56 protein-coding genes (1 of these 56 cut by a window edge) are annotated in these 55,383 nt (G+C 64.8%); 33 read left to right on the forward strand and 23 right to left on the reverse strand.

Going from position 1 to position 55,383, the window contains the following annotated elements; genetic code table 11:
* Positions 1-75: 75 nt before the first annotated feature.
* On the reverse strand, positions 76-1,608 hold the full coding sequence (locus AC1D05_RS20940) for an acid phosphatase (protein ID WP_477443793.1): 1,533 nt from the start codon (positions 1,606-1,608) through the stop codon (positions 76-78).
* A 208-nt stretch (positions 1,609-1,816) separates the two neighbouring features.
* Between AC1D05_RS20940 and AC1D05_RS20945 the strand changes: the two genes are divergently transcribed.
* A complete protein-coding gene (locus AC1D05_RS20945; protein ID WP_477443580.1) occupies positions 1,817-3,085 on the forward strand; it encodes a cytochrome-c peroxidase in 1,269 nt (422 codons plus the stop codon).
* Positions 3,086-3,218: 133 nt separating this feature from the next.
* The gene (locus AC1D05_RS20950) at positions 3,219-5,654 is read left to right on the forward strand and encodes a putative bifunctional diguanylate cyclase/phosphodiesterase (RefSeq protein WP_477443582.1); all 2,436 of its coding nucleotides are present in this window, start codon (positions 3,219-3,221) and stop codon (positions 5,652-5,654) included.
* A 108-nt stretch (positions 5,655-5,762) separates the two neighbouring features.
* Here the strand turns inward: AC1D05_RS20950 and AC1D05_RS20955 are convergent, their stop codons facing one another.
* From AC1D05_RS20955 to AC1D05_RS20965, 3 genes are all read right to left on the reverse strand, one after another.
* The gene (locus AC1D05_RS20955) at positions 5,763-6,422 is read right to left on the reverse strand and encodes a hypothetical protein (protein ID WP_477443584.1); all 660 of its coding nucleotides are present in this window, start codon (positions 6,420-6,422) and stop codon (positions 5,763-5,765) included.
* Between the two features lie 75 nt (positions 6,423-6,497).
* On the reverse strand, positions 6,498-6,923 hold the full coding sequence (locus tag AC1D05_RS20960) for a hypothetical protein (protein ID WP_477443586.1): 426 nt from the start codon (positions 6,921-6,923) through the stop codon (positions 6,498-6,500).
* Between the two features lie 105 nt (positions 6,924-7,028).
* Positions 7,029-7,733, reverse strand: a complete 705-nt coding sequence (locus AC1D05_RS20965; protein WP_477443587.1) for an SDR family oxidoreductase — start codon at positions 7,731-7,733, stop codon at positions 7,029-7,031.
* Positions 7,734-7,860: 127 nt separating this feature from the next.
* Between AC1D05_RS20965 and gcvA the strand changes: the two genes are divergently transcribed.
* The 3 genes from gcvA to AC1D05_RS20980 all read left to right on the forward strand — a co-directional run bounded on the left by gcvA (position 7,861) and on the right by AC1D05_RS20980 (position 10,666).
* Positions 7,861-8,760, forward strand: a complete 900-nt coding sequence (gene gcvA / locus AC1D05_RS20970) for a transcriptional regulator GcvA (protein ID WP_477443589.1) — start codon at positions 7,861-7,863, stop codon at positions 8,758-8,760.
* A 92-nt stretch (positions 8,761-8,852) separates the two neighbouring features.
* Positions 8,853-9,986: an NAD(P)/FAD-dependent oxidoreductase gene (locus AC1D05_RS20975; protein ID WP_477443591.1), complete on the forward strand. Its 1,134-nt coding sequence runs from the start codon at positions 8,853-8,855 to the stop codon at positions 9,984-9,986.
* Positions 9,983-10,666 carry a YoaK family protein gene (locus AC1D05_RS20980; RefSeq protein WP_477443593.1) on the forward strand — a complete coding sequence of 228 codons (684 nt, stop codon included), beginning with the start codon at positions 9,983-9,985 and terminating at the stop codon, positions 10,664-10,666. The genes AC1D05_RS20975 and AC1D05_RS20980 overlap by 4 nt, the downstream gene beginning before the upstream one ends.
* A 3-nt stretch (positions 10,667-10,669) precedes the next feature.
* Here the strand turns inward: AC1D05_RS20980 and AC1D05_RS20985 are convergent, their stop codons facing one another.
* A complete protein-coding gene (locus AC1D05_RS20985; RefSeq protein ID WP_477443594.1) occupies positions 10,670-11,143 on the reverse strand; it encodes a MarR family winged helix-turn-helix transcriptional regulator in 474 nt (157 codons plus the stop codon).
* 125 nt (positions 11,144-11,268) lie between these two features.
* Between AC1D05_RS20985 and AC1D05_RS20990 the strand changes: the two genes are divergently transcribed.
* Together AC1D05_RS20990 and AC1D05_RS20995 are read left to right on the forward strand one after the other, a co-directional pair.
* Positions 11,269-12,084 (forward strand): p-hydroxycinnamoyl CoA hydratase/lyase, encoded by an 816-nt coding sequence (locus AC1D05_RS20990; protein ID WP_477443596.1) that lies wholly within the window; start codon positions 11,269-11,271, stop codon positions 12,082-12,084.
* A gap of 32 nt (positions 12,085-12,116) precedes the next feature.
* Positions 12,117-13,637 carry an AMP-binding protein gene (locus tag AC1D05_RS20995; RefSeq protein WP_477443598.1) on the forward strand — a complete coding sequence of 507 codons (1,521 nt, stop codon included), beginning with the start codon at positions 12,117-12,119 and terminating at the stop codon, positions 13,635-13,637.
* Between the two features lie 5 nt (positions 13,638-13,642).
* Here AC1D05_RS20995 and AC1D05_RS21000 read toward each other — a convergent pair whose 3' ends face one another.
* Positions 13,643-14,362, reverse strand: a complete 720-nt coding sequence (locus tag AC1D05_RS21000) for a 3-keto-5-aminohexanoate cleavage protein (RefSeq protein ID WP_477443600.1) — start codon at positions 14,360-14,362, stop codon at positions 13,643-13,645.
* A 188-nt stretch (positions 14,363-14,550) separates the two neighbouring features.
* Between AC1D05_RS21000 and AC1D05_RS21005 the strand changes: the two genes are divergently transcribed.
* Positions 14,551-14,745, forward strand: coding sequence for a hypothetical protein (locus AC1D05_RS21005; RefSeq protein WP_477443602.1), 195 nt, complete (start codon positions 14,551-14,553; stop codon positions 14,743-14,745).
* Here the strand turns inward: AC1D05_RS21005 and AC1D05_RS21010 are convergent, their stop codons facing one another.
* The 5 genes from AC1D05_RS21010 to AC1D05_RS21030 form a co-directional block, all read right to left on the reverse strand.
* Positions 14,746-16,845, reverse strand: coding sequence for an EAL domain-containing protein (locus tag AC1D05_RS21010; protein WP_477443604.1), 2,100 nt, complete (start codon positions 16,843-16,845; stop codon positions 14,746-14,748).
* Between the two features lie 142 nt (positions 16,846-16,987).
* A complete protein-coding gene (locus AC1D05_RS21015; protein ID WP_477443605.1) occupies positions 16,988-17,197 on the reverse strand; it encodes a hypothetical protein in 210 nt (69 codons plus the stop codon).
* 52 nt (positions 17,198-17,249) lie between these two features.
* Entirely contained in the window at positions 17,250-17,909 is a 660-nt protein-coding gene (locus AC1D05_RS21020) for a DUF3313 domain-containing protein (protein WP_477443607.1), read from the reverse strand.
* 2 nt (positions 17,910-17,911) lie between these two features.
* A complete protein-coding gene (locus AC1D05_RS21025) occupies positions 17,912-18,196 on the reverse strand; it encodes a hypothetical protein (RefSeq protein WP_477443609.1) in 285 nt (94 codons plus the stop codon).
* Between the two features lie 307 nt (positions 18,197-18,503).
* Positions 18,504-19,112 (reverse strand): TetR/AcrR family transcriptional regulator, encoded by a 609-nt coding sequence (locus tag AC1D05_RS21030; protein ID WP_477443611.1) that lies wholly within the window; start codon positions 19,110-19,112, stop codon positions 18,504-18,506.
* A gap of 277 nt (positions 19,113-19,389) precedes the next feature.
* Between AC1D05_RS21030 and AC1D05_RS21035 the strand changes: the two genes are divergently transcribed.
* On the forward strand, positions 19,390-19,839 hold the full coding sequence (locus tag AC1D05_RS21035; RefSeq protein ID WP_477443613.1) for an ester cyclase: 450 nt from the start codon (positions 19,390-19,392) through the stop codon (positions 19,837-19,839).
* A gap of 258 nt (positions 19,840-20,097) precedes the next feature.
* Positions 20,098-21,168 carry a phosphatase PAP2 family protein gene (locus AC1D05_RS21040; protein ID WP_477443615.1) on the forward strand — a complete coding sequence of 357 codons (1,071 nt, stop codon included), beginning with the start codon at positions 20,098-20,100 and terminating at the stop codon, positions 21,166-21,168.
* Between the two features lie 105 nt (positions 21,169-21,273).
* Here AC1D05_RS21040 and AC1D05_RS21045 read toward each other — a convergent pair whose 3' ends face one another.
* Positions 21,274-21,810 (reverse strand): hypothetical protein, encoded by a 537-nt coding sequence (locus AC1D05_RS21045; RefSeq protein ID WP_477443617.1) that lies wholly within the window; start codon positions 21,808-21,810, stop codon positions 21,274-21,276.
* A gap of 122 nt (positions 21,811-21,932) precedes the next feature.
* Positions 21,933-22,259 carry a DUF1330 domain-containing protein gene (locus AC1D05_RS21050; protein WP_027046421.1) on the reverse strand — a complete coding sequence of 109 codons (327 nt, stop codon included), beginning with the start codon at positions 22,257-22,259 and terminating at the stop codon, positions 21,933-21,935.
* 177 nt (positions 22,260-22,436) lie between these two features.
* On the opposite strand from AC1D05_RS21050, the gene AC1D05_RS21055 reads away from it, so the two are divergent.
* From AC1D05_RS21055 to AC1D05_RS21075, 5 genes are all read left to right on the forward strand, one after another.
* Complete coding sequence (locus AC1D05_RS21055; protein ID WP_477443619.1) at positions 22,437-23,129, forward strand: winged helix-turn-helix transcriptional regulator; 693 nt, start codon at positions 22,437-22,439, stop codon at positions 23,127-23,129.
* 65 nt (positions 23,130-23,194) lie between these two features.
* Positions 23,195-24,307, forward strand: a complete 1,113-nt coding sequence (gene ada / locus AC1D05_RS21060; protein ID WP_477443794.1) for a bifunctional DNA-binding transcriptional regulator/O6-methylguanine-DNA methyltransferase Ada — start codon at positions 23,195-23,197, stop codon at positions 24,305-24,307.
* 12 nt (positions 24,308-24,319) lie between these two features.
* Positions 24,320-24,538, forward strand: coding sequence for a hypothetical protein (locus AC1D05_RS21065; RefSeq protein WP_477443621.1), 219 nt, complete (start codon positions 24,320-24,322; stop codon positions 24,536-24,538).
* A 290-nt stretch (positions 24,539-24,828) separates the two neighbouring features.
* Positions 24,829-25,386: a methylated-DNA--[protein]-cysteine S-methyltransferase gene (locus tag AC1D05_RS21070; RefSeq protein WP_477443623.1), complete on the forward strand. Its 558-nt coding sequence runs from the start codon at positions 24,829-24,831 to the stop codon at positions 25,384-25,386.
* Complete coding sequence (locus AC1D05_RS21075) at positions 25,383-26,126, forward strand: 2OG-Fe(II) oxygenase (protein ID WP_477443624.1); 744 nt, start codon at positions 25,383-25,385, stop codon at positions 26,124-26,126. Before AC1D05_RS21070 ends, AC1D05_RS21075 begins: the two co-directional genes overlap by 4 nt.
* A gap of 8 nt (positions 26,127-26,134) precedes the next feature.
* Here the strand turns inward: AC1D05_RS21075 and AC1D05_RS21080 are convergent, their stop codons facing one another.
* The gene (locus AC1D05_RS21080; RefSeq protein WP_477443626.1) at positions 26,135-27,037 is read right to left on the reverse strand and encodes a LysR family transcriptional regulator; all 903 of its coding nucleotides are present in this window, start codon (positions 27,035-27,037) and stop codon (positions 26,135-26,137) included.
* 122 nt (positions 27,038-27,159) lie between these two features.
* Here AC1D05_RS21080 and AC1D05_RS21085 point away from each other — a divergent pair, with 122 nt between their 5' ends.
* Complete coding sequence (locus AC1D05_RS21085) at positions 27,160-28,074, forward strand: alpha/beta fold hydrolase (protein WP_477443628.1); 915 nt, start codon at positions 27,160-27,162, stop codon at positions 28,072-28,074.
* Positions 28,075-28,145: 71 nt separating this feature from the next.
* Here AC1D05_RS21085 and AC1D05_RS21090 read toward each other — a convergent pair whose 3' ends face one another.
* The 6 genes from AC1D05_RS21090 to AC1D05_RS21115 form a co-directional block, all read right to left on the reverse strand.
* Positions 28,146-29,075, reverse strand: coding sequence for a sigma-70 family RNA polymerase sigma factor (locus AC1D05_RS21090; RefSeq protein WP_477443630.1), 930 nt, complete (start codon positions 29,073-29,075; stop codon positions 28,146-28,148).
* On the reverse strand, positions 29,072-29,602 hold the full coding sequence (locus AC1D05_RS21095; RefSeq protein ID WP_477443632.1) for a dihydrofolate reductase family protein: 531 nt from the start codon (positions 29,600-29,602) through the stop codon (positions 29,072-29,074). The genes AC1D05_RS21090 and AC1D05_RS21095 overlap by 4 nt, the downstream gene beginning before the upstream one ends.
* A gap of 2 nt (positions 29,603-29,604) precedes the next feature.
* Positions 29,605-30,543: an alpha/beta hydrolase gene (locus tag AC1D05_RS21100; RefSeq protein WP_477443635.1), complete on the reverse strand. Its 939-nt coding sequence runs from the start codon at positions 30,541-30,543 to the stop codon at positions 29,605-29,607.
* A 111-nt stretch (positions 30,544-30,654) separates the two neighbouring features.
* The gene (locus AC1D05_RS21105) at positions 30,655-31,536 is read right to left on the reverse strand and encodes an SDR family oxidoreductase (protein WP_477443638.1); all 882 of its coding nucleotides are present in this window, start codon (positions 31,534-31,536) and stop codon (positions 30,655-30,657) included.
* A 128-nt stretch (positions 31,537-31,664) separates the two neighbouring features.
* A complete protein-coding gene (locus AC1D05_RS21110; protein WP_477443639.1) occupies positions 31,665-32,252 on the reverse strand; it encodes a dihydrofolate reductase family protein in 588 nt (195 codons plus the stop codon).
* 37 nt (positions 32,253-32,289) lie between these two features.
* Positions 32,290-33,177, reverse strand: coding sequence for an NmrA family NAD(P)-binding protein (locus AC1D05_RS21115; protein WP_477443641.1), 888 nt, complete (start codon positions 33,175-33,177; stop codon positions 32,290-32,292).
* Between the two features lie 119 nt (positions 33,178-33,296).
* On the opposite strand from AC1D05_RS21115, the gene AC1D05_RS21120 reads away from it, so the two are divergent.
* The 4 genes from AC1D05_RS21120 (at position 33,297) to rsgA (ending at position 36,860) form a co-directional block, all read left to right on the forward strand.
* On the forward strand, positions 33,297-33,713 hold the full coding sequence (locus tag AC1D05_RS21120; protein ID WP_477443643.1) for a winged helix-turn-helix transcriptional regulator: 417 nt from the start codon (positions 33,297-33,299) through the stop codon (positions 33,711-33,713).
* A gap of 125 nt (positions 33,714-33,838) precedes the next feature.
* Entirely contained in the window at positions 33,839-35,086 is a 1,248-nt protein-coding gene (gene dinB, locus AC1D05_RS21125; protein ID WP_477443645.1) for a DNA polymerase IV, read from the forward strand.
* A 136-nt stretch (positions 35,087-35,222) separates the two neighbouring features.
* The gene (locus AC1D05_RS21130; RefSeq protein ID WP_477443647.1) at positions 35,223-35,564 is read left to right on the forward strand and encodes a hypothetical protein; all 342 of its coding nucleotides are present in this window, start codon (positions 35,223-35,225) and stop codon (positions 35,562-35,564) included.
* Positions 35,565-35,813: 249 nt separating this feature from the next.
* On the forward strand, positions 35,814-36,860 hold the full coding sequence (rsgA, locus tag AC1D05_RS21135; RefSeq protein WP_477443649.1) for a ribosome small subunit-dependent GTPase A: 1,047 nt from the start codon (positions 35,814-35,816) through the stop codon (positions 36,858-36,860).
* An 88-nt stretch (positions 36,861-36,948) separates the two neighbouring features.
* On the opposite strand, the gene AC1D05_RS21140 is transcribed toward rsgA, so the two are convergent.
* Complete coding sequence (locus AC1D05_RS21140) at positions 36,949-37,479, reverse strand: sterol desaturase family protein (RefSeq protein ID WP_477443651.1); 531 nt, start codon at positions 37,477-37,479, stop codon at positions 36,949-36,951.
* 186 nt (positions 37,480-37,665) lie between these two features.
* Between AC1D05_RS21140 and AC1D05_RS21145 the strand changes: the two genes are divergently transcribed.
* A complete protein-coding gene (locus AC1D05_RS21145; RefSeq protein WP_477443653.1) occupies positions 37,666-38,136 on the forward strand; it encodes an NUDIX hydrolase in 471 nt (156 codons plus the stop codon).
* Between the two features lie 29 nt (positions 38,137-38,165).
* Here AC1D05_RS21145 and AC1D05_RS21150 read toward each other — a convergent pair whose 3' ends face one another.
* Positions 38,166-39,350 carry a Gfo/Idh/MocA family protein gene (locus tag AC1D05_RS21150; RefSeq protein ID WP_477443654.1) on the reverse strand — a complete coding sequence of 395 codons (1,185 nt, stop codon included), beginning with the start codon at positions 39,348-39,350 and terminating at the stop codon, positions 38,166-38,168.
* 273 nt (positions 39,351-39,623) lie between these two features.
* Here AC1D05_RS21150 and AC1D05_RS21155 point away from each other — a divergent pair, with 273 nt between their 5' ends.
* From AC1D05_RS21155 to AC1D05_RS21210, 12 genes are all read left to right on the forward strand, one after another.
* Complete coding sequence (locus AC1D05_RS21155; protein ID WP_477443656.1) at positions 39,624-40,517, forward strand: MurR/RpiR family transcriptional regulator; 894 nt, start codon at positions 39,624-39,626, stop codon at positions 40,515-40,517.
* A 78-nt stretch (positions 40,518-40,595) separates the two neighbouring features.
* Positions 40,596-41,378, forward strand: a complete 783-nt coding sequence (locus tag AC1D05_RS21160; protein WP_477443658.1) for an SDR family oxidoreductase — start codon at positions 40,596-40,598, stop codon at positions 41,376-41,378.
* On the forward strand, positions 41,375-42,910 hold the full coding sequence (locus AC1D05_RS21165) for a mannitol dehydrogenase family protein (RefSeq protein WP_477443660.1): 1,536 nt from the start codon (positions 41,375-41,377) through the stop codon (positions 42,908-42,910). Before AC1D05_RS21160 ends, AC1D05_RS21165 begins: the two co-directional genes overlap by 4 nt.
* A 130-nt stretch (positions 42,911-43,040) precedes the next feature.
* Positions 43,041-43,955: a sugar phosphate isomerase/epimerase family protein gene (locus AC1D05_RS21170; RefSeq protein ID WP_477443661.1), complete on the forward strand. Its 915-nt coding sequence runs from the start codon at positions 43,041-43,043 to the stop codon at positions 43,953-43,955.
* A gap of 10 nt (positions 43,956-43,965) precedes the next feature.
* Positions 43,966-44,139: a hypothetical protein gene (locus AC1D05_RS21175; RefSeq protein ID WP_477443663.1), complete on the forward strand. Its 174-nt coding sequence runs from the start codon at positions 43,966-43,968 to the stop codon at positions 44,137-44,139.
* Positions 44,136-45,185, forward strand: coding sequence for an ABC transporter substrate-binding protein (locus AC1D05_RS21180; RefSeq protein WP_477443665.1), 1,050 nt, complete (start codon positions 44,136-44,138; stop codon positions 45,183-45,185). The genes AC1D05_RS21175 and AC1D05_RS21180 overlap by 4 nt, the downstream gene beginning before the upstream one ends.
* Before the next feature lie 242 nt (positions 45,186-45,427).
* Positions 45,428-46,993 (forward strand): sugar ABC transporter ATP-binding protein, encoded by a 1,566-nt coding sequence (locus tag AC1D05_RS21185; protein ID WP_477443667.1) that lies wholly within the window; start codon positions 45,428-45,430, stop codon positions 46,991-46,993.
* Positions 46,990-47,961 (forward strand): ABC transporter permease, encoded by a 972-nt coding sequence (locus tag AC1D05_RS21190; protein ID WP_477443668.1) that lies wholly within the window; start codon positions 46,990-46,992, stop codon positions 47,959-47,961. The genes AC1D05_RS21185 and AC1D05_RS21190 overlap by 4 nt, the downstream gene beginning before the upstream one ends.
* A 290-nt stretch (positions 47,962-48,251) precedes the next feature.
* Positions 48,252-49,178 carry an ABC transporter permease gene (locus tag AC1D05_RS21195; protein ID WP_477443671.1) on the forward strand — a complete coding sequence of 309 codons (927 nt, stop codon included), beginning with the start codon at positions 48,252-48,254 and terminating at the stop codon, positions 49,176-49,178.
* A gap of 323 nt (positions 49,179-49,501) precedes the next feature.
* On the forward strand, positions 49,502-50,608 hold the full coding sequence (locus AC1D05_RS21200) for an efflux RND transporter periplasmic adaptor subunit (RefSeq protein ID WP_477443795.1): 1,107 nt from the start codon (positions 49,502-49,504) through the stop codon (positions 50,606-50,608).
* A complete protein-coding gene (locus AC1D05_RS21205; RefSeq protein WP_477443672.1) occupies positions 50,605-53,808 on the forward strand; it encodes an efflux RND transporter permease subunit in 3,204 nt (1,067 codons plus the stop codon). Before AC1D05_RS21200 ends, AC1D05_RS21205 begins: the two co-directional genes overlap by 4 nt.
* Positions 53,809-54,113: 305 nt before the next feature.
* Positions 54,114-55,136 carry an aminopeptidase gene (locus AC1D05_RS21210; RefSeq protein WP_477443796.1) on the forward strand — a complete coding sequence of 341 codons (1,023 nt, stop codon included), beginning with the start codon at positions 54,114-54,116 and terminating at the stop codon, positions 55,134-55,136.
* An 85-nt stretch (positions 55,137-55,221) separates the two neighbouring features.
* Here AC1D05_RS21210 and AC1D05_RS21215 read toward each other — a convergent pair whose 3' ends face one another.
* Positions 55,222-55,383, reverse strand: the 3' portion of a protein-coding gene (locus AC1D05_RS21215; protein WP_477443675.1) for a bifunctional AfsR/SARP family transcriptional regulator/alpha/beta hydrolase. 1,371 nt of this gene lie beyond the right edge of the window; 162 of the gene's 1,533 nt are visible here — the last part of the coding sequence; its start codon lies off the right edge, out of view; it ends in the stop codon at positions 55,222-55,224.

A 55,383-nucleotide genomic window follows, 5' to 3' on the forward strand; every position in this document is an offset into this window, starting at 1 on the left:
CGGCAAACCGCTCTAACTCTTTGTTTCAACGCAATTCCGGACGGAAAACCGTTTCACACTTTTCCTGGAATTGCTCTACCGGCTGAGATCAAGCGCGGCACTCAGGTCGCCCATCGGCGGCTGGTCGTTGTTGCGCAGCGCCTTGTCGCGGGCGACGATGCCGGTCAGCACCGGCAAATCGTAGCGCGCGGTGATGAAGCGCAGGATCGACGTCGTGTCGTATTGCGTGTGGTCGACCGTGCCCATTTTCGCATAGGGCGAGATGATGAAGGCCGGGATGCGGTTGCCCGGTCCCCAGCGGTCGGCCTTGGGCGGCGCGACATGGTCCCAGAAGCCGCCATTCTCGTCATAGGTGACGACGACCAGCATGTGGCTCCATTGCGGGCTCTTCTCCAGATGCGAAACGAGGTCGGCGAGATGCTGGTCGCCGCTCGCCACATCGGTGTAGCCGCCATGCTCGTTGAGATTGCCCTGCGGCTTGTAGAAGGTGACCGCCGGCAGCTTGCCGTCGTCCATGTCCTTGATGAAGGCAACGCCATCCATGCCGCCATCCTTGAGATGCTCGGCCCGCGCGGCTGTGCCGGGCGCGTAGGCGGCGAAGTAATTGTAGGGCTGATGGTGGAACTGGAAGTTCGGCACAGGCGTCGCGTTCTTGCCGTCGAGCGTTGCCTGCCAGGCGCCGGAGTACCAGGCCCAGTCTATGCCTTTGAGCGACAGCAGGTCGCCGATGGTGATGTCGTGCTGCGGCGGCAGCGTCGTCGGCTGTGCTGGATCGGCCAAGGCCTTGTCGCCGCCTTCGATCGGCTTGTTGGCGCTCGGCTGATAGGGCGGCTGCATGGTGTTGACGGCGTAGAAGTCGGGCGTGATGGCACCGTCATTGACGAATTTCGGCGCGCCGCCGAGGGCCGAGGCCGGCGAGTTGTCGGCCACCTTCAGCGTCTTGCCATCAGCCTCGACGACGGCGATCTGCCCCTTCACCGGGCTGGTGTCGGCATGTGGATAGACCGGCGCGCAGGCGCAGGCGATCTGGAAATGGTTGAGGAAGGAGCCGCCAAAGGCGCCCTGGAAGAAATTGTCGGCCAGCACATATTTCTTCGCCACGGCCCACATCGGCAGGACGGAGCCGTCATAATGGCCCATGACAAGACCGCCGGAATCAGCCCAGGCGACGAACTTGTCGTTCTTCCCGCCGTCGATCTGCATCTGCTCCTGGTAGAAGCGGTGCCAGAGATCACGGGTGATGACGGAGGTCTTCTCGTTGAATCCGGCAGCATCGTCGATGGCGAAGCTGGCATTGGCGAGATGCGCCGACTGCGCCTCGGTCACAACAGGCGTCACCCCCTTGCCGGTCAGCCCGCCCCAGGCCGGCGGCAGTTCGGCAAGCGGCTTGCCGTCACGGTCCAGCTGGCGCGCCTGGTCGGCTGTAATATTGGCCAGCCCATTGGCGCCGGGGAAGCCGCCATAGAGATTATCGAAGCTGCGGTTCTCGGCGTAGATGACGACGACGGTGTCGATCTTGTCGTAGCCGGGAGGGGCTGCGTTGGCGGTGGGGGTGAGCGATGCCAGGGCCGTGGTGGCGAGGCAGAGCGAGAGAAAGGACCTGGTCATGGTCGATTGGGTCATGGGGAAGATGCCTCGTGGCTGGCTGAAGGACGGCACGCATGGGCAACGAAAATACAGGAATTGAGCTACTTCCATGCCTTGTCACCTTTGTGACATTTGCCGACCCCTCGAACACGGTTTCGTGAACGTCAGGCCGGGTCATGAATCCGTTGCACAGGATACTTAGTTGCGGGATCGAAAACGGACTGCAGCTATGGCAATGGGACGATGGAAAAGCCGGGCGGCAGTAATCGCCGCGGCATCGGTGGTAAGCTTCGCCGCGCCCGCAAACACGGCAGCACCGGATGGCGTCCACCCCGGCCCGATGTCGCGCGTGCAGGCCTATGCGCGCGCCGAGGCACTGACCGCGCTTGGCAAAAAAATGTTCTTCGACCCCGCGCTGTCGGCATCCGGCAAGCAGGCCTGCTCGTCCTGCCATGACCCGCGCCACGCCTTCGGCCCGGCCTCGGCCGCGCCGGTCGAAATGGGTGGGCCAAACCTCGACCAGCCGGGCGTGCGCGCCGTCCCCTCTTTGCGCTATCTCCAGGCGGCGCCCGCCTTCACCGAACATTTCTACGATTCCGAAGACGAAGGCGACGAGAGCGTCGACAATGGTCCGACCGGCGGCCTGACCTGGGACGGCCGCGCCGACCATGGCAAGGACCAGGCGAAGATCCCCCTGCTCTCGCCCTTCGAGATGTCCAACAAGGACGAAGCCGCCGTCGCCGCCGCCTTGCGCAAATCGGCCTATGCCGACGCGTTCAAAGCAACCTTCGGCGCCGACGTGTTCGACCGCCCGCGTGATGCCTTCGACGCCGCTGCCGAGGCGCTTGGCACCTTCGAGCAGAGTGCCGCCGATTTCTACCCCTATTCCAGCCGCTACGATGCTTTCCTCGCCGGCAAGGCTGAGCTCACGGCGCAGGAGATGCGCGGCCGTGCGCTGTTCGAGGACGAGACCAAAGGCAATTGCGCCAGCTGTCACCTCAGCGAACCCGCCAATGACGGCGAGCCGCCGCAATTCACCGATTTCGGCCTGATCGCCATCGCCGTACCGCGCAACGCGGCGATACCCGCCAACGCCGATCCGGCCTATGTCGATCTCGGCCTGTGCGGCCCGCTGCGCACCGACTTCCACGGCCGCAGCGAATATTGCGGGCTGTTCAAGACGCCGACGCTGCGCAACGTCGCGCTGCGCAAGAGCTTCTTCCACAACGGCACCTTCCACACGCTGCGCGACGCCGTCGCCTTCTACGCCAGCCGCGATACCGATCCCGGCCATTGGTACCCCAAAAACGCCGACGGTACGGTCAGGCAATATGACGATCTGCCAAAGGCTTACTGGCCGAACTTGAATCAGGATCCGCCGTTCAACGGCAAGAAGCCCGGCGACAAACCGGCGCTGACCGACGCCGAGATCGACGACATCGTCGCCTTTCTCGGCACGCTCACCGACGCCGACCAACAGGCAGCGCCAGCGAACTGAACCGCCTTGCCAGGTTTGGCCTGCCCGCCCCGGCGATGCGCCGCAACGCTCGGACCGGTAAAGAAAGACATATACCATTAGCGCTTCCTAAACCGCTCTGCGGTATCCCTCGTCACTCGATGGTGGGACGCTGATGAACGCATTCAGGCGAGCGGCCGGATTTGTTGTGATCCTGTTGACCGGCGCGGCGACGCTGGCGGCCTTGCATATCGATGCCCAGCGAAATTTCGCGCTGGCCAAGGAGCGCTATCTCGAGAATTCCCAGGCAGCATCCAGAGCGACGGCCAAGACGGTCGAAGACGCCTTGCGGGCCGTCTATGAAAATGTCCGGACCTTGACCTATCTGCCCAGCGTCCGAAACCTCGACCGGCACGGTACCAATCTGGGCGACGAAGGCCGCGCGACGATCCAGCAGATCTACAACAACCTCGCCAACAACGTCTCGATTTCCGAGGTTTACTTCCTGCCGCTGGATTTCAATCCGGACCGCTTCGACGCGGTGACCGGCAAGCTCGAGGAGCCGATCCTCCAATTCGACCAGCTGATCGTGAATGCCAAGGCGAGATCCGATGCCGCCGCCGGCGCCAAGCACGCGAAGCTCGATGAGGATGCGCTGACCCGCCCGCCGGAAGAGGTCGAGACCTATGAATACCATGAGCTGGCAAAGCAGCTTGCCTGGCTGAAGGCCAACTATCCGAATTCGAGCGCCATCGACGGGCTCAACGTGCCGATCATCGGCACCAAGGAGCTCATCACCTGCGACAACACCGATTTCATCCATACCGGCAACGACGCGGACCGCTCCGGCTTCATCCTCTCGGTCCCGGTGTTCGGCCAGGACGGCAGCCTGCGCGGCTCCGTCTCGGCGATCATGCTCACCTCGGCGCTGCGCAAACTGTTGCCGAGCACCGACTACGTCATAGTCAATTCAGGCTACGGCTTTGAGTCCGACCAGCACAAGATGTCCACGGCGCTCGCGGCGGATTCCCGTGCCTTCACGGCGGCCGATCCCAATCTGATCTATTCCGAAGTCATTCCGCTCTCGCTCAACGATCCCAGAAGCGCATGGCGTCTTTGGGCCGGTTTCCCCAACAGCAATTTCGACAGCAACCTGGACGTCCAGTCCGTGCGTGAATTCGAACTGGCCGGTTATGCGGCGGTCGCGGTGGTCACGCTGCTGGCGCTGGCCTGCTGGTACGCGATCGGACGGACAATGACGATGCAGGTCGAGGCTGCCGAGACCCTGGAGCGGCGGGTCGAGGAACGCACCGCCGAGATCCAGCACCTGGCCACGCATGACATTCTCACCGGCCTGCCCAACCGAGGCCTCCTGGCCGAAACGATGGACGAGGCGCTGAGAAGCCTCAGGGACGGCGAGAAGCTGGCCGTCCATTGCGTCGATCTCGATCGTTTCAAACCGGTCAACGACACGCTCGGTCATCCGATCGGCGACGAACTGCTCGGGGCGGTGGCGACGCGGTTGAAACAGCATGCCGGCGAAACCGCCATGGTGGCGAGAATTGGCGGCGACGAGTTCGTCATCATTCAACTCCTGCTCGACGGCAACGACGAGGCCGGCGTGCTGGCAAGCCGCGTCATTCATGCCCTGTCCGACGAATTCCCCATCCAGGGCCACAAGATCAACATCGGCGGCAGCATCGGCATCGCGGTTTTCCCCGACGACGGGCAAAATTCGGAAACCCTTATCCGCAATGCCGACCTGGCCTTGTACAAGGCCAAGATGGAAGGCCGCGGCACCTGCAGGTCGTTCGAGCCAGGAATGGACGCGAGACTGCAGGAGCGGCGCCAACTCGAATCCGAACTGGCGCTCGGCGTGAAGAAGGAACAGTTCGTCCTGCACTATCAACCGTTGCATGACGCAAAGACCTCGCAACTCACCGGCTTCGAAGCGCTGGTGCGATGGAACCATCCGCGCCTCGGTCTGCTGCCGCCGTCGGAGTTCATCCAACTGGCCGAGGAGACGGGCGTCATCGACGCGCTTGGCGAGTGGATCATGCGACGTGCCTGCGCCGATGCCGTGCAATGGCCCCTGCCCGTCAAGGTCGCGGTCAATCTCTCGCCGGCCCAGTTCAAACAACAGGGGCTGCCGCTTCAGGTTGCCGCGGCGCTCGCGGCTTCGGGCCTGCTGCCGTCACGGCTCGAGCTGGAGATCACCGAGTCGGTGCTGCTGGCGAACAACGAAAACACGCTAAACACGCTGCACAGCCTGCGCGACCTCGGCATCTCCATAGCCATGGACGATTTCGGCACTGGCTATTCCTCGCTGAGCTATCTCAGGTCGTTCCCGTTCAACCGCATCAAGATCGACCGCAGCTTCGTCAGCCTGATGTGCGAGAGCAGCGAAAGCCGGGCGATCGTCAAGGCCGTCGCCGAACTCGGCACCACGCTCGGCATGACGACGACCGCCGAAGGCGTCGAGACCGAGGACCAGTATCGCCTGGTCCGGGAGAATGGCTGCACGGACGTCCAGGGCTGGTTGTTTGGCCGCCCGATGCCGGCCTCCGAGCTTCATACGCTTTTCGAACAGCCAGAGGCCCTGACCGCGTAGGCAGCGTTGAGTGCTAGCCGGCTCTTGCTGCGTGTCCGCGTTCGCCCTCAACTCCGCCCGCTTCTCGGCGACCTGTCGACTTGAGCACAGGAGCTTCAGCCAGCACGATCATCCGGCTGCCTTGCGGGCCCATTGCCAGAACGGATCGTCCGAAAAGACTGCATCCATATCCGCCACGCACGTGACGATCTGGGAAGCAGTCCTTGGCACGGTCACATGAAAAGTGGATTCGACCCAATGCCTGAACTCGACGGGCGCGCGGTAAGGAATAGCGTGCTCATCCCCGCGATGCTCATTTGTGTAGGCGTCCTCAGGCGTCAGTGTGAAGACTTCTGGCCGGCAGATTTCTTCGTAGCCGATGGCTAGCAAGCGCAAGAAATCGACGGCATTGTCCGCCAGCACACAGGACAAGGTCGATCCTGATCCGGATCCCAGATGCACGAAGCGCTGCACGCCGTTGTCGTCCATCCAAATTCCCGCCTGCGACCCATCGCCTCCAGTAACAATGAACGGAGCCACCCGGCCCGTCACGGAAGGATCGTCATTGCCCAGCCACGCACTCATCAGGTCGGGATCGACCACGGTGAAATAGCTATTGGCTATCGCTTGTCTTTGGACCACTGTTGACGGGTACAGCGAAGCATAGCGAATGGCCTCGTTTCGAACGAAGCCGTTTTCCTCCATCCAGCGGAATGCCATCTGCAATTCTTCCGGCATTCGCAGCATTGGAGGAAACGTGCGTTCGACCTCGTTCAAAAAGCTCCTCATGCCACGCCTCCGATGCTTGGTTCCGCCATCAACTGAGACGCGTTCGACAGCCTCACAAATGCTGCCAGATCGCCTTCAGTGGCGAACCCATGGCTTGTTCGATCGTCCGCAACTGCTCGCTGGCCAGGGAGGCTGCACCGGGATTCGCCAGGTCAGCGCGCAGACCCCGAACGCCGCCGGCCACACATAGCGCAAATCGTTCAGCGACGAGGCCTTGTGGCAGCACGGCGTGGTGACCGAAAGGTCTTCGAAGCGTGACGTGGCGGCCTGGTCCATTGCCTCGCCCCACCAATCCTCCAGGTTGCTGCCGCAAAACGGGCAATGGATGCTTTCCGTGTTGGCTCCGGCGTCGAAGAAAGTCACGCCTTCTTCGTATTCGACGGCGACATGCTCGGCCAGCGGGAACAATCCGCGCGCAATCTTCACGGCTGCCCTGGCAGCCGCTTCGTCGGGATGCCAGTGTGGATCATTCGGAACCAGGCGCAGAAAAGTGTCGGACATGGTCCCTCCTCCTCATGGGTTGAGGATGACCGTTCGAAGCACCTGGCGCAATGGTCGAAACGCTGGCTGGGTGCCGCCGAGATGCGGCACCCGCCATTGCCGGCCTCAAATAGCGCGGATGATGCCCCCATCCACACGGATGTTCTGCCCAGTGATATAGCCAGCACCTTCCGAAGCCAGGAAGGCAATGGTCGCGGCGATCTCCTCGCTCGTGCCGTAGCGCTGCATCGGCACGCTGTCGCGGCGCTCCTCGGTGGCCGGCAGGCTGTCTATCCAGCCGGGCAGCACATTGTTCATGCGCACATTGTCTGCGGCATAGGTGTTGGCAAAGATCTTGGTGTAGGCGGCAAGACCGGCGCGGAACACGGCCGAGGTCGGGAACATCGGGCTCGGCTCGGCGACCCAGGCGGTCGAGATGTTGATGATGGCGCCACCCTTCTGCTTGACCATTTGCGGCGCCACGATACGCACCGGCCTGACGACGTTGAGCAGGTAGACATCCATGCCGGTGTGCCACTGCTCGTCCGTGATCTCCAGTATCGGCGCGCGCGGACCGTGGCCGCCGCTGTTGACCAGCACGTCGATGCGGCCATAGCGCTCCAGCGTCAGGTCGACGAGGCGCTGCAGATCGTCATTCGACTGGTTCGAGCCGGTGACGCCGAGCCCGCCCAGCTCCTTCGCCAGCGCCTCGCCCTTGCCCGAGGAGGACAGGATGGCGACCTTGAAGCCGTCCGCCGCCAGGCGCTTGGCCGCCGCCGCCCCCATGCCGCTGCCACCGGCCACGATAACAGCCACTTTTTCTACACTCATTGGGTTTTCCTTTTCGGGTTGGCAGACACCGCAAGCGGTGATTTTGGATCGTGGGCGCTGATATAGCTGGTCTTTCCGCCCGGTTCGAACCAGAATGCCTGAAATCAACCAGTAGAAAAACTCCTGCATGCCCGAAGCCTTCCTGAGCCTGCCACCGTTGAATGCGCTGCGCGCCTTCGAGGCCTCGGCGCGTCATCTCAACTTCCGCATCGCCGCCGAGGAGCTGAACGTCACGCAAGGGGCGGTCGCACAGCACATTCGCGGGCTGGAGGCGGATCTCGGCACGAAGCTGTTCGAGCGGCTGCCGCGCGGCCTGGCGCTGACCGATGAGGGTCGCGCCTATGTGCCCAACATCCGCCGCGCCTTCGACCTGATCTCGGAGGCAACCTTGCTGCTGCGCCCCGAGCCGGCGCGGCTGACGATCAGCGTCACGCCGAGCTTCGCCACCAAATGGCTGATCCCCCGGCTGCAGGATTTCGTGGCGCACAATCCGCTGGTCGACCTGCGCGTGCTGGCCAGCGAAAGCCTGTCGAGTTTCCAGGCCGATGGCGTCGACATTGCTGTCAGGCAAGGCCGCCCGCCCTTCGGCGCCGGCCTGATCGTCGACCTGTTGTTTCCCCAGCAGATCGTCGCCATCTGCAGCCCGGCCCTGCTGCCGGCCGGCACGACCGAAATCGCGGCGGCCGAAATCCAGCATCACGTCCTGCTGCACGACGCGCACAATCTGTGGCCGGAATTCATGGAAAAGGCGGTCGGCCTGAGGATGACGGCCGAGCTCAAACGCATGCGCTTCAACCAGACCAGCCTCGCCATCGACGCCGCCATCGCCGGCCAGGGCATCGCGCTGGCCAGCCGCTTCCTCGTCGCCGCCGATCTCGCCGCCGGCCGGCTGGTCCAGCCGGTCCGTGGCGAAATGCGCGGCACCCAGGATTTCTATGTCGTGATGCCGAGAAAACAGCGCCACCCCGAGCCGACGCAAGCCGTGCGACAGTGGCTGCTGGACGCGGGGGAATGCACGCCGGTCTAGACCGGCGGCAACGCGTCCGGCTTCAAGGCGCAAACGACCGAGGGGCGGTCGCGCAGTTTGACTGGATACGAAATCATTTTTACGACTGTTGGATGCAGTCGAATCCCTCCCCAAAAATCGTCGTCATCGGTGGTGGCATTGCCGGCCTGTCGCTGGCTGCCGCCGTCCGGGACTGGGCCGCCGTCACCGTCCTCGAGCGCGAGCCGCATCTCGGCTACCACGCCAGCGGCCGCTCCGCCGCTCTGTTCACCGAGACCTATGGCAACCGGGTGGTGCGCGGGCTGACGCTGGCCAGCCGGCAGGCAATCGTCGAGGGCGGCTTCGTCGCCCATCGGCGCGGCGCGCTGCATGTCGGCTGGCGCGGCGACGGCGCGGCAATAGACCGGCTGGCCAGCGAATTGCAGGCGCTGGTGCCCAGCGTGCGGCGCCTGTCGGCGGCCGAGCTGCATGCGATGGTCCCGGTCATTACAGCCGAGGCCAGCTGCGGCGGCGTCTATGAGCCGGACGCGGTGGACGTCGACACGGACAAGATGCTGGCAGCCTGCGCCTCGGCGCTGAAGGCGAGCGGCGGCACCATCCGCACCGGCGAGGAGGTCCGTGCCATTTCGCCCGACGGCGGCGGCTTGCGGGTGGAAACAAGCGCCGGTGTCTATCAGGCCGACATCGTCGTCAACGCCGCCGGCGCCTGGGTCGATGTCGTCGCCGGCCTGGCCGGGCTCTCCGGCCTCGGCTTCCAGCCGAAACGCCGCACGGCCTTCCTGTTCGATCCGCCTGCCGGCACCAACATCGCCCGCTGGCCGCTGGTGGTCGATTTGCACGAACAATTCTACTTCAAACCGGATGCCGGCAGGCTGATCGGCTCGCTCGCCGACGAAACCGATTCCGAGCCTTGCGACGCGTATCCGGAAGACCTCGACGTCGCCATCGGCGTCGACCGCATCGAACAGGCGACGTCGATGCGCATCGGCCGGCCCTCGACGCCGTGGGCGGGCCTGCGCACCTTCGCGCCCGACCGCACGCCGGTTGCCGGCTTCGACCCGCGCCTGCCCGGCTTCTTCTGGCTCGGCGGCCAGGGCGGCTACGGTTTCCAGGTGTCGCTGACGCTGGCCAGGCTGAGCTCGGCGCTGTTGCACGGCCTGCCCTTGCCTGAGGATGTCACGGCCCTCGGTGTCAGCGCCGCAGCGCTGGCGCCCGACCGTTTCCTGGCCCCAGTGACGACGCCATGAAACCCACGCTGCCGCTGCTGTTGAGCCTCAATGGCGGCTATGTCGACACGGCCGGCTTCCTGGCGCTGCAGGGCCTGTTCACCGCGCATGTGACGGGGAACTTCGTCACGGTCGGCGCCTCGCTGGTGCTGGGCATTTCGGGCGTGGCGGCAAAGCTGCTGGCGCTGCCGGTGTTCTGCATCGTCGTCATCCTGACCCGGCTGGCCGGCGAACGCCTGCGCCGGCGGGGGCATCAGGCGCTTGGAGTCCTGCTGGCGACCAAACTGGCGCTGCTTATCACCGGCGCCGCGCTGGCGATCCGCTTCGGCCCCTTCGCCAGCGGCGACAGCGCGGCCGCGATCGTCACCGGCATGGTGCTGGTCGCCGCGATGGCGATCCAGAATGCGGTGCACCGCGTCCATCTGGCGGCAGCACCACCCTCGACGCTGATGACCGGCACCACCACCCAGATCATGCTCGACCTCGCCGACCTCATCGGCGGCACGGCACCGGAGGCCCGCCCGGCGCTCATTGCCCGACTGCGGCGCATGGCGGCGGCGGTCGCCGTCTTCGCCGCCGGCTGCGCGGCCGCCGCGCTCGGCTATGCCTTCGCCAATGTCTGGTGCTTCGTAATCCCGCCGCTGATCGCGCTCGCCGCGCTGGTGCTGCGGCTTTCGGCGCCGGACACGGAGACCAAGTAGCCCTCAGTCTTCGTCCGTCCAGATCAGGCGCAGCATGCGCAGCAGCGTTGCCCGCTCCTTCTTCGTCAGCCGGTGCAGGAACCGGTCCTCGTGCCGCCGAACCTGTTGTCGCCATCCCGGCATGGCCTGTCTGGCCGCCTGCGTCAGGGTCAGCATCCGCACGCGCTTGTCCTGCGCATGGTCGTCGCGTTCGACCAGTCCGCGCTCTTCTAACTCTGCGAGCAGCGGCGCCATGTTGGCGCTCTTCATGCCGAGCAGGCGGCAGAGTTCGGCCGCGCGGATGCCAGGCCGCTCATCGATCAGCGCCAGCATGCCGTAGGTCACCGGGCGCAGCGCCGCCTCGGCCAGCTCGACCGAAAAATCGTTGAGCGCGAAGGCCGAGGCACGCCTGAGATTGTAGCCGATCTGCGCGTCGAGCGTGTCCTCGGACCTCAGACCCGGCGCGCCGCTGCTGGCGTGAACCTCTGTATCATCCATGCTGCAACCGATCGCCGCGATCCCCCCCTCTTGTCAAGCGAAAAAGACTATGCGACATAGCAATTGAGATAGCTATGCTGCATAGCAATATTCCACAGCTGTGGTGGATCGGGAGGACACTGACCATGACCGAAGAGACCGTTGCCTTCGATGTCGAGAACGGCATCGCCTGGGTGCGTTTCAACCGGCCGGACAAGCGCAATTGCATGAACCCGGCGCTCAACCGGCGCATGATGGAGGTTCTCGACGAGCTTGAATTCCGCGACGATGTCGGCGTGCTGGTGCTGTCGGGCGAAGGCAGCGCCTGGTCGGCGGGCATGGACCTCAAGGAATATTTCCGCGAGACCGAAGCCAAGGGTCTTGGTGCCATCCGCAAGGCGCAGTCCGAAGCCTATGGCTGGTGGCGGCGGCTGCGCTGGTACGGCAAGCCGACCATCGCCATGGTCAATGGCTGGTGCTTTGGCGGCGGCTATGGCCCGCTCTTCGCTTGCGACCTCGCCTTTGCCGCCGACGAGGCGCAGTTCGCGCTGTCCGAGATCAACTGGGGCATCCTGCCCGGCGGCGGCGCCACCAAGGTGGTGGTCGACCTCCTGTCGATGCGCGACGCCATGTACCACGCACTGACCGGCGAACTGATCGACGGCAGAAAGGCCGCCGCCTGGAAGCTGGTCAATGAAAGCCTGCCGCTGGCCGGGCTGAAGGCGCGCGTCACCGAGGTCGCGAACACCTTGCTGAAGAAGAACCCGATTGCGCTGAAGGCGACGAAGGATGCCATCCGCCGCGTCACCGAGATGACCTACGACAATGCCGAGGATTATCTGGTGCGGGCGCAGGAGGCGGCGAACTTCCACGACAATTCAGGCCGCAAGGAAGGCATCCGCCAGTTCATCGATGAAAAGAGCTACAAGCCCGGTCTCGGCGCTTACGACAAGGCCAGATGACGCCATAAGCCACCGACGCAATCTGGGAGGAGATGCGCATGCCGGCCTGGACAACGCCAGATCCCGTGGCCCTGCATGCCAGGGCGCAGCCGGATCGTCTCGCTTGTGTCGACCTCGCATCCGACCGGCGCTGGACCTATGCCGCGCTCGACGAGGCCATCCAGCGCGCCGTCGGCGTTCTCGAAACCGGCTACGGCGTCGAACAGGGGCAACGGATCGCCACGCTTGCCCGCAACAGCGCCGACCTGTTGATCCTGCAACAGGCCGCGATGCGGCTTGGCGCCATCTTCGTGCCGGTCAACTGGCGGCTCGCCAGTGCGGAACAGCAGGCGATCCTTGCCGATTGCGATCCGGCGCTGCTGTTGCATGACGCCGCCCCGCAGGCGGCGTTGCCCGGGCGCTGCATCGCCATCGATGTCGCCGCCTTCACAGCGGCGGTGGAGGCAGAGGCGCCGGCGCCGCGCCGTCCCCTGCCCGCCGACGATGCGCCCTCGATCATCCTCTACACGTCGGGCACGTCAGGCCGGCCAAAGGGCGTCATCGTCACCGAGCGCAATGCCTTTGCCACGGCGGTCAATTTCGGCGTGCTGGGCCGGGTCGGCAATGCCAGCATCTTCCTCTGCGACGCGCCGATGTTCCATGTCATCGGCCTGATCACCAATCTGCGTCCGCCGCTGCTGCAGGGCGGCACGGTGCTGATCTCACCCGGCTTCGACGCCGGCGCCACCAACCGTCGCCTCGCCGATCCCGCCCTTGGCGTCACCCATTATTTCTGCGTGCCGCAGATGGCCAGAATGCTGCGCGACCATCCGGATTTCGCGTCGGCGAACTGGGCCTCGCTGACCGCCATCTTCACCGGCGGCGCGCCCAACCCGGCCGCCGACATCAATTGGTGGCTGGCGCAAGGCGTGCCCATGGTCGACGGTTTCGGCATGACCGAAGCCGGCACCGTGCTTGGCATGCCGGTCGAGGCCGACTGCATCACAGGCAAGGCAGGCTCGGCCGGCCTTGCCGCACCGATGATCAGCCTGCGCATTGTCGACGAGGACGGCAGCGACGCCGCTGTCGGCGAGCCGGGCGAGATCTGGCTGTCCGGCCCCTCGATCACATCAGGCTACTGGAACCGGCCCGAAGAGACGGCCCGTGCCTTCACCGCCGATGGCTGGTTCCGCACCGGCGACATCGCGCGGCAGGATGAAGAAGGCTTCGTCACCCTCGTCGACCGCCGCAAGGACATGTTCATCTCCGGCGGCGAGAATATTTTTCCGGTCGAAATCGAGATGGTGCTGCTCGACCATCCCGCCATCGCAGAGGCCGCGGTGATCGGCGTCGCCGACGAACGCTGGGGCGAAGTCGGACGCGCCTTCATCGTGGCGAAACCCGGTTGCGTTGTCGATCCGGCTGGTCTGGCCAGCCATTGCGGCGCCCGCATCGCCCGCTACAAGGTGCCGAAAGAATTCCTGCTCACCGACGCGCTGCCGCGCACCGCATCCGGCAAGATCCAGAAACACATCCTTCGCACATGGGCAGCACCAGCCGGCGGCCAGGGCTGAGCCGTTCAGCGGGCCGACCGGAACATCGCCACGGCCGCCGCGACGATGTCCGCATTATCCTTGGCCACCGTTCCGTCGGCCAGCGTCCTGCCGTCCTCCAGCCCGACCCGCGTCGACCAACGTTTTTGCTGCGCCAGCTCCACGAACGGCCAGACGGTGGCGTCGGCGCCGTGCAGCAGGATCGGCCGCCGCACTTCGGCGCGCTCCAGCACGGCGGCGATGCCGTGCGCCTCGTCGAGCGCGGCAGACAAATCCTGGATGTCGATCTCGATCAGGATGCGCAGCACTTGGCTGTGGTCGGCAAGCGCCACGAAGCGCTCGGCATCGGCAATCGTGGCAAGCCCGGCCTCGATGCCGACGCCGCGCCGGCGCAACAGCTCCATCACGCCGGGCGCGTCGGCCTCCGACAGGTTGACCGAGGCATAATCGGGCAGCTCGCGCCAGCCGGCGATCGCCGCGCGGGTCCGCGCGACATCATTCTCGATCCAGGCGCCCGTCGAAACGCCTATCAGCGTGCCCGGGCAGGCCTGGCGCACGGCAAGCACCGTCTCATCGACGGCGGCCAGGCTTTCGCGCCCGTCGGCGTTGCGCGGATGGATATGCAGTTCGGCCGCACCCGCGGCGACGCAGGCCGCGGCATCGCTGGCCATGGCCTGCGTCGTCAGCGGCAGCTTCGGGTGGAAATCACGCGGACGCGCGCCATTGATGCAGGCCTGGACAATCATCGATCTCGCCTCGGACAAGAAGTTGGCAGTCTACCCGTGCCGCAAGGCAGGGCAAAGAGTTGCGCGGTGTCTCTCCTGACAGCGCGGCCAGGATCCGACGGCATTTGAATAAAACCCGCCTGTGGATATTTACCCCGCGTTCCGCCGGGCCGGCCAAGATACATTAGGGCGGGATCATGGAGGGACCATTGACCAGCGATTTTTCAGCCGCCCGTATCCATCTCGAACGCGCCTATCACTATCTGCGCGGCAATGACGAGACGAGCCGCTTGACATGCGAAGCCCTCGACCTGCTGATCGAGACGGTGGCGGAAGCACAGCACAGGCGGCCCGAGTCTGGAGTGGTGGAGTTTCCGCATCAGACGGTGCGGCAAACCGGCTGATCAGGATGCCTTGCGTGCCCCGCTTGCCGGCCCGGTCGCACGCGCCACGATCTGCTCCAGCGGCTCAGGCCGGTGCAACAGAAAACCCTGGCCGGAATCGACTCCCATCGACTGCAGGATGCCGAGCGTCTCCGGCTCTTCGATCTTCTCGGCCACGACGGCGCAGCCGACGCTGCGGGCAATGCCCGATATGGCCGAGACGATCTCGCGGTCGAAGCGGCTTTCGGCGATGTGCTCGATGAAGGAGCCGTCGATCTTGATGGCATCGACCGGAAAACGCCTGAGATATTCGAACGAGCTCATGCCGGCACCGAAATCGTCGAGGCTGACCTTGCAGCGCCGCTCGCGCGCCTTGCGCACGAACGTCTCGGCGGCGTCGAAATTGGTGACGGCGGCGGTCTCGGTGATCTCGAAACCGATGCCGGAATGCGGCGCCCCGGTTTGCTCGATGATGCTGTCGACGAAGTCCCACAGCCCGGGATCGCTTAGTGTCTGCGCCGACAGGTTGAAGCCGAGCGTCAGCGCGCCCGAGCGCAACGCCGCGCCATGCCGCGACAGTGCGGTGCGGATGATCCAGCGATCGAGCCTGGCGGCAATGCCGAACCGCTCGGCCACCGGAATGAATTCGCAGGGCGGCACCAGCCGGCCGTTGCGCGCCGTGAGCCTGGCCAGCACTTCGACATGGCGGCTCTCTTGCCAGGGCTTGCCCAGCAGATGGATTTCCTGGCCGAACAGCTTTAGCCGTCCGTCTTCCATGGCGTCGACCGTGTCGGCAGCAATGCGCGCGGCGTTAAGCCCACCCGACCCCGATTCCACCGTCGCGGAAAACACCGCGAAACGGTTGCGTCCGGCAGCCTTAGCCGCGTAGCAGGCATCGTCGGCGCAGGCCAGCGCGTCGGCCACCGTGGTGTTGGCATCGTCGATGAAGGCGATGCCGATCGAGGCCGCCAGCTTGCGCGATGAAGTGGCTGGGCCGAGATCGGCCTCACGCACCGCGCCAAGCACGGCTGTGGCAATCCGCTCGGCCTGCGAGGCGTCACAATGCGGCACCAGCAGCGCGAATTCGTCGCCGCCCAGCCGCGCCGCATGCGCCGATGGCGGCAGGCAGCGGACAATGCCGGCCGCCACGCTCTTCAGCGCCAGATCGCCGGCGGCGTGGCCGGCGAAGTCGTTGAGTGCCTTGAAGTAGTCGAGATCGACATAGAACACCGCCAGCGGCACGCCTGTGGCGATGTGGTCGGCAAGCAGCCTGTCGAAGGCGGAGCGGTTCCACAGGCCGGTCAGCGCATCGTGACGGGCCGCATAGGCCAACTCCTGCTCGCGCAGCTTGTCCTCGGTGATATCGCGCACCGTGCCGAGGATCTGGCCGGCAGCACCCGCAGCGGCAATGAAGCGTACCAGTGATTCGACATGGCGGATCTCGCCGTCGCGCTTGATGATGCGGTACTGCGACGCGATGACGCCGTCCGAGCCGGGTGCCGGCTGGTGCGCGCGCTCGGTGGCTTCCTTGTCGTCGGGGTGCAGGAAAGTATGCCAGAGGTCGGCCGTCACCTCGTCGGAGTCGGCGACGAGGCCGAATATGTCCCGGGTGCGGGTGTCCCAATAGCTCTTGCTGGTGGCGATATCGTGGTGCCAGATGCCGGTACCGCTGGCGGCGAGCGCCAGCCGGAAGCGCACATTGACCTTTTCGAGCTCGACCTCGGCCGCCTTCTGCTTGGAAATGTCGGTCTGCACGCCCATCAGCCTGACCGGCTTTCCGGACGTGTCGCGCTCGACGATGCCGCCGCGATCGAGCACCCACACCCAGTGGCCCTGCTTGTGCTTCAGCCTGAGTTCGGTCTCGATCGACGGGGTCAGGCCGGCAATGTGGGCGTCGCCGCTGGCCAGCGCCCGCTCGCGGTCGTCGGGATGCGTCAGTTGCAGCCACAGATCGGCCGTGTCGGCAAGCTCGCCCTCCTCATAGCCGAGCATGCGCCACCATGTCGGCGAATAGAAGCAGCTGCCGTTTGCAATATCCCAGGCCCAGACGCCAAGATGAGCGCGTTCGAGCGCCAGCGCCCAAAACTCTCCGTTGCGACTTTTCTCGTCCTGACGCGCCATAGTCTGTTTTCGCCTGCCCCCACCCGCGGGCAATCTGCAGCAAAACCAGAGAAGAAACAGTTACCGCAGGGATGGCGCCATCGGATCGGCATGGGTGGGTCGAGCATCAGCCGGGAAGGCATCTTGCCATCAGGCCGGTAGATCACGGCGACCACATCGCCCGCGCCGAAGACTTGGCCGGCTGCCCTGGCTTGTCAAAGGGGCCGCTTCGTTCGCAGCCGAGCAGCGCCAGTGCGGCCACGAGGATGAGGGTACGAATGATCACACGATGCATTGGATGTCCTTCGATGAGGCTCAAGGCCGTCAACCAGAGCTGCCAGATGAAGAACCAGGCAATTGATATGGCCTCCATGGCCGGGCGCTCCTGGTGGTTTGGGTTCCGGCAATCGCCGTTTCGGAAGCCGCTACTTCAGCTGCGCGACAAGCGCATCCGCTCCCTTGTCGACACCGGCCTGCGCGGCGGCCAGCGGTTGCATGCTGGCCTTGATGTTGATCGGGCTTGGATATTGCTTGGCGACGAAGGCCTTCAGCAGGCGGTTGGTCCCGGCATCGAAGATCTCGACGGCGTAGAGGACGGAGCCGGTCAGCGACCCTTCGCGGTCGCGCGCGGTCTGCACGGTGTTGTAGACGCCGCCGGCGATGTCGAAGCGTGAAAGCGTGCCGAGAACCGGCGTGTTGGCCTTGGCGCCGGTCAGCGTCAGCCGCACGCGCAACGTGTTCGGCCCCGGCTTGCCGGTGAGCATGAAGCGGCTCTTCAGCCTTTCGGTGAAGCGGTCCTGCATATAGCCAGCGATTGCCGCCCTGTCGCTCGCCGGCATCTTGCCGAACTGCCCGTCGGCGCCACGATAGATGACAACGGGATCGACGATGACGCTGCTGTACTGTTTCCAGTCGACCGTGGTCGAATAGCTGTAGGGAACCCGCCCGGTGGCATCGCGCGGATTGGGAGCGAGCTCGGCCGACGATGACAATCCCGAATAGGCGATCGGATCGGCGCTGACGCAGCCCTGGACAGCCATGCCGAGCCCGGCGATGGCCAGAAAATTCCAGATGGTTTTGTGCATTGTCAATGTCCTGTTGAGAGCAAAAGCGTGATGACGGTGACCGGGCAAAGGCTCGCCGGGACACACAGCATCACGCGGGCGGTGCCGAACCACGCGTGCCGGCGCGAACTGCGCGCCGCATGGGCGAAGACCTTCGAGGCAAGATGTAGCAGCGGTAGCAAGGCGAGCATCGCCGCCAGTACCAGCAGCAGTGTCTGTGGCCGGTAGTCCGGCAGCGTCGCCGGCCCTGCGGCGGATGCCGCGGCGCGCAGCCGGTCGAACAATCGCATCGCCAAGAGGGCCGTCATCAGGTCGACGAGGCATAAAGCAAGGCCGGTGGCCACCAACGGCGAAAAACGGAATGCCAGGGGCCGCCCGGCGGTCAGCGGTCGAGGATCCCCAAGCCGGCGTTGGATCTCACGATCGACGGATATCGGCAGGGCCGTGACAGGTCCGTGCGTTGGAAACGGTCCGCCGAAAGCCTTCAGCCTGGCCAGTTGCCCGCTGTTCGCGGGCCATCCAGCACCGCTCTTCGTCCCCGGCCGAACCATCTCTGCACCCCTCGCCCTTGCGTTGGGTGTTCGTATAGCAGCCAAAAACGAATTTGCAAACCGTCTAGTCGGTTTTTTTATCTGCTGCCCGACTGGAAGCGGAAGGCTCCTTTGCGGCGGCAGGCCACCGGGCGTTGTCGATGAGGCGGTCGAACAGGCGCTCCAGATCCGCTTCCGACAGCGAGCAGATGCCCATCATTGTCGACAAAGCGAGGCCTTTGGCCGCGAACAGGCGAAGCGTCGCCAGATCGGGATCCGCCGCCTCGGCTCGAATGGCCTCGACCTTCCCGGCGTCCGTCTCCCGCAGGCCGGAAAGCAGTGCCGGGTTTTCCGCCAGCGCGCCGAGCAGGCCGAAGGCCACCGAATGCGGTTCGGAGACGGCCTTGCGCTGCACCGCGATCTGCGCCGCGAGTTGCGGCTCGTTGCCGTCAGCGCCGGCCGCGGCCAGATAGTCCCTGGAAAAATTCTCGAAGAACTCGACTTGGTTCTCCAGCAGCGTCTTCAGCACCGCTTCCTTGGTGCGGAACTGGTGCATCACGCCCCCCTTCGAGAGGCCGCCCTCGCGAGCGATGGCGTCCAGCGTCAACCGGCCCGGCCCATCGCGCGCGATGATGGCGAGCGCCGCCTGGATGATGGCGTTTCGGGAACGTTCGGAACGGGAGACATTGTCCATGGGTGGCTTCCTGCGGCATTTGCGGCGGTGATCGACATGGCCTCTGCCCTCCACGAGATAGACCCGAACAGGGACAAAAACAATCCGCCCGGTCTGTTTATCGGAATTCGACCCGGGCACCGGCGCCCTTCCCGCCTTTCGATTGGCCGGCAAGAACCGGAGTTTTGCGCGCGCCGGTTCGTCCTACTGCTTGCCTCAGGTCATCGGCCAGTCCGGTGATCCCTGATCCATCGGCAGCGCCGATGATCACTAGCAAACAGCAAAGAGGACCCTCCCAATGACCAAACAGGAAGACAACAAGGCCGTCGTCGTCAGATGGTTCACCGACTTCTGGGGTGAAACCTGCGATCTGTCTGTCGTCGACGATATCGCGGCACCCGACATGTTGCTCAGATATTCCTTGCACGAGCCGCGCCGGGGCCGCGACGACATCAAGGCCTTCATGACCGATTTCCGCGCCGCCTTCCCGGATCTCAACTTCTGGGCCACCGCCGATCTCATCGCCGAGGGCGACTATGTCGTCGGCCAATGGGAGGGCGGCGGCACGCATACCGGCCCGGCCTTCGGCGATTTCCTCGCCGGCTCGCTACCCGCCGCCACCGGCCGCACCATGCGCTTCACCGGCACCACCGTGCTGAAGGTGATCGACGGCCGGATCGTCGAGGAGATCGGCCTCGACGACGGCGTCGCGGCGCTGACCCAGCTCGGCCTGATCAAGACCGCCTGATTTACGAGACCTCCTGATTTACAGGGAGCCATCGCCACCCAGGCGATGGCCTCTTCGATTGTGAGACGGCAATGGCATCGTCAATACTTACGCATTGGAGGACGACATCTTCGTCAACGAATCCTTGACGGAAAAGGAATAATTATAGGCGTCTAATATTTAGAGATTTTCTCTTTTATAAAGTGAAACTGAATAGTAATACTTCATCGGCGAAAATACCGTGAATAATCCTTCGGGCAGCTGGCGGGATGTCCTTCGATGAGTATGCGTACCGGGCAGCGGGACGGCGATCGCCGCTCCTTTGCCATTTTTGACCTGGACATCGCCGCGACCAGAAGCGGCTGGCTGCTGACCGCTCTGTGCCTGGCCTACGCGCTGGCCGCGCTTTGCCTGCAGCCGGACCGCTTTGTGCATCTGGCGCAAACCTACGCCCAGCCGTTCGTCTTCTTCCTACCCGCGCTTCTTGCCGCCGGCCTCGGCCTGTTGGCACTGACCTTTGCCCGGCATAGCCCGACAAGGTTCATGCTCGATATGTTGAGGCAGCGCTGGCTGGCCGCCACGCCGGTGATCGTCCTGTTCTATCTCGGCATCACCGCCTTCACCGCCTTCAAGATCGCCATCCCGGAGATCGTTCCCTTTTATGCCGACCGCTTGCTGGCAGAACTGGACCTCGGGCTGCATGGCGCCGCCCCCTGGATATGGACGCACAGCGTCGTTCCCGAACCGGTCTCGGCCGTCATTTTCATCGGCTACGGATATGGCTGGCACGTGCAGTGGTTCGGCACGTTGCTGTTCGTCGCCTTCTGGAACAACCCGACCGGACGGTTGCGTTATCTCTGGGCGTTCGCGCTGACCACGATGCTGTGCGGCACCGTTCTGGCCATGGCGCTGTCGTCCACCGGCCCGATATTTTATGACCAGTTCTATGGCGGCGACCGGTTTGCCGCATTGCAGACCGCGCTCGCGCAAAACGGCTATGCCACCCCGGTCCATTCCTATGCCAGCTATCTGCTCACAGTCTACGCAAGCGGCCGCCCTGAATTCGGCGGCGGCATCTCCGCCATGCCAAGCATGCATGTCGCCTTCGTAACGCTCAACGCGTTCTTCCTGAGCGGTTTCGGGCGCCGCTGGGCGCTCGCCGGCTGGTCCTTTGCAGCACTCATCCTGTTCGGCTCGGTCTACACCGGCTGGCACTATGCCGTTGACGGCTACCTTTCGATCCTTGTCGTGTCCGTGCTCTGGTATCTGACCGGCCGTTTCGTTCTGCCGCAAGAGAACCGCGACACAGGCGGGATCGGACTGCCGCTGCCCGAACTGGCATCGCATTGACCCGACCTGGCTGAGGCCGGGGCCGGGGCAAACCAATGCCTCCACGACCTTTCGGGAGAGTGCCAGGCGGCATAAGGCGCCGCCTGGCTTCATTGCTTACTGAGCTTACTGGCTCGGCGCCGTCGCGTGTTCGCACGACACTTTCGGGTTCATGTCGGCGAAGGTGCCGGTCGGGTTGCCCTTCCAAGCCCAGACATGCAGTTCGTAGAATTCACCCAGGCCATAGCGGTTGGGCGCGCTGTTGAAGTTGAACAGCTGCCCGTCGAGCGACGCCGGGCCCTTCGAGGTGATGTACTCGACCGCCACCAGCTTAAGCCGGCCGTCGGCCGTCGGCTCGTACATCACGGCTTCAGGCCGGGCGATATCGATCTTGTCGTCCTTCAGATACTGGCCGTTGACGTAGTGGATGCCCATCGCGCCACCCGTGATGCCGCTGGCGCAGGGAATGGGCGCATAGCCCTCGGCCGTCGCCGCCTTGACGTCAAGGAACCGGCTGTTCGCGGCCCGTACCTTGTCGGCCAGCGGGTTGGGGCCGGATGCGGCCTCAGCCGCTTCCTGATGCGCCCATGCAACGCTGGTGCAGACGGCGAGCATGGCCCCCGCCATGATGAGCCTGTTGCGAAGATTTGATGTCATATCCATTCCATTCTTCTTGAAAAAGCACGGCTGGCCGGCCGCCGAAAATCGAAAATACGGAGGCCCGGCGGGCAAGCGCCGTGACTGTTGTTGCTTGGCGATCCCGAAATCGATGTATCGTAGAAGGATCATCCCTTCGGCAGATACGGGATCGTTCCCGCCAGATCGGTGTCGTCGATCAGCTGGAAGCGGCTGTCACTGCCACCCTGGCGCGCCGAAACGAAGGGCGCGTAGGCCGGATCGTTGGTGAAGGCGCGCGCCGCCGCTTCCGACGGGAACGCCATCAAGGCGATCAGCGTGGTGTCGAGCGGCTTGCCTTCAAGCGTCTTCACATTGCCGCTGCGCGACAGATATTTGCCGCCATGCTTGTGGACGATGTCGTGCACCGAGGCGGCGTAGGCCGGCACCCATTTCGGGTCGTTCATCTTGATGTCCGCGATTACGTAAGCAGTCATGGGTAGTCTCCTGGTTGCGGCGCACAGGGGTATCCCGTGCACCGGCCAGAGGGCTCGCATGGCAGGGCTCTCGCCAACCAGTCCGCGATCTGTACTGGGCCGGTACAGTTTCTGTACTCGTCGCTTCAATCATGAAGGGCTAATGTTCATCCCAGCTTCGAGGGAGGAACACCAATCATGACCCAGCACGGATACAAGCAGTTCTGCCCGCTATCGATGGCCGCCGAGGTGCTGTGCACCCGCTGGACGATGGTGCTGATGCGCGAATTGGTGGCGGGCTCGACCCGCTTCAACGATTTGCGCCGCGGCGTGCCAAAGATGTCGCCAACCCTTCTGTCGCAACGGTTGAAGGAGCTCGAGCTGGCGGGGATCGTCGAACGCAAGGAGATCCAGGGCGAGAAGGGGATCTTCGACTACCGGCTGACCGAGGCCGGCCGCGATTTGCGCCCCGTCGTCGAGGCGATGGGTTTCTGGGGGCAGAAATGGGTCGAGTCCCGGCTCTCGCTCAAGAACCTCGATCCGTCGTTGCTGATGTGGGACATGCGGCGCAATTTGAACCCCTCGCCGCTACCCGAGGGACGCACAGTGATACAATTCCTGTATCAGGATCTCCCGGCGTCCAAACGGTCGTGGTGGCTGATCGTCGAGAAGCATGGCGAGGTCGACCTGTGCTGGTACGATCCGGGCTTCGATGTCGACCTCTACGTCTCGACGGACCTGCACACGATGACGGCGATCTGGATGGGATTGCTGACGGTCGAGAAGGCCGGCGCGAAGGTCGCGCTGACCGGCGACCACGCGATCGGCAAGCAGATGCAGACCTGGCTCGGCCTCAGCCCGTTCGCGGTGGAGCCCAAACGCGCGGCGTAGGAGAGCCGAGGGCCCTTGGCAGGAAACGGGTGGCGAGGCCGGCTTCGCTCGGCTTCAATGCGGCCATGTTCATCACTCTCGCCAAAGACCTCAAATCCACGCCGCTGCCGGTCACCGATGATCCGCGCTGGGCGCGCATCGTCGCGCGCGACAAATCAGCCGACGGCGCGTTCTGGTATTCGGTGGCGACGACCGGCGTCTATTGCCGGCCCTCCTGCCCGTCGCGGCGTGCCAACCCCGGGAATGTGCAACTGCACGATACGCTAGCTCAGGCGAAGGCGACCGGCTTTCGCGCCTGCCGGCGCTGCAACCCGGATGGCCCCTCGCTGGACGCCGGCAATGCCGCGATGGTCGCCGACGCGTGCCGCAGGATCGAGCAGAGCGAGGAGGAACCCTCGCTCGCCGAGCTGGCGGATGCCGCCGGCCGCAGCGCCGGCTATTTCCATCGCATCTTCAAGGCGATCACCGGGCTGACGCCGAAGGACTATGCCGCCGCGCACCGCGCCGCCCGGGTCCGTCAGGGTCTCGAAGACGGCGCCAGCGTGACAACGGCGATCTACGATGCCGGCTTCAATTCGAGCGGACGTTTCTACGAGAAGTCGACCGGCATGCTCGGCATGACGCCGACGCGCTACCGCGCCGGCGGCGCCAATGAGGACATCCGCTTCGCCGTCGGCGAATCCTCGCTCGGCGCCATACTGGTCGCGTCGAGCCAAAAGGGCGTCGCCTCGATCCTGCTCGGCGACGATCCGGACGCTCTGGTGCGCGACCTGCAGGACCGTTTCCCCAAGGCACGGCTGATCGGTGGCGACCGCGATTACGAAGCGCTGGTCGCCCGCGTCGTCGGCTTCGTCGAGGCCCCACGGCTCGGTCTCGACCTGCCGCTCGACGTGCGCGGCACCGCCTTCCAGCAGCGCGTCTGGCAGGCCTTGCAGGATATCCCGGTCGGCAGCACGGTTTCCTATGCCGGGATCGCTGAACGCATCGGCGCGCCGAAGGCAACCCGCGCCATCGCCGCCGCCTGCGCGGCCAACAATCTTGCGGTCGCCATCCCTTGCCACCGCGTGATCCGAAAGGATGGCGCCCTGTCCGGCTACGCCTGGGGCGCCGAGCGCAAGCGCGCGCTGCTCGACCGCGAGGCGGGATCCGACACAGCCCACCGGTCTTCGCGGACCTGACGAGGACCGGCGATGCGCACGATGGCAAGGTCTTCCACCGCCGGTGCGAACAGCCAGATCGCCAACGACGCTGCCATCGACGCGAAGTCACAGGTCTTGGCCGCCATTGGCGAGCTTGTCGATGATGGCAAGGCCGAATGGAGACGCACTGCGAGTGGCGAGGTTGAGCTGCGGCTGTCGTCTGGCGAAGTGTTCGTGCTGGGCGAGGTGTCCGTCACGCGTGTTGCTTGAAGTCAGCGCTCTACGGCGCCCCCCTCTGTCCTGCCGGACATCTCCCCGGAGATTGGCAGCTTTGGCGCCCCGCTCTTTCTTGCAACGCTTGAAAATTAGCGAAGGCCGTGATGACAGCAATCTCCCCCCAAGTGGGGGAGATGTCCGGCAGGACAGAGGGGGGCGCCGTAGAGCGCTCACCTTGGGGCGTCCTTCATCCTCGGAAGCGGCGATTTGAATTTGAAAGCAAGCATCGGAGTGAGACACGCCCGGCACGCAGCTAGGGTTCAGGCACACAAGGAGTGAAGCCAATGACCCTCATGCAAATCAACCGCCCGACGACAGCCTCCAATGCTCTCGCCGCCCTCGACACCATCACCTATGCCATCGGCCAATCCCCAATCGGCAACATCCTGGCGGCACGCAGCGATATCGGCGTCTGCGCCATCCTGATCGGCTCCGACGCCGACACCCTGAAGCAGGACCTCGCCAACCGTTTCCCCGGCAAGATGCTGGTCGAAGACAAACACGGGCTGCGCGGCGATCTCGCGGCAATCGCGCGCTTCATCGAAACGCCCGGCGCCGGCCTCGACCTGCCGCTCGACATGCGCCACGGCACGCCGTTCCAGCAGCGTGTGTGGGACGCACTACGCACCATCCCGTGCGGCGCCACCATCACCTACACCGCGCTTGCCCGGCGGCTTGGCCAACCGAACGGCGCCCGCGCCATAGCAACCGCCTGTGCTGCCAACGCCATCGCGCTCGGCATTCCCTGCCACCGCGTTGTCCGCGCCGACGGCACGCTGTCGGGCTACCGCTGGGGCATCGAGCGCAAGCGCGCCTTGCTGGACAAGGAGGCGGCGATATGAACGCCGATGCCAGGGTTGCCGCATCGGCGGCGGAAGCCGCCGAGACACGCGTCGTCGCATTTGACTGGCCGGCGCTGGCCGCCGACCTCGACGGCTTCGGCTGCGCGGTGATGGAAAAGCTGCTGTCACCCGAAGAGTGCCGGCAGATCGCCGGCCTCTACCCCCAGGAAAAACATTTCCGCAGTCATATCCACATGGCCAGGCATGGTTTCGGCAAGGGCGAATACCGCTATTTCCGCTATCCCTTGCCCGACCTCATCGGCGGCCTGCGCAGCGCGCTTTATCCCCGGCTGGCCGAGGTCGCCAACCGGTGGAACGAGCGTATGGGGATCGCCATGCGCTACCCCGGCACGCATGCCGAATTCCTCGACCAGTGCCATGGCGCCGGCCAGGTCAGGCCGACGCCGCTGTTGCTGCAATATGTGCCCGGCGACTTCAACTGCCTGCACCAGGACCTCTATGGCGACCTCGCCTTCCCGCTGCAGGTGGCGGTCCTGCTCTCCGAACCGGGCACGGATTTCACCGGCGGCGAGTTCGCCCTGACCGAGCAGCGCCCGCGCATGCAGAGCAGGGTCGAAGTGGTGCCGCTGCGCCAAGGCGATGCGGTGGCCTTCGCCGTCCACAACCGGCCGGCACAGGGAACCAAGGGCAATTACCGCGTCAATCTGCGCCACGGCGTCAGCCGCCTGCGCTCAGGCATGCGCCACACGGTCGGCATCATTTTTCACGATGCGAAGTAAGCGCCGGCTCACGCTTCCCAATAGGGCGGATCGCCAAAGGCCTCGCGCAGCCATGCGGTGAGCGCGCGCAGTTTGGCGGATCCGCGCCTATCCTCGGGACAGGCGATATAGAGGGTGGCTCCTTCGGGCTCGGCACCGACATCGACGACCGTCAATCGCTTGTCGGCGATCTCGGTCCGGATGAAGTAGGCAGGGAGCAGCGCCAGGCCGAGACCGGCCAGCGCGGCGTCGCGCATCAAAATCCCATTGTTGACGCGCAGCGCGGTTTCCGGACGGATCGTCACCAGCCGCCGCGAAATCTTGAACCGCCAGTCGGCGGCACCCCGGATGGAATAGATGATGCCCTTATGGCGTTTCAGGTCGTCGGTGGTCGCGGGCAATCCGAAGCGCTCGATATAGTCCGGTGAGGCCACGAGGAAGCGACGACTGGAAGCCAGCTTCCTGACGATGACAGGTCCGTCATCGACGACCGGTCCGTGACGCACAACGGCATCGTAGCCATCGGCCGCCACGTTGACGAAACGGTCGTCGACATCAAGCGTCAGTTCGATCCTCGGATGCCTGGCCAGGAAGCCATACAGCGCCGGGCCGAGATGGAGGATGCCGAAACTTGTCGGCGCCGATATTCTGAGCGGTCCAGCAAGTTCGCCGCGATGTTCGGCGATTTCGGCGCTGGCATCGGTCACCTCCTGCATGATCCGCTTGGCGCGCTCGTAAAAACCTCGCCCCGCCGCGGTGATGGAGAGCTTGCGGGTGGTGCGGTCCAGCAACCTTGCGCCGAGGCTGCGCTCAAGCTCCGACAGCCGCTCGCTGATGACGGACTTGGACAGGCTCAGGCGCCTGGCCGCTTCGGTGATCGAACCGGATTCCGCGACGGCCACGAACGCGGCGGCGGATTCAAGCTTCAGCATTGTTCGGTTTTCCCGAATTCACAATCAGGCGACCGGTGCCTGACGAAATCAAGGGCATGGTGCCATAGTCGAAAAGACCGCGATATGGCGGTGGCAGAATAAAAGCTTGGGGGTAGTGCATCATGTTTCGTCCTTTGGTCATCGTGCTTGGTCTGCTGTCACTCGCCGCTCCGGCCGCCGCGCGCGTGACCCCGTTTCCGACCGGCTTCAAGACGCAGTCGATCGAGACCAACGGCACCAAGCTTTATGTGCGCGTCGGCGGACAAGGACCCGCGGTCGTGCTGCTGCACGGCTTCGCCGATACCGGCGACATGTGGGCGCCGGCCGCGGTAAAGCTGATGAAGGATCACACTGTGATCGTGCCGGACCTGCGCGGCATGGGCCTGTCGGCTCATCCGGACAGCGGCTACGCCAAGAAGAACCAGGCGGCCGACATCGCCGGCGTGATGGATGCGCTGAAGATCGACAAGGCCGACCTGGTGACACACGACATCGGCAACATGGTCGGCTATGCACTGGCCGCGCAATATCCCAAGCGCATCACGAAATGGGTTGTCATCGACGCACCGCTGCCGGGCATAGGCGACTGGGACAAGATCAAGCAAAGCCCGCTGCTCTGGCACTTCAACTTCCGCGGCCCCGACATGGAGCGGCTGGTCGCGGGCCGCGAGCGCATCTACCTCGACCGCTTCTACAACGAACTGTCGGCCGACCCGAAGAAGATCGACGAGGCGACGCGCGTCCACTACGCAAAACTCTATGCACGGCCGCATGCCATGCATGACGCCTTCGAACAGTTCAAGGCATTCGACCAGGACGCCATCGACAACCAGGCGATGCTTTCCACCGGCGGCAAACTGGCCATGCCGGTGCTCGCCGCCGGCGCGGAGAAATCGGCGGGCACGACACAGGCCGACACCCTGCGCTTCGTCGCGGCGGACGTGACGGGAGCCATCGTGCCCGCCTCCGGCCACTGGATCATGGAAGAAAATCCGGACGCCACGGTCAAGCTCATCACCGATTTCCTCGCCAAATAACCGCGCGAAGTGGCCAATATCATTCTGGCGGCCGCGGACTCGCTGAAATAGGGCGCAGCCAGATAAGTCCATCACCCATCGGCGACGACCATGTCCAGGATCCACGGACACGCATAATAGTCGGCGATGCGGTCGATGACGCCGCCCTGCGCATGTACCCGCACGAGATAGGCCGGCCGCCAGACCTCGTTTTGCCGCCTGTCGACAACCAGCACGTCCTCACCTTCGACCACGTCCGGCCGCATGCGCCAGGGCTCGCCGCGCTCATACTCGACGAAATAGGGCGAGCGGGAGAGCAGGCCATTGTAGCAGTCCGAAACCCGCAACCGGGCATCGGCGCTGGTCAGCGCCCGCACCCCGTCCCAATCCCTGGCATTGAAGAGCTCGACATAGCGGCCGAGCAGGCGCTCAAGCTCAGGATCGTGCGCGGCCGCCGCGACCGGTTGCACCGGCAGAGCGGCGAGCTTGGCGCGGCCGCGATTGAGCGCCGACTTGACGCCGCCTGATGTCGAGCCGACCAGGTCGGCGATCTCGTCCAGCGAATAGTCGAAGACATCCTTGAGCAGCACGCAGGCGCGCTCTTTCGGCGGCAGGTGCACCACCAGCCGCTCGATGGCGCGGCCGGCGCCTGGGCCGGCGGGCTCGACCGGCAGCACGATCTCATCGCTGGCATAGCCTGCTTCGGCCTTGAGCCGCGTGCGGCGGGTGCGGATGAAGTCGATGCACCTGTTATGGGCGATGCGGAACAGCCATGGCCGCAGCGCCTGGGCGTCGTCGAGCAATCCGATCTTGCGATAGGCCTCGAACAACGCCTCCTGCATGATGTCCTCGCCGTCGAGGGCAGAGCCGGTCATGCGCGCGCAATAGCGGTGGAGGCGGACACGCAGATGCGAGACCGTCTCCAGGAACGCCCTGTAGCGCAGGTCGAACAGGCCTTCGGGGTCGAGGCGCGGCTCAAAACCTTGCCTCGCTTCGCGAGATTTACGGATCTGCTGATTCATCGCGGCACATAGGTCAGGGTCACCACGCCGTTGTCGAAACGATGCGTGCCGACAAGATCAAGGTTGATGGAACCGACATCGTCGAAGGCACGCTTACCGTGCCCCACCCAGGTCGGCACGATCGACAGATGATACTCGTCGACGAGCCCCGAGGATAGCAGCGTGCGGTCGAGCTGCGACACCCCGTATTTCAGTATGTCGCCGCCCGGTTGGCGCTTGATCGCGGCGAGCGCTTGCGCAACGTCGCCGTCAAGCAACGTGGCATTCCAGCCCACCATCTTCAGCGTCGTCGAGGCAACCAGCTTCTTCAGGCCGTTGATGCGGTCCATATACGGGCCCTTGATGTCGGGCCAGCGCGCCGAGAACATCTCGTAGGTTACGCGGCCGAGCAGGAAGTAGTCGACACCGGCAAGCGCCTGCAAGGCATGCACCTGGTTCTGCGCGTCGAAGAAGGGCGACGCCCAGTCCATCGGCCCTTCGATGACACCGTCCAGCGAGACGAAGCTCGACACGATCAGCCGCCGCATGGTCACGCCGCCTTGTTACCAGCGACGTTGCCGGCATCTGCCAACCCAAGCTTCGGCCGCACCCAGGCGGCGAAACGGCCGATCGCGTCATCGGCCTCCGGCGCCTTGCCGGCCATCATCTGGAAGGAGTGCAGCATGCCGTCGAAGACGTCGAGCCGCGTCTCGACGCCAGCTCGGTCGGCGCGCTCGGCGAACATGCGGCTTTCGTCGACCAGCGTCTCGTCGGCGCCGGCCTGCAGGAAGACCGGCGGAAAGCCGGAGAGGTCGGCATAGAGCGCGCTGACCTCCGGATCGAGCCGGTCGCGGTCGCCGATAAAATTGGTCACCAGCCAGTCGACGGACTCCCTTGCGAAGCCTGGATCCTTCTCGCGGTTGGTCTCGTAACTGGCGCCGGTCAGCGCCATGTCGAACCAGCCGGAAATGATCAGCGTGGCTGCCGGCAGCGGCCGGCCCTGGGCACGCAGCCGCTGCAGCACGCCATAGCTCAGCACCGCGCCGCAGGAATCGCCGGCAAGCGCGATCGCTTTTGTGTCAAAACCCTGGTCGACGAGCCAGTTCCAGGCCGCCATCGCCGCCTCGAGCTGGGCCGGATGCTTGGCCTGGTGCGCCAGTGGATAGTTATAGACCAATGCCCGGCAGCCGACGGCCTTGGCCAGATGGCCGACCAGCTTGCGGTGCGTGTACATCGAACCGCCAAGGAAACCGCCGCCATGCGCGTAGAGCAGCGCCCTCTCCTCGTCGGCGCCCTTCGGCACGACCCATAGCGCCGGCACGCCGCCGGCATCGACCTCGATATAGTCGACACCGCCGGGTTCGCCGGTCAGCGCCGTCCAGCTGGTGTCGTTGAAATCGATCATTGCCTGTGGGCTGTTGAACTTGCCGGCATTGGCGACGATCGCCGCATAGTGGTTCCTGTTTGCCTCGCTCTCGATGCTCGCCATGATGGTCTCCTGGGGTTACGGATCGCGGACGGTGCGACCTTCCAAAGCCAAGGACGGACGGGCGGACAAAAAAGATACGCTGCTGCATGGTTTTTTTCGCGGCAGCGCAGCTCAGGCCGTACCGCCAAACATCGCCGCATGGCGCCGGGCGAATTCGACGAACGGCGTTGGCCGCACGCCGAACATCTCGTGCGTCGCCAGATGCACCCGCGATTTCGGCCGCCGCAGCCGCTCGGCCAGTTGCTCGTCCAGCGCATCGGCGAAGATGGCCGGAATGCCGCTGGCCAGCAGGTTGCGCCGCCGCTCATCGGGGCTGACATTGACATAGCGGACCGGCTTGCCGATCGCCTGCGATATCAGCGCCGCTATATCGCTCATCGTCAGCGCCTGCGGCCCGGTCATATCCAGGCTCTCGCCCTCATGGCCACCGTCGCGCAGCAGCCGGAAGGCCACCTTGGCGATATCCTCGACATCGACCGGCGACAGTTCGGTCTCGCCGAGCGCGAGATAGAACGCGCCCTCGGCGGCAATGGTCGGTGCGTCGCGCAGGTAGACCTGCATGAACTGGCTAGGGCGCAGATGCGTCCAGGCCACGCCAGCCGCTTCAAGATAGCGCTCGACCTCCTCATGCATGCGGGTGAAGCGGAATTTCGTCGCATCATAGCCGATGTTGGATTCGGCACCGGAGAATTTTATCACATGCGCGACACCGGCCTGCCTGCAGGCATCGACGAAACGACACTGCGTTTCCGTCATGTCTTCAGCGGCGGTCGAAATCATCAGCACGCGGTCGATGCCGTCGAGCGCGGCGCCAAGCGTTTGCGCCCGGCGCATGTCGCCCTCGACCAGTTCGACACCGGCAAGGCCGCCGAGCCCTGCCATAGACGCCCGGTCCGCATCGCGAACCAGCGCCCTCACCTCATGCTTCTGCCGCGCGAACTCGCGCATGATCGCTTTGCCGTTCAGGCCCGTGGCGCCCGTCACCAGGATCATCGTCTTGTCTCTCCGTCTGGGATTGCTTCGGCGGCCACACCGGCAACCGCACCTTGAAGACGAACAGATGCGGTCAAAGGATTCTGCCCAAACAGGTTTTCGGTGAAATTTCTTCGCTGCGCCTGCAGTCACCTCGCCGGCGCGTAGCGGTTGACCACCATGCCGCAGGCATAGGCCTTCGAGCCGAGCAGAAGCAGCTTGGCGAAACCGCCCTGGTCGAAGATGCGGCGGCCAGCGCCCAGCACCGCCGGGTTGATGAACAGCTGGAATTCGTCGACCAGCCCGGCCGCGATCAGCGCCGAGGCAAAGCCGGCGCCGCCGAAGACGGCCATGTCGCCGCCCTCGCCCACCTTCAGCGCGGCGACCTCACGCGGCAGGTCGCCGCTCACCACCCTCGTGTGCTCCCAGCGCGAGGTTTTTAGCCTATCACTCGGCACCACTTTCCGCGCCTCCACGATGCGCTGGGCGAAGGCATAGAATGGATCGGTCGGATACTTCTTCGCCGCATGGCCCCAATGGCTGAGATAACCCTCCTCGGCCATCTTGCGGCTGAGCAGGATCGTGTCGATGCCGGCGAAGACAGTGTTGAAATCGCGCTTCAACTCCTCGTCCCAGCGGATGTCGTCGCCCCATTCCCAGAGCTGCCAGGGATGGTCTTCATTGGCACCGACAAAGCCGTCGATCGACATCTGCATCTGAAGAATAAGCTTTTTCATGGCGTTCGCCTCGTTTTCGGATTCTATGCGGAAAGGCTCATGCCGCGCTTTGCGAGCGGGCGAAGGCTTGCGCCCAGCTCTCGAAACTGGTCGGCGTGGCGCTGCGGACCGACGGCGCCTCCAGCGCACAGCGCTCGCCCTTGTTGAAGCTCGCCGCCGTTTCGCCGAGCGCATCGACAAAGCTCGCCGACATTCCGTTGGCGATCATGCCGGCGCGGGCATCGGCGAAGGCGGCGGCATGATAGGCCACTTGCCTGCCGACCGCCTTGCCAAGGATCGCGGTGGCTTGTTCGAAGGTGTAGTAGCCGCCGCCATGCAGTTCGACGACCCGCTCGGTGGGGAACCGGGCAGCGCCCAGCAAGGCGGCGGCGCGCTGCCCGACATCGCCGGCCGCAATCAGCGGCATCGGCAGATCGCCGCGGAACGGCGTGGCGAAGACGCCGGAAGCGGCTTGCTGGACAAAGGCCATGCCCTTGGCAAAATTCTCCATGAAGAACGAGGCGCGCAGGAACACCAGCTCGTCGAGCCCGAGCACTTCCAGCCGTTCCTCCATCAACGCGGCACCGAGCGAGGTTCCCATCCTGAGATGGGCGTTGAGGCCGCTGAGCAGCACGACGCGGCGCACGCCTGAATGCGCGATCGCTGTTGCCAGCCGCTCGCCGACCTCGTCCTCGAAGCGATGGAGATCCGGCGCGGTGACGTCGAACGGGATCATCACATAGGCGCTGTCGGCGCCGGAGAAGGCAGCCTTCAACGCATCCGCATTGTCGAGCGCAACGCCCAGGCTACGCGCCACGCCGCGCACCGCGTGCCCCTGCCCGGCCAGCACGGAAGCGACTTCCATGCCGACCTCGTTGGTGGCGCCGACAACCACGATGGTTCGCGGTGCGATGGCGGCATCGTTCTCGATCGCTTGCTGGTTCATGTCGTCCTCCTCTGCGAAACCCAGCCATCATGGCCGGCAAATGATTTACTTTTGGAACCATTTGACGCATGCAGATAATGATGTCAATAGTAAAGTGATTTAAAAATGGAACCATAGAGATGTCGACGCGCGAAAGATCCGGCTGCCCGATCAATCTGTCGCTGGAACTGCTCGGCGACCGCTGGACGCTGCTCATCATCCGCGACCTGACCTTCGCCGGGAAAAAGCACTTTCGCGAGTTCCTGCAGTCCGATGAAGGCATCTCCTCGCGCACGCTGGCCGAGCGCCTGCAGACGCTGCAGGACGAAGGCATCCTCACCCGCAGCGACGACCCGAGCCACGGGCTGAAAGCGATCTACCGGCTGACCGAGGCCGGCATCGACCTTTTGCCGGTGCTGGCCACGCTCGGCGCCTGGGGCAGCAAGCACCGCAAGGCGGACGACAAGCTCGCCCGCATCGCCGACGAACTGGCGGCCGGCGGCGAGCCGGCACTGGAACGGATGAAAGCGGCGCTGCGGGCGGAACATATAGTTTAGCCGCCGCCTCCCGTTCCACTCAGGACTGCGGCCGGGAGACACAGGTAATCGGTTTCCCTTGACAGCAATCACCTTTTGTTCTCTATCTGTTCGCATCTATCAGCAACTGCGGATGAGCGGTCGGGATGGAAACGACAGCCACCATCCTGCATGCCGATCTCGACGCGTTTTATGCCTCGGTCGAGCAGCTGCTTGACCCGTCGCTGCGCGGCAAGCCGATCGCCGTTGGCGGCGGCGTGGTGCTGGCTGCCTCCTATGAAGCGCGCGCCTTTGGCGTGCGTGGCGGCATGCCGGGGCGCAAGGCGCGCGAGCTTTGCCCGCAGCTGATCTTCGTCGGCGGCAATTTCAGCCACTACCAGCGGCTGGGCGACGCGGCGATCAAGGTGCTCGATGATTTCACGCCGGTGGTCGAGCGCATTTCCATCGACGAGGCCTTTGCCGATGTCGCCGGCTGCACGCATCTCTTCGGCTCCCCGCAAGACATCGCCACGGCGATCCGCCGCCGCGTGCGGGCCGAACTCGGCCTCCCCATCTCGATCGGTGTGGCCCGCACCAAGCATTTGGCCAAGATCGCCTCGCAGGTCGCCAAGCCCGACGGGCTGGTGGTGGTCGATCCCGGCACCGAGCTGGCCTTCCTGCACGATTTGCCGGTCGGCCTGATGTGGGGCGTCGGCCCGGCGACCAAGGCGCGGCTGGCGGAGATCGGCGTCGAGACCATCGGCGAGCTGGCAAGGACCCATAGCGGCGCGCTGACCAGGCTGCTCGGCCTCGCCGCCGGCGAAAAGCTCGCCGCCCTGTCATGGAACCGCGACCCGCGGAAACTGGAGACCAAGCGCCGCGCGCACTCGGCCGGTGCGCAATCGGCACTTGGCCAGAAGCCGGCCGTGGCTGATGTCATCGTGCCGACACTGCTGCATCTGGCCGACCGTGTCGCCAGCCGGCTGCGCGCCAAGGCGCGACCCGGCCGCACGGTGACGGTGCGCGTGCGCTTTGCCGATCTCAGCGCCGTCACCCGCTCGATCACGCTGGACCAGCCGATCTCGGCGACCACCATGCTGGCCGAAATCGCGCAGGACCTGGTGCACGGCGTGCTCGCCGACCACCGCCACGAAAAGACGATCTCGCTGCTGGCCATCTCGGTTTCGCATCTGGAGGAGAGCGCCGAGCTGCAGCTCGACCTGCCGCTTGGCCTCGCCGACGAGAAGCGCCGGCCGGGCAGCAGAAAAGGCCTCGCCCGCTTCGGCGCCGACCGCGCCATCGACAAGATCCGCGAGCGCTTCGGCAAACAGGCCGTCGGCTACGGCACGGTGGCGCTCGAAGCGGCGCGCTCCGTGCCCGACGAATTCAGGGAACTGGCGGAAAAGGAACTGTGAGCGCGCTTGGCGCGATTGGTCACCCGAAAGTGCCCGCGCCAGCATGGTAACCGACGGGCGGCAGCCCGTGAGAAATCTTGATCTCCGCACACTGGCTATTCAAGTAAGGTGTAGTCGCCACAGGCCTTGGAACCCGATGTTCGCACCTTTCATCGTTTGCGTGTTGGTCACAGCTCTCAGCGCAATTGTCAGTCTCGGTTTCTCCGTAGCTGCCGTCATGAACGGAACCGGCAACGCCCGGACAGTCGCATCGTACGCCTGTGCACGCAGCGCGGCTTTGGTGGTCGCAAGCGTCGTGCCACTTTTTACAGGTTCGACGGAATGGCTTGAAGCCATCGCCTGGACAATGATCCTCGTGCAGGCTGGGGATGCCGTCATAGGCACCACGATCGATGATCGAATGAAAACCTTCGGCCCGGCCGGTACATCGCTCGCCAACCTTCTGGCTCTCCTGTGGCTCATCCAGTCTGTTCAATGAGATCACGACAGACAGGCTCAGCGCGCGAAAGTTGCCGGCTTCGCGCGAAACCGCCACGCCGCTGACACCCGGCGGGCGCTGGATTCCACACCGTTCCACCTTCCAACGGCCGAAGGTGTCGTCGCCGGCAACGCTTGCCAAATCCCGTCACGCCGCCCATACAGCGGCTTCGGCGGATTGCCATCCCGAGAGGTCCGCGCCTCTCCCATCTTGCCGGGGATACTGTCCAATGCCTGCGACGCCGTACCCTTGGTCGAAGCCTTGACGGCCTCCTCCCCCGCCCCGTCACTATCTCTTGCCAGCCTTGGCTGGTCGGAGTTCTTCGCCGATCAGCTCGAGTCGGGCGAGGCAAGCCTCATCCCGACGCGCATCGCCATGGTCCACCGTGACCGCTTGGCCGGCCTGTCGCAGGCGGGGCAGGTAGATCTGACGCTGCCGGCGAATGCCAACACCGGCGACTACGCCGTCGGCGACTGGGTGCTGGTCGAGCCGCATGACCAGCTTGTGAAGCGCCGCCTGACCCGCAAGACGGTGCTGGAGCGCCGCACCCAGGGTGGCCGGGTGCCGCAGCTGGCCGCCGCCAATGTCGATACGCTGTTCATCGTCACCTCCTGCAATGCCGACTTCAACATCGCCCGGCTCGAGCGCTATCTGGCGCTGGCCAACGAGGCCGGAACGACACCCGTGATGCTGCTGACCAAGGCCGACACGGCAGAAGACGCCGAGACCTACCAAAGCCAGGCCGCCGCGCTGCAGCGCGGCCTGGCCGTGGTGACGCTGAACCCGCGCACATCGGATGCCGCGACAGCACTCGCCGCCTGGTGCGGCGCGGGGCAGACGGTGGCGCTGATCGGCTCCTCCGGTGTCGGCAAATCGACGCTGGTCAACACGCTGGCGGGATCGGCGCAGCACTCGCCGCAGCAGACCGGAGCCATTCGCGAACACGATGCCAAGGGACGCCACACCACCACGGCGCGGTCGCTGCATGCGATTGCCGGCGGCGGCTGGGTGATCGACACGCCGGGCATGCGCACGCTACAGGTCAGCGACGTCGGCTATGGCATCGACACGCTGTTTGCCGAGATCACCGAACTTGCCCCATTGTGCAAATTCCGCGACTGCACGCATGTGCACGAACCGGGCTGCGCGGTGCAGGCTGCCATCAAGGCCGGCACGCTCGATCCCGAGCGTCTTGCCCGCTGGCGCAAACTCTCCGAAGAAAACCAGCACAACACACCGGTTCAAACAGGACCTCGCGGCGCCAAGTCCCCCACGGGCCGCGGCAAGCGGCGCTGACGACCGTCCTACTGCCTACTGCCTACTGCCTACTGCCTACTGCCTACTGCCTACTGCCTACTGCCTACTGCCTACTACCCTACTGCCCTCAAAGCCGCGCCGTGCCGAAAACCCGGTCCCACAACAGCGACGTCACGCCGAAATTGGCGTTGTCGTCGATATGGTGGTGCACTGCGTGGCGGCGCTTGAGCGTGTAGAGATAGCTGGGATGGGTGGGATGCCAGTGGTGGATCATGTGGTGGACACTGATGTACCAGAGATAGCCCAGCATCAGCCCGCAGCCGACCGCGCTGGCGGTCGCGAAATCCGAGATCAACCAGACGGGCAGTGCGATCAACGCATGCACGCCGAGACTGAGCCAGGTCGGCGTGCCGACCGGACTGCGCTCCTCGACATGGTGACGGTCGTGCAGGTCCCTGATGTAGGGAACGTGATGCAGGACGAAGCGGTGCAGGACGTATTCGATCAATGTCCACAGGCCGAGACAGATCAGCACCATGCCGATCCATTCCGGCGCGCTCTCTTCCCCGGCCTCGATCAGCCCGGCTACCCCCAAGAGGGCGATCACCAGCGGATAGACCACGAAATCGCTGTAGTAGCCGATCAGACCCAGTTGCATTCCGGACGCCCCATCTGATTCTCGACGCCGCCCCAGAAACGATGCTACCAGATTGCCTAACTCGCGGGTGAGGTGCAATGCAGATGCATCTGACATAGCGTCGCAATTACCCGGTGCAAGTTCGCCACCCATGATCCCTGCAGAATCAGCCGACTTCGCACCAGCGCCGCAAACGGACATGCAATCATGGCAAAACGCAGTGCGGGCCTGCTGATTTATCGTCGAAGCGATGGCGAACTCAGGGTGCTTCTGGTTCATCCCGGCGGCCCGTTCTGGGCAAAGAAGGACGATGGCGCCTGGTCGATCCCGAAAGGCCTCGTCCACGAGAACGAGGACGAGCTGTCGGCCGCACGACGCGAGACCGGGGAAGAACTCGGCATCACAGTCGACGGCTCCTTCACGCGCCTCGGCGATTACAAGCAGCCAGGCGGCAAGATCGTCATCGCATGGTCCGTTGAGACGCATGCCGAGATCGACGTCGCCACGATCAAGAGCAACAATTTTACGATGGAATGGCCACCGCGGTCGGGGTCGATGAAGGAATTTCCGGAGGTCGACAGGGCCGGCTGGTTCAGCCTGTCAGAGGCCGAGGTCAAGATCCTTGTCGGACAGCGTCCGATGCTATTGGATTTGGCAGAGCAACTGGGTGTTGAGTGATCTCCGGACAAGGATGGGATCCGCTGTCCTCACCCAAACCGCGCCGCCGTCCACGCCCCGCCGGCCGCGTTCGACTCCACCGCCGCCGCGACAAACTTCACCCCTCGCGCACCATCGACAACATCCGGCACCTGCGCCGCGCGCGCTACATCAACCACGCCACCGGACCGATGCGCGCGAATGATATCGGCGGCGTCGCGGTAGAAATTGGCGAAGGCCTCGATATAGCCTTCCGGATGCGCCGCCGGCATTCGCGATACGCGCTGGCTTTCTGCCGTCGAGCCATGGCCGCCGCGCACCAGGGTGCGGGTTTCCTCGCCATATCGGGAAAAGCGCAGTTCCTCCGGCCGACCGCCCGACCATTCGAGGCCAGCCTTGTCGCCATAGATGCGCACGGAGAGATCATTGTAGTGGCCGGGCGACGTCTGGCTGGCCAGGATCGTGCCGCGCGCCCCGCCCGTCCAGCGCACCATCACATGCGCATTGTCGTCGAGCCGGCGCCCAGGCACGGCGGTGAACAGATCCGCCGACACCGCCTCGGCCTCGCAGCCCGAAATGTAGCTCGCCAGATTGAAGGCATGCACGCCGATATCGGCCAGCACCGCCGACTGCCCGGCCCTGGCCGGATCGGTGCGCCACTCCGCCTGCTTCTGGCCCTCGGCGTCAATCGGCTTGGTCAGCCAGTCCTGGATATAGGCGCCATGCACCGACACGATCCGCCCGAGTTCACCCGCCGCCACCATCTCGCGCGCCTGGCGCACCATCGCGTAGCCGGTGTTGTTGAGCGTGACGACGAAGCGGCGTTTTTTGGCGCGCGCCAGCGCCACCAGCGCCTTGGCGTCATCAAGCGTCGTCGACAGCGGCTTGTCGCAGATCACGTCGATGCCGGCTTCGAGGAAGGCTGTGGCGATCGGTGCGTGCAGATGGTTGGGCGTGACGATGACGACCGCCTCGATGCCATCAGGCCGCACGGCTTCGGTCTGCGCCATCACGCGATAGTCGGCATAGCTGCGCTCGGGCGCGATGCCGATTTCGGCGGCCGAAGCGGCGGCGTTCTCCGGGTCCGACGACAGCGCGCCGGCGACCAGCACGATCTGGTCGTCAAGGCGCATGGCGAGGCGATGCACCGCGCCGATAAAGGCATTGCGCCCGCCGCCGACCATGCCGACCCGCAGGCGCTTGCCCGCCGATCCGTCCGATGTTGCATAGACCATGTTTTCTCCTCCACCTGTCATTTCGTCATCCTGGGGCGGAGCAAGGAGCGTAGCGACGCGGCGCAGACCCCAGGATCCATGCCGCGACTTCAAGGCGTTGCGACGGTGCAGAATCTTCTTCCGCTGCACTCCTCGGCAATCGTCGCGGCATGGATCCTAGGGTCTCCGCAACGGAGCTTCGCTCTAGGATGACGACGGTGAGGGCCTACCACTTTCGAACACAATTTCCAATTTCCATATTGTAATACGATCGTGCCGCGCTAGCCTGAGATCATGAGTGGGGCGGGCAAATCATCCGGGCGATCCAGTGCCGACGAGGCGGCGACGCGCAAGCGTGGGCGCTCTCTTGCCGCGTTGGGCTATATCCAGCCGCAGACCTATGAGGAGCTGCGCGCGGTGCTGTCGTCGGGCACCGTGCATTTCCCCAAGCGGCTGCGGCAGGTGGCGATCTTCATGTGGCAGCATCCGAGCGACGTCGCGCTCGGCACCATCGCCCAGGTGGCGGCGCAGGCAGGCGTGCAACCTTCGACGCTGGTGCGCTTTGCCCAGATCTTCGGCTATTCCGGCTTTTCCGATTTCCAGGGCCTGTTCAAGGAGCACGTCAAGGGTTCGTGGCCGGAAGGACGTGGCCAAGAACGGACCGAAGCCGAACCCAACGCAAATCTGCATTTCCTGCACGGCATGGTCGGCGCCTCCCAGGCCTCCCTTGGCCGCATCGAGGCCGGCTTCGACGTCGAGAGTTTCGAGAAGATGGTGACCCTGCTGGCCGCCGCCGACCTGATCTATGTCATCGGCTCCAAGCGCGCCTTCCCGGTCACCACCTATCTGTCGCTGACGCTGTCGCAGCAAGGCGTGCGCAATGTGCTGGTCGACAATGTCGGCTCGTCGGCGCTCGACCAGGTCGGCTGCATTGGCGCGCGCGACGCGGTGCTGGCCGTCTCCTTCAGCCCCTACAATTCGATCACGCCCGACCTCGTCGCCGTGGCGCATGAGCGCAAGGCCGGCATCGTCACCATCACCGACAGCACCTTCAGCCCGCTCATCCGGTTGTCGGACAGCTGGCTGGAGGTGGTGGAATCCGACTTTGCCGGCTTCCGCTCGCTGGCGGCGTCGCTGGCGGTCGGCATGGCGCTGGTCCAAGGCGTCGCGGCACGGCGCGGCACATAAGGGGATGCTGGCACAATTGACTATCGGGAATTGCCGTTCCATATTTTGAAAAATAGAAACTTTGTTCCGGGAGGAGGAATGGAGCTTCATCTCCAAGGCAAGGTCGTGCTGGTCACCGGTGCGACACAAGGCATCGGCCGCGCCATCGCCGAGACGCTGGCGCGTGCCGGCGCCGGCGGGCTGCTGATCACCGGACGCGATGGCAAACGCGGCGACGCCGTGGCGGCAGAGCTTTCCGCCACCGGCACGCCGACCATCTTCGTCGCCGCTGACCTTGGAGACCCGCAAACCCCTGCCCTCCTCGCGCAAGCCTGCATCGAGCGCTTCGGCCGTATCGATGGCCTCGTCAACGCCGCCGGCCTGACCGACCGCGCCTCCTTCCTCGATGCCAGCCTCGATGACTGGGCCTCGCTGTTCGCCGTCAACGCGCGCGCGCCGTTCTTCCTGATGCAGGCCGCGATCGCCGACATGAAGAAGCGCGGCCAGGGCGGCGCTATCGTCAACATCCTGTCGATCAACGCCCATTGCGGCTCGCCCGAGCTTGCCGTCTATTCCGCCACCAAGGGCGCACTGGCGACGCTGACCAAGAACGCCGCCAACGCCCACCGCTTCGACCGCATCCGCGTCAACGGCATCAATGTCGGCTGGACCGACACCCCGGCCGAACGCGTCATGCAAGCCGAGACGCTAGGAAATGGCCCGGGTTGGCTAGACGCCGCCAACGCCGCGCAGCCGTTCGGCAGGCTGCTGACGCCGAACGACATCGCCAACCTCGCCGTCTTCCTGCTCTCCGACGCGGCCGGCCCGATGACCGGCACGGTGATCGACCAGGAGCAGTCGGTGATCGGAGCGAACCGGTGAACGTTTCGCCCGAGACACTTGGCCCGACGCTGCTCGACCGCTTGCCTGCGTCGGTCCAGACACCGGCCTATGACCGCGCATCCCTCGCCCCTGGCATGGCGCATCTCGGCGTCGGCGCGTTCCACCGCTGCCATCAGGCCGAATACACCGACGATCTGCTGTCGCTGCAGTTCGACCGCTGGGGCGTGGTCGGCATCAACATCCGCCCGCCCCGCCTTGCCGGCACGCTCGGCCGGCAGAGCGGCCTCTATACAAGGCTGATCCGCGAGAACAGCCATGTCGAAGCCCGCGTCATCGGCAGCATCGTCAAGGTTGTCGACAGTCAGGAGAGTGCGGACCCGGCGCTCGAGGTGCTCGCCTCGCCCGACATCGAACTGGTGACGATGACGGTGACCGAAAAAGGCTACTGCCACATCCCATCGAGCGGCGCGCTTGATCTCGGCCATCCCGACGTCGTCCACGACCTCGCCAATCCCGAGACGCCGCGCAGCATCCCGGGCATACTCGCGCGGGCGCTGGAACTGCGCCGCGCCACGCATGGCCGGTCGATGACGCTGCTCTCCTGCGACAACATCCCGACCAATGGCGTCATCTTGGAAAATGTCGTGCGCACCATTGCCGAACGGCGTGGCAACGGTCTGGCCGACTGGATATCAGCCAACACCGCCTTCCCCTCCGCCATGGTCGACCGCATCGCACCGGCGGTGACGCAAGATGACCTCGACAGCGTCGAGCAATGGTTCGGCTACCGCGATGGTGCCGTTGCCGTCTGCGAGCCATTCCGGCAGTGGGTGATCGAGCAGAAATTCGCCGGCCGCGTGCCGCGCTGGGACCTGGTCGGTGCGACCTTCGTCGACGATGTAACGCCGTTCGAGCATCTCAAGATGCGGGTGCTGAATGGCGCGCAGACGACGCTCGCCACGCTCGGCGTGCTGGCCGGCCTCGAATACACTTTCGATACCATCGCCGACCCGCTGCTGTCCGCTTTCATCAGGCGCATGCTGACCGAGGAAACGCTGCCGACATTGATGCCGGTGCCCGGTGTCCTGCCTCTCGCTTATGTCGAGCAGAGCCTTGGCCGGCTGAAGAACACCGCGATCCGCCACCGCAACCACCAGATCGCCACCGATGGCTCGCAAAAGATCGTCCAGCGCCTGCTCAACCCAATCCGCGACCGCCTCGCCTTGGGCCAGACCATCGGCCTGCTGTCGGTGCCCGTCGCCGGCTGGATGGCCTATCTCATCCAGGCCTCGGATCGCTTCGGCAAACGCTGGCCGGTATCGGACCCCTATGCCGGTAAGGTCGCCGACATCGCCGACGCGACCGGCCACGATGCGCCAGCGTTGGCTTCAGGCATCCTGGCCACAGACACGATTTTCGATCCCGGCCTTGCCGCGAACGAGACATTTCGCGCGGCCGTCACATCGGCGCTTGATGAACTGCTTTCGGACGATCCGATGGCGGCTATCAGGCACAGTCTCGAACAGGATGAGGTCGCGAGGTTGAAGCGATCCAAGCAATCGGCATTATAGGCATGGCCGTGAAGACACGACAAAAGCAATTCCAGGAAAAGTGTGAAACGGTTTTCCGTCCGGAATTGCGCAAAAAACAAAGGGATAGAGCGGTTCAGCGTGAAACGATGAAGCGCTCTAGGGAGGCACTATGAAACTTGGACTGCTCACCGCACCATTCGCGGAGACGCCGCTTGCCGATGTCGCCGGATGGGCACATCAGGCCGGCTTCGAGGCGCTGGAAATCGCCTGTTGGCCGAAAACATCCGGTGCGACCCGACGCTATGCCGGCACCAGCCACATCGATGCTGCCTCGACATCGCCCGCGCAGGCCAAGGAAATCGTCGCCTCGCTGGCGGAAAAGAGCCTCACCGTTTCCGGCCTCGGCTACTACCCCAACCCGCTGCATCCCGATGCCGCGCACCGCCAAGCGGTCATCGGCCATCTGAAGAAGGTGATCGCGCTGGCCGCCAATATGGGCGTGCCCGTGGTCAACACTTTCTGCGGCGGCGATGCCTCGAAGACCGTCGACGTCAACTGGCAGGACGCGCTGAAAGTCTGGCCCGAAATCGTCGCTTTTGCACGCGGCCACGGCATCAAGCTTGCCTTCGAGAACTGCCCGATGATCTTCAGCTATGACGAGTGGCCGGGCGGGCACAACATCGCCTATTCGCCGCAGGTCTGGCGCCGCATCCTGGAAGCCTGGGGCGGCGAGGTCGGCATGAATTTCGACCCCTCGCATCTGGTCTGGCAGATGATCGACCAGGCCCGCTTTATCAGGGAATTCGGCCCCTACATGCTGCATGTCCACGCCAAGGATTTGATGATTGATCGTGATGGTTTGTACCAGCGCGGAATCCTCTCGGCCGGGATAGGCTGGCAGGTGCCGCGCATGCCGGGGCTGGGCGATGTCGACTGGAGCGGCTTCTTCTCGGGCCTCTACCGCGCCGGCTATGACGGGTCGGTCATCATCGAACACGAGGACAGGCGATTTGAAGGCAGCGACGATCAGGTGAAGCGGGGTTTTCTGCTCGCCCGCGACGTGCTGCGTCCGTTCGTCAAGTGAGGAGAAGAGCATGTCGCCCAAAAGTGCCCAGCGGTTTTGGGGCAACGACATGCCCAGGGAAAACATGTCGGCAACGGCATGCGGAAAGAACAACGAGTTGAGCCGCCTGAATCTCTTTCTGAGCGACACGGTTCAACGACTTGGAACTGAAACTGAAAAACAATGTGGAGGAAGTCTGAAATGAAGAAAATCCTGACCATGGTCCCGTTGCCCACCATTCCACTACTTGCGGGCGCTGCCTTGCTGGCCTCGGTTGGCGTCTCGGCCGCCGCCGGCAAATACACGATCGGCATCTCCAACACCGTCCAGGGCAATGGCTGGCGCGAGGAGATGGTGTGCGCCATGAAGGCGCAGGCGCTCGCTTCCGGCGAGGTCGCAAAACTCAACATCGCCCACCGCAACACCGATGCCGCCGGCCAGCTCGAGGACATCCGCAACCTGATCAGCGCCAAGGTCGACGCCATCGTCGTCAACCCCGCCGATCCGGCCGGCATCAAGGCGGGCCTCGAGGAAGCCACCAAGGCTGGCATCGTCGTCGTCGCCGTCGACCAGGCGGTCACCGAACCGTCGGCCTACATCATCTCCAACAACCAGGAGCAGTATGCCTATCTCGGCGCCAAATGGCTGTTCGGCCAGATGGGCGGCAAGGGCGAGGTGTTTTATATGCGCGGCGCCGCCGGCGCTTCCGCCGACTCTGATCGCGACAAAGGCTTCAAGAAGGCGCTGGCCGAATTCCCCGACGTGAAGGTCGCGCAGGAAGTCTTCACCGGCTGGCAGCAGGACCAGGCCAAGCAGCAGATCCTCTCCTTCCTGTCGACGGGAACGCCGTTCAACGGCATCTGGACGTCAGGCATCGACAACGTCATCGTCGACGCGCTGGTGGAATCGCAGGCGCCGCTGGTGCCGGTGGTCGGTGCCGACAATGCCGGCTTTGTCGGCCAGCTCAGCTCGGTCAAGGGTCTCGTCGGCGCGGCCGTCACCAACCCCGGCTCGATCGGCGGTGCGGGCGTGACGCTGGCGCTGCAGATCCTCGACGGCAAGAAGCCGGCACAGCAGACCGTGCTGGTCGATCCGCAGCTGTGGGACAACGCCACCGACGAAGGCAAGGCCAAGCTGAAAGCCGCCGCCGACCCGTCGCTCAGCCCCGAATGGCCGGTCTCGATCTCGATCCCCGACTGGACGACATACACGAAGGAGCAGATCGTGGCGTGTAAGGGGCCGGGCGAGTAAGGGCTGGATTGACGAGCCGGGGCGCGCCTCTTCCTTCCCCCCTTGTGGGGGAAGGTGGATCGGCGCGTCAGCGACGAGACGGATGAGGGGTGTTCCAGCGGAGTGAGGCGTTGGCGTTCCCTGGAACACCCCTCATCCGACCTCGCTTCGCGAGGCCACCTTCTCCCACAAGGGGAGAAGGATAGTCGCCGCTTCTGCCGACATCACACTCCACAAGCCGCAGAGATCGAGAACAAGACATTTTGACGACAAGCCCCCAACTGCAAAGCCCCCTCCTCGACGCCACCGGCGTCGCCAAAAACTACGGCGCGGTTGCCGCCCTGCGCAACGCGTCGCTGTCCGTCCTGCCGGGCGAGGTGCACGCTTTGATGGGCGCCAATGGTGCGGGCAAATCGACGCTTGTAAAAATCCTGACCGGCGCCATTACTGCCAATGCCGGACACATCTTGATCCGGGGCGAAGCCCGCGACATACGCTCGCCCGCCGCCGCCCGCCGCGCCGGGCTGTTGCCTGTCTACCAGGAGCCGTCGCTGATCCCCGATCTCGACGTGCTGTCCAATTTGCGGCTCACCGGCACGCCGGTCGAGCCGTTCCGCGCCTGGGTGCGCGAGCTCGGCATTCCCGACCTCGATATCCGCGACACCGCGCGCGACATTCCGCTGGCCGTGCTGCGCGTGCTCGACCTGGCGCGCGCGCTGGCCGTCGAACCCGACGTGCTGCTGCTCGACGAAATGACCGCGGCCCTGCCCGCCAACCTTGCCGAAAAGGTGCTGGAAGTGGTGCGCCGCCAAGGCGATGCCGGCCGCGCCGTGATCTTCATCTCCCACCGCTTCGTCGAAATCTCGGCGCTGTGCGACCGCGCCACCGTGCTGCGCGATGGCGAGACCGTCGGCGTCGTCGACATCGTGCCGGGCGTCGAGGAAAAGATCGTCGAGCTGATGCTCGGCACCCGCATCGTCAAGACCCATGTCGCCGCCCGCAGCGCCGCCGAGAAGGCAGCGCCCGCCTTTGCCCGGCCGCGGCTTTCCGTGCGCAATTTGCGCGTCGGCACCAAGCTCAGCGACGTTTCCTTCGATCTCGCCGATGGCGAAGTCGCCGGCGTCGTCGCGCTCGAAGGCCAGGGCCAGGACGAGCTGTTCGCGGCCCTCGCCGGCTCGATCCGGCCGTCCGGCGGCACCATCGAGGTCGACGGCAGCCCAGTGAAATTTGCTCACCCGATCGACGCCATCCGCGCCGGCATCGCCTATGTGCCGGGCGACCGTTCCGAGGCACTCGCCATGCAGCGCTCGGTCCGTGAAAACATCGCGCTGCCCTTCAGCGCCGCGTTGCGCAACTGGGGGCCGATCCCCATGCGCCGCGAGCGCGCAAAAGTGCTGAGCGCCATCGAGCGCCTTCAGATCGACACCCGCGCGCAAGGCGAGGTGCAGCGCCTGTCCGGCGGCAACCAGCAGAAGGTGACCATCGCCCGCTGGATCGCGGCCGACGCCCGCACCATCCTGTGCTTCGACCCGACGCGCGGCATCGATGTCGGCACCAAGCAGGAGATCTACAAGCTACTGCGCGAGCTCGCCGGCCACGGCAAGTCGGTGCTGTTCTACACCTCCGAACTGGAAGAGGTGCAACGCGTCTGCGACCGCGTCATCGTCATCTTCGGCGGCCGCCTCGTCGACATCTTTCCGGTCGAGGAAGCCGACGAGCCGGCACTGATGCGCGCCGCCTACGGCCTGCCGCGCGGCGCCAAGGCCGATATCGGGATCTTGGCCGCCCCCACCGCCAACGCTTCCGATGCGCCGGAGCCGACGCCATGAGCCACTTCCTGCGCCGCCAGGGTTGGGTCATCGGCCTGCTCGCCCTCTTCATCGTGCTGTTCATCGCCACCAGGATCATCCAGCCCGCCTATGGCAGCGGCGATTTCGGCTCGCTCGCACGCGCCGTGCTGCCCTACGCCTTCGCCGTCGCCGCCCAGACGGTGGTGGTCATCGCCGGCGGTATCGACCTCTCCGTCGCCGCCATGATGGCGCTGACCAGCGTCACCGCCGCCTCGATGATGGCGGGCGCGAGCGAAGAATACGCGCTGTTCGTCGTGCCCTTCGTGCTCGCCATGGGTTTTGTCCTTGGCGCGCTCAATGGCCTGCTCATTGTCGTCACCCGCGTGCCCGACATCGTCGTCACGCTGGCCATGCTGTTCGTGCTGCAGGGCGCCGCCCTGCTGGTGCTCGACGCGCCGGGCGGTGCAGCCGCCGAATGGCTGAAGGCGCTGATCTCCGGCACCGTGCCGATCCCCGGCCTGCCCGACGCCATCGACGCCTGGCTGCCGAAGGCGCTGCTGGTGCTGATCGTCTGCCTCTGCGTGATCTGGATACCGCTCAGGCGCTCGCGCCTCGGCCTTTCCATCTATGCCATTGGGTCGAGCGAACTGGCGGCGTTCCGCTCAGGCGTGCCGGTCAAGCGCACCCGCATCATCGCCTATGCGCTGTCTGGCCTGTTCGCCGCCTTTGGCGGGCTGGCGCTGACCATGAGCACCGGCATCGGCGCCCCCATCCCCGGCCCCTATCTCTTGGCCAGCGTCGCCGCCGTGGTGCTGGGCGGCGTCGCGCTCGGCGGTGGCAAGGGCGGCCTGCTCGGCCCCATCGTCGCCGTCTTCGTGCTGCGCCTCGTGCGCACGGATCTGACGCTGCTCGCCATCGACCCCAACGTCACCGCCATCATCGAAGGCGCCATCATGGTGGCGGTGGTGATGTTTGGCGCATTTATTACGATGCGGGGGCGGCAGTGATGGAGCATGAAATGAGGCGGTGCGCCCTACGGCTCCCCCCTCTGTCCTGCCGGACATCTCCCCCACTTGGGGGGAGATTGGATGTCATCTCGGCTTTCGCCAATCTCCAAAGGCGCAAGAAGGACGCCGGCGCCAAAGCTGCCAATCTCCCCCCTTGTGGGGGAGATGTCCGGCAGGACAGAGGGGGGCGCCGTAGAGCACAATCCTCCCAGAACATCGGGCAAACCCCATGAGCACCACCGCGATCACGCCTCCCCCCGTCCCCCCTCGGCCGCCGCGTCAAGCGCTTCATGGCCGACCGCCCTCTCGTGCCGCTGATCATCCTGCTCGTCATCCTGGTGGTGATCCTGCAGATCCTGCGCCCCGGCATCGTCAACGAGCGCTGGATCGCCAACACGATAAAGTTCGCCATTCCGCTGGCGATCCTCGCCGGCTGCCAGACCATGACCATGCTGACCGGCGGCATCGACCTCTCGGTCGGCACGGTGGCGACGATGAGCGCCTTCATCATGGCGACGCAGATCGTCAATCAGGACCCGGCGGTAGCCTTCCTCTTGGCGACGATGCCGGCGGTGCTGATCGGCCTCGTCAACGGCATCGGCGTCGGCGTCTTCCGCGTCCACCCGCTGATCATGACGCTGGGCACCAGCCTGATCGGCACCGGCTGCCTGCAGGTCTACCAGCGCACGGTGATTGCGTCCGGCGCGAAAATCCCCGACTTCCTCGCCTGGCTCGGCACCGGCGTCACCTATGGCTTCCCCAACGCCCTGCTGCTGTTCGTGCCGCTGGCGGCGCTGATCGTCTTCACGCTCGCCCGCACCGGCTTCGGCCGCCTGCTCTACGCCGTCGGCGACAATGAACGCGCAACGCGCCTGTCGGGCGTGCAATACTGGCAGGTCATCACAGCGCTCTACGTCACCTCCAGCATGCTCGCCGGCATCACCGGCCTGCTCTATATCGGCCTGATCAAGGCCCCTTCCCTGTCACTGGCCGAACCCCTGGTCCTGCCCTCGGTCGCCGCCGCCGTCATCGGCGGCACCTCCATCTTCGGCGGCCGCGGCGGCTACACCGGCACGATCATCGGCGCCCTGATCCTGACCGTACTGACGACGCTGCTGACGATCTTGCAGATGCCGGAGGGGGCGAGGCGGATATTGTTCGGACTGATCGTGCTGTTCGTGACGGCGGCGTATTTGCGGATTGTCGAGGAGCGGTAGGGGGGAGTTGACTGGCCGCAGTGGGCCGCAAGCGGACGGGTCCGGTTCTGGGACGAACTAGCCAGGTGGCGGGGCAACCACAGGCTGGACATTTCAGCCGACATGGAAAATGATCATGTTGCCATGCACAACGCTGCAGTGCTCTGATCTCGACGAGAAGCCTTAAGCGTAGAAGAGAACCACCCGACCTCCGGGTCCAGCGAGCGGGGACGCAAATGGACACTCCAGAGAATGGGCAATTGCATCGCGACGCGGGCGGGCGACCCCGTCGATCGGCCGGCTGGCTTGCCCACGCCGCCGTGTCGGCGGCATTCCTGCTCGGCATGGCTTTCAGCAGCACTGCGTTTGCGCAGGACCAGCCGCTACCCACGGTGACGGCGGCCAAGCCGGTGGTCCGTGACATCGTCGAAGACGACGAGTTCGTCGGGCGCTTCGAAGCCGTCGACCAGGTCGCCATCCGTTCGCGCGTCAGCGGCTATCTGGACAAGGTCAGCTTCCAGGACGGCGCACTGGTCAACAAGGGCGACCTGCTCTTCACCATCGACCAACGTCCGTACCAGGCGGCTTATGATGCCGCCAAATCGCAGGTGGACGTCGCCAAGTCCCTGCTCGAATTCTCCAAGATGCAGCTGGATCGCGCCGACTCACTCGCCAAGACCGGCAATATCCCAACCGCGACAGTCGACGACCGCCGGCGGGAATACCTTTCGGCGCAGGCGCAGATGCAGGGTGCGACGGCTGCGCTGACGACGGCCAGCCTGAACCTGGAATTCACCGAGATCAAGGCGCCCTTGTCCGGCCGCATCGACCGCCGGCTGGTGTCGGTCGGCAACCTCGTGCAGCCGGATTCCACCTTGCTGACGACCATCGTCACGCGCGATCCGATCGACTTCTATTTCGACGTCGATGAGCGCCTGTATTTTAGCTACGCCCGCGACGCGAAGGCGCGTGGCGGCAGCATGCAGGAAGGCGCCGGCGGGCTCGAAGTGGCGGTTCGCGTCGCCGACCGCGCGGAAGCGGTATTCAAAGGCAAGCTCGATTTTGCCGAGAACCGGATCGACAACGCGACCGGCACCATGCGGGTGCGCGCGAGGTTTCCCAACGCCGACGGCATTCTCCAGCCAGGCATGTTCGGGCGCATCAACGTGCCGGGGTCGCTGCCGCATGGCGGCGTGCTGGTGCCCGACGAGGCGATCGGCGCCGATCAGGATCGCCGCATCGTGCTCCTGGTGGATGAGGCCGGGATGGTGTCGGCGAAGCCCGTGCGCACCGGCCCGCTCCTCGACGGCTATCGGGTGATCCGCTCGGGCCTGACCGGCAACGAAACGATCATCGTCAACGGGCTGATGCACGCCAGGCCCGGCACCAAGGTGAAGGTCGAGATGGTGACGTTGCCACCCAAGGTCGAGACCGCCGGGTTGCAGCAATGAGGTTCGCACATTTCTTCGTCGACCGCCCAATCTTCGCATCGGTCGTTTCGATCGTCCTGCTGATCCTCGGCGGGATTGCCTATACCCAGCTACCTGTCGCGCAATATCCCGAGATCGCGCCGCCGACCATCGTCGTCCGCGCGCAGTATCCGGGCGCCGACGCCGAGACGGTCGCAGCGACGGTGGCAACGCCGATCGAGCAGGAGATCAACGGCGTCGAGGGCATGCTCTACATGTCGTCCTATTCGTCGGGCGACGGGTCGATGGCGCTGACCATCACCTTCAAGCTGGGCACCAATCTCGACCAGGCGCAGGTGCTGGTGCAGAATCGCGTGTCGGTCGCCGAGCCGCGCCTGCCCGAAGAAGTCCGCCGCCTCGGCATCACCACCACCAAGAGCTCGCCCGACCTGATGATGGTCGTGCACATGCTGTCGCCCGACAACACCTACGATCAGCTCTACGTCTCGAACTACGCCCGCTCACGGGTGCGAGACATACTGCTCAGGTTAGACGGCGTCGGCGACCTCATCATCTTCGGCGAACGCGAATATTCGCTGCGCATCTGGCTCGATCCGGAAAAACTGTCCGCTCTGGGGATGACCTCGGGCGATGTGGTGCAGGCGCTGCGCGACCAGAACGTCCAGGTGTCGGGCGGCTCGATCGGCGCGCCGCCGACCAACAGCGGCACGGCGTTCCAGTACACGGTCACCACGCAAGGCCGCTTCAACGACGCACGCGACTTCCGATACGTGATCGTCAAATCGACCGACGACGGCCGTCTGATCTCGCTGCAGGACGTGGCGCGAATCGAACTCGGCGCCAAGGATTACGTCACCAACTCCTATCTCAACGGCAAACCGGCGGTGGCGCTCGCCATCTTCCAGCGGCCGGGCACCAACGCGCTCGCCGCAGCCGCGGAGATCCAGGACAAGATGAAGGAGCTTTCCCGCGACTTCCCGAAGGGGTTGAGCTACGACATCGTCTACAATCCAACCGAGTTCGTCGCCGAGTCGATCCACGAGGTCTACAAGACGATCCTCGAGGCGATGGCGCTGGTCATCATCGTCATCATCGTCTTCCTGCAATCGTGGCGCATGGCGATCGTGCCGATCGTGGCGATCCCCGTGTCGCTGATCGGCACGCTGGCGGTGCTTTACGCCGCCGGCTTCTCGCTCAACATGCTGACGCTATTCGGCCTCGTGCTGGCGATCGGCATCGTCGTCGACGATGCGATCGTCGTGGTCGAGAACGTCGAGCGCAATATTGCCGGAGGGCTGGCGCCCAATCCGGCGTCGCACCTAACCATGAACGAAGTCGGAACGGCCATCATCGCGATCTCGCTGGTGCTGATAGCCGTGTTCGTACCGACAGCCTTCATCCCCGGCATTTCTGGGCAGTTCTACCTGCAGTTTGCGATCACCATCGCCGTGTCGACGGCGATCTCGGCATTCAATTCGCTGACGCTTTCGCCGGCGCTGGCCGCACTGCTGTTCAAGCCGCACCACGCCGCGGCGGCGCCGCCGCGCTTTTTCCTGGCGCGGTTCGGACGGGCGCTCGCCGACGGCTTCAATCGCGGCTTTGACAGGGGCGCCCATTGGTATTCGAGCATCATCCGCGTGCTGGTAGGCTCGCGGATAGCGATCACCGCCATGCTGGCCGTTTTCGCCGCCCTCATCTACGCCACGGTCTACATGGTGCAGACGGTGCCGCGCGGTTTCATTCCGTCGCTCGACCAGGGCTATGCGATCGTCGTCGTCCAGTTGCCGGACGGCGCCTCGTTGTCGAGGACCGATGCGGTCATCCAGCAGGCGTCACAGATCATCCAGAAAACGCCGGGCGTCGACTACGCAGTCGCCTTCGCCGGCTTCTCCGGCGCGACCTTCACCAACGCCAGCAACCAGGGCGTGATCTTCGCCAGGTTCAGGCCGTTTGACGAGCGACTGAAAGCCGGCCAGTCGGCGACCCAGGTCATCGGCAATCTGTTCGGTAGCCTGCAAAGCATCAAGGAAGCCTTCATTATCGCACTGCCGCCGCCACCGATCCGCGGCGTCGGCAACGCCGGCGGCTTCAAGCTGCAGATCCAGGAACGCAACAGCGCCGACATGCGGCAGATCCTGGCGCTTGCCTACGAAATCGCCGGCAAGGCCAACAAGACGCCGGGGCTGGCGGGCGTGTTCACCACGTTCTCAGCGTCGAGTCCGCAATTCTTCCTGGCGATCGATCGCGACAAGGCGCGCATCCTGAACGTCCCGATCCCCAACATCTTCGAGACTCTGTCGATCAATTTGGGCACCGCCTACGTCAACGACTTCAACGCTTTCGGCCGCGTTTACCAGGTGCGGGCGCAGGCCGACCAGGCGTTCCGCCTCGATCGCGCCGACATCCTGAAATTGAAGGTGCGCTCGGCGACCGGCGCGCTGGTTCCGCTCGGCACGTTGATCGAGATCCGCGACGTCACCGGCCCGGCGCTGGTCCAGCGCTACAACATGTACGTCTCGGTGCCGCTGCAGGGCAACGCTGCGCCCGGCGTTTCCACGGGCGACGCGCTGGCATTGATGGAAGGGATCACGGCACAGACGCTGCCGGCCGGTACCTCCTATGAATGGACCGAGCTCGCCTATCAGGAGCGCAACACCGGCAATGCCGCTGTCTATATCTTCGGACTGTCGGTGCTGTTCGTATTCCTGGCGCTGGCGGCGCAATATGAAAGCTGGGTGCTGCCGTTCGCCATTGTGCTGGTGGTGCCGCTCGGCGTGCTGGCGGCGTTGCTCGGCGTGTCTTTCCGAGGGCTGGACAACAACATCCTCGTGCAGATCGGCCTCATCGTGCTGATCGGGCTTGCCGCCAAGAACGCGATCCTGATCGTCGAATTCGCGCGGCAGGCGCAGGAACGCGGCCTGTCGGTCACCGAGGCTGCCGTCGAAGCCTGCCGGCTCAGGCTGCGGCCGATCCTGATGACCGCCTTCGCGTTCATCCTCGGCGTCGTGCCGCTGATGATCGCAACCGGCCCGGGAGCAGAAATGCGCCAGTCGCTCGGCACTGCGGTGTTCTCCGGCATGCTCGGCGTCACCTTCGTCGGCTTGTTCCTGACGCCGGTGTTCTACGTCACGCTCATGTCGTTGTTCTCACGGCGCAAGCCCCGTACCGAGGCCGTGCCTTCGGGGCCGGCAGAGGCGCCATCGGAGACCGCCGCCGACTAGGGGTACGAATTCGCCCCGCCGGGCGCGGCTTGTCACTCCAGAAAATCGGCGCGGCCGGGGCTGGAGGCGGCCCTGAGCAGGCCGGCCCACCAGGCGCGCGCCTGGCGGTCGGAGGCCCGGCGCGAAGGTCGCGAATGGCCGCCTTGCCAGTCCCGCCAATTCGAAAGTCCGACCTGCTGCCCTGCCAGGTCTTGACGAAAATCGATGCGCCTGACACGAGGGCAATGGCACATTCGCGCCATGGAAGACGAGCAGGCGGTGGGCAAGCTGTGAAGCGCTTTTTTCGATTGCTTGCCGCCGTGGTCATGGCGTCCGGCGTGGCCGGCTGCACCAGCGCCTCCTACTACGCGCAGGCGTTGGAGGGCCATGTGCAGATCATGGCCGCGCGGAAAAATGTCGGAAGGCTCATCCACGATCCCTCGACGCCGGAGGCATTGCGCGCGAAGTTGACGTCGGCGAGCGCCATACGTCGCTTTGCCACGGATGAGCTGGCGCTGCCCGATAACAGCAGCTACCGCAGCTATGTCGACATCGGTCGAGATAACGTGACCCTTGCCGTTTTTGCCGCACCACAATTCTCGCTCACGCCGATAACATGGTGCTTTCCGGTCTTCGGCTGCGTTCCGTACCGGGGTTACTTTTCCCAGAAATCCGCGGCTGAAAGTGCTGCCGAACTGCAGCAACAAGGCCTGGACGTCTACGTCTCGGGCGTCACTGCTTATTCCACGCTGGGCTGGTTCAGCGACCCGCTGCTCAGCACCATGCTGCGTCAGGACGCCATGTATCTCGCAGGCCTCATCTTCCATGAACTGGCGCATCAGAAAATCTATGTGAACGGCGACTCCGCGTTCAACGAGGCTTTCGCGGTCGCCGTCGAAATCACCGGGGTGAGGAAATGGCTGCGCGCCACCGGCAATCGCGCCGGATTGCGCAGTTACGAAATCGATCGCCAGCGCAAAGCGGATTTTCTCGGACTGATAGCGAAAACCCGGGACGAGTTGAGGCAGGTCTATGGCAGTCCCCGCACCCCGCAGCAGATGGCTGCCGCCAAAACAGCCGCGATCGACAGGCTGCGGGTGCGCTACCGGCAAATGCGCGACAGGCGCTGGGCCGGATATCGCGGATACGATGCCTGGTTCAATAGTCCCATCAACAACGCAAAGCTCGCCGCGACGTCCGTCTACGGCGAACAGGTTCCGGCGTTCCTTCGCCTTTATGATTTGTGCGCAGGCGATTATCCCAAGTTCTATGCTTCCGTACGGCAGATCGCGGCATTGCCCCAGCCTTCCCGTGCGGAGGCACTGAGGAACGCAACGACGTGTAATTGACGTCGACCAGCACGGCGGCCGGCCTCGCAAGCTCGGCTGTGACTAGCGCCGGTTCCGACCGGCGCGCGCGGGAGCGGGGCCTGCCTCACCGTCCGCTCGTCATCGCCGCGATCGTCTCCAGCAACGCCCCCTGCTCCCCCACCCAGAACCAGTGATCCTCCCCCTCCACCTCGACAAACCGCGCCCCCGGTATCCGCGCCGCCAGGTACCGCCCCGCCTCGACCCGCACGGCGTGGTCGCCGGTACG

Source organism: Mesorhizobium sp. P2_E9 (assembly GCF_056403815.1).

Excerpts from the sequence above, each read along its gene's own strand:
- AC1D05_RS20940 (WP_477443793.1), bottom strand. The coding sequence starts at position 1,608 with ATGACCAGGTCCTTTCTCTCGCTCTGCCTCGCCACCACGGCCCTGGCA.
- AC1D05_RS20945 (WP_477443580.1), top strand. The coding sequence starts at position 1,817 with ATGGCAATGGGACGATGGAAAAGCCGGGCGGCAGTAATCGCCGCGGCA.
- AC1D05_RS20950 (WP_477443582.1), top strand. The coding sequence starts at position 3,219 with ATGAACGCATTCAGGCGAGCGGCCGGATTTGTTGTGATCCTGTTGACC.
- AC1D05_RS20955 (WP_477443584.1), bottom strand. The coding sequence starts at position 6,422 with ATGAGGAGCTTTTTGAACGAGGTCGAACGCACGTTTCCTCCAATGCTG.
- AC1D05_RS20960 (WP_477443586.1), bottom strand. The coding sequence starts at position 6,923 with ATGTCCGACACTTTTCTGCGCCTGGTTCCGAATGATCCACACTGGCAT.
- AC1D05_RS20965 (WP_477443587.1), bottom strand. The coding sequence starts at position 7,733 with ATGAGTGTAGAAAAAGTGGCTGTTATCGTGGCCGGTGGCAGCGGCATG.
- gcvA (WP_477443589.1), top strand. The coding sequence starts at position 7,861 with ATGCCCGAAGCCTTCCTGAGCCTGCCACCGTTGAATGCGCTGCGCGCC.
- AC1D05_RS20975 (WP_477443591.1), top strand. The coding sequence starts at position 8,853 with ATGCAGTCGAATCCCTCCCCAAAAATCGTCGTCATCGGTGGTGGCATT.
- AC1D05_RS20980 (WP_477443593.1), top strand. The coding sequence starts at position 9,983 with ATGAAACCCACGCTGCCGCTGCTGTTGAGCCTCAATGGCGGCTATGTC.
- AC1D05_RS20985 (WP_477443594.1), bottom strand. The coding sequence starts at position 11,143 with ATGGATGATACAGAGGTTCACGCCAGCAGCGGCGCGCCGGGTCTGAGG.
- AC1D05_RS20990 (WP_477443596.1), top strand. The coding sequence starts at position 11,269 with ATGACCGAAGAGACCGTTGCCTTCGATGTCGAGAACGGCATCGCCTGG.
- AC1D05_RS20995 (WP_477443598.1), top strand. The coding sequence starts at position 12,117 with ATGCGCATGCCGGCCTGGACAACGCCAGATCCCGTGGCCCTGCATGCC.
- AC1D05_RS21000 (WP_477443600.1), bottom strand. The coding sequence starts at position 14,362 with ATGATTGTCCAGGCCTGCATCAATGGCGCGCGTCCGCGTGATTTCCAC.
- AC1D05_RS21010 (WP_477443604.1), bottom strand. The coding sequence starts at position 16,845 with ATGGCGCGTCAGGACGAGAAAAGTCGCAACGGAGAGTTTTGGGCGCTG.
- AC1D05_RS21015 (WP_477443605.1), bottom strand. The coding sequence starts at position 17,197 with ATGGAGGCCATATCAATTGCCTGGTTCTTCATCTGGCAGCTCTGGTTG.
- AC1D05_RS21020 (WP_477443607.1), bottom strand. The coding sequence starts at position 17,909 with ATGCACAAAACCATCTGGAATTTTCTGGCCATCGCCGGGCTCGGCATG.
- AC1D05_RS21025 (WP_477443609.1), bottom strand. The coding sequence starts at position 18,196 with ATGACGGCCCTCTTGGCGATGCGATTGTTCGACCGGCTGCGCGCCGCG.
- AC1D05_RS21030 (WP_477443611.1), bottom strand. The coding sequence starts at position 19,112 with ATGGACAATGTCTCCCGTTCCGAACGTTCCCGAAACGCCATCATCCAG.
- AC1D05_RS21035 (WP_477443613.1), top strand. The coding sequence starts at position 19,390 with ATGACCAAACAGGAAGACAACAAGGCCGTCGTCGTCAGATGGTTCACC.
- AC1D05_RS21040 (WP_477443615.1), top strand. The coding sequence starts at position 20,098 with ATGAGTATGCGTACCGGGCAGCGGGACGGCGATCGCCGCTCCTTTGCC.
- AC1D05_RS21045 (WP_477443617.1), bottom strand. The coding sequence starts at position 21,810 with ATGGATATGACATCAAATCTTCGCAACAGGCTCATCATGGCGGGGGCC.
- AC1D05_RS21050 (WP_027046421.1), bottom strand. The coding sequence starts at position 22,259 with ATGACTGCTTACGTAATCGCGGACATCAAGATGAACGACCCGAAATGG.
- AC1D05_RS21055 (WP_477443619.1), top strand. The coding sequence starts at position 22,437 with ATGACCCAGCACGGATACAAGCAGTTCTGCCCGCTATCGATGGCCGCC.
- ada (WP_477443794.1), top strand. The coding sequence starts at position 23,195 with ATGTTCATCACTCTCGCCAAAGACCTCAAATCCACGCCGCTGCCGGTC.
- AC1D05_RS21065 (WP_477443621.1), top strand. The coding sequence starts at position 24,320 with ATGCGCACGATGGCAAGGTCTTCCACCGCCGGTGCGAACAGCCAGATC.
- AC1D05_RS21070 (WP_477443623.1), top strand. The coding sequence starts at position 24,829 with ATGACCCTCATGCAAATCAACCGCCCGACGACAGCCTCCAATGCTCTC.
- AC1D05_RS21075 (WP_477443624.1), top strand. The coding sequence starts at position 25,383 with ATGAACGCCGATGCCAGGGTTGCCGCATCGGCGGCGGAAGCCGCCGAG.
- AC1D05_RS21080 (WP_477443626.1), bottom strand. The coding sequence starts at position 27,037 with ATGCTGAAGCTTGAATCCGCCGCCGCGTTCGTGGCCGTCGCGGAATCC.
- AC1D05_RS21085 (WP_477443628.1), top strand. The coding sequence starts at position 27,160 with ATGTTTCGTCCTTTGGTCATCGTGCTTGGTCTGCTGTCACTCGCCGCT.
- AC1D05_RS21090 (WP_477443630.1), bottom strand. The coding sequence starts at position 29,075 with ATGAATCAGCAGATCCGTAAATCTCGCGAAGCGAGGCAAGGTTTTGAG.
- AC1D05_RS21095 (WP_477443632.1), bottom strand. The coding sequence starts at position 29,602 with ATGCGGCGGCTGATCGTGTCGAGCTTCGTCTCGCTGGACGGTGTCATC.
- AC1D05_RS21100 (WP_477443635.1), bottom strand. The coding sequence starts at position 30,543 with ATGGCGAGCATCGAGAGCGAGGCAAACAGGAACCACTATGCGGCGATC.
- AC1D05_RS21105 (WP_477443638.1), bottom strand. The coding sequence starts at position 31,536 with ATGATCCTGGTGACGGGCGCCACGGGCCTGAACGGCAAAGCGATCATG.
- AC1D05_RS21110 (WP_477443639.1), bottom strand. The coding sequence starts at position 32,252 with ATGAAAAAGCTTATTCTTCAGATGCAGATGTCGATCGACGGCTTTGTC.
- AC1D05_RS21115 (WP_477443641.1), bottom strand. The coding sequence starts at position 33,177 with ATGAACCAGCAAGCGATCGAGAACGATGCCGCCATCGCACCGCGAACC.
- AC1D05_RS21120 (WP_477443643.1), top strand. The coding sequence starts at position 33,297 with ATGTCGACGCGCGAAAGATCCGGCTGCCCGATCAATCTGTCGCTGGAA.
- dinB (WP_477443645.1), top strand. The coding sequence starts at position 33,839 with ATGGAAACGACAGCCACCATCCTGCATGCCGATCTCGACGCGTTTTAT.
- AC1D05_RS21130 (WP_477443647.1), top strand. The coding sequence starts at position 35,223 with ATGTTCGCACCTTTCATCGTTTGCGTGTTGGTCACAGCTCTCAGCGCA.
- AC1D05_RS21140 (WP_477443651.1), bottom strand. The coding sequence starts at position 37,479 with ATGCAACTGGGTCTGATCGGCTACTACAGCGATTTCGTGGTCTATCCG.
- AC1D05_RS21145 (WP_477443653.1), top strand. The coding sequence starts at position 37,666 with ATGGCAAAACGCAGTGCGGGCCTGCTGATTTATCGTCGAAGCGATGGC.
- AC1D05_RS21150 (WP_477443654.1), bottom strand. The coding sequence starts at position 39,350 with ATGGTCTATGCAACATCGGACGGATCGGCGGGCAAGCGCCTGCGGGTC.
- AC1D05_RS21155 (WP_477443656.1), top strand. The coding sequence starts at position 39,624 with ATGAGTGGGGCGGGCAAATCATCCGGGCGATCCAGTGCCGACGAGGCG.
- AC1D05_RS21160 (WP_477443658.1), top strand. The coding sequence starts at position 40,596 with ATGGAGCTTCATCTCCAAGGCAAGGTCGTGCTGGTCACCGGTGCGACA.
- AC1D05_RS21170 (WP_477443661.1), top strand. The coding sequence starts at position 43,041 with ATGAAACTTGGACTGCTCACCGCACCATTCGCGGAGACGCCGCTTGCC.
- AC1D05_RS21175 (WP_477443663.1), top strand. The coding sequence starts at position 43,966 with ATGTCGCCCAAAAGTGCCCAGCGGTTTTGGGGCAACGACATGCCCAGG.
- AC1D05_RS21180 (WP_477443665.1), top strand. The coding sequence starts at position 44,136 with ATGAAGAAAATCCTGACCATGGTCCCGTTGCCCACCATTCCACTACTT.
- AC1D05_RS21190 (WP_477443668.1), top strand. The coding sequence starts at position 46,990 with ATGAGCCACTTCCTGCGCCGCCAGGGTTGGGTCATCGGCCTGCTCGCC.
- AC1D05_RS21195 (WP_477443671.1), top strand. The coding sequence starts at position 48,252 with ATGGCCGACCGCCCTCTCGTGCCGCTGATCATCCTGCTCGTCATCCTG.
- AC1D05_RS21200 (WP_477443795.1), top strand. The coding sequence starts at position 49,502 with ATGGCTTTCAGCAGCACTGCGTTTGCGCAGGACCAGCCGCTACCCACG.
- AC1D05_RS21205 (WP_477443672.1), top strand. The coding sequence starts at position 50,605 with ATGAGGTTCGCACATTTCTTCGTCGACCGCCCAATCTTCGCATCGGTC.
- AC1D05_RS21210 (WP_477443796.1), top strand. The coding sequence starts at position 54,114 with ATGGCGTCCGGCGTGGCCGGCTGCACCAGCGCCTCCTACTACGCGCAG.